At 60.3% G+C, this 56,080-nt stretch carries 48 protein-coding genes and 1 riboswitch; of the genes, 36 read left to right on the top strand and 12 right to left on the bottom strand.

Annotated features, from left to right (window positions below; translation table 11 throughout):
- Window positions 1-165 precede the first annotated feature (165 nt).
- Window positions 166-1,296: a hypothetical protein gene (locus tag HMPREF2975_RS04310; RefSeq protein ID WP_070725959.1), complete on the bottom strand. Its 1,131-nt coding sequence runs from the start codon at window positions 1,294-1,296 to the stop codon at window positions 166-168.
- Between the two features lie 69 nt (window positions 1,297-1,365).
- Here HMPREF2975_RS04310 and rimP point away from each other — a divergent pair, with 69 nt between their 5' ends.
- From rimP to HMPREF2975_RS04260, 10 genes are all read left to right on the top strand, one after another.
- Complete coding sequence (rimP, locus tag HMPREF2975_RS04305) at window positions 1,366-1,869, top strand: ribosome maturation factor RimP (protein WP_227469213.1); 504 nt, start codon at window positions 1,366-1,368, stop codon at window positions 1,867-1,869.
- Window positions 1,870-1,875: 6 nt separating this feature from the next.
- A complete protein-coding gene (gene nusA, locus HMPREF2975_RS04300) occupies window positions 1,876-3,027 on the top strand; it encodes a transcription termination factor NusA (RefSeq protein WP_083314393.1) in 1,152 nt (383 codons plus the stop codon).
- 20 nt (window positions 3,028-3,047) lie between these two features.
- Window positions 3,048-3,362, top strand: a complete 315-nt coding sequence (locus tag HMPREF2975_RS04295) for a YlxR family protein (protein WP_074026152.1) — start codon at window positions 3,048-3,050, stop codon at window positions 3,360-3,362.
- Window positions 3,363-3,472: 110 nt separating this feature from the next.
- Window positions 3,473-6,370, top strand: coding sequence for a translation initiation factor IF-2 (gene infB / locus HMPREF2975_RS04290; RefSeq protein WP_193599982.1), 2,898 nt, complete (start codon window positions 3,473-3,475; stop codon window positions 6,368-6,370).
- A 98-nt stretch (window positions 6,371-6,468) separates the two neighbouring features.
- A riboswitch (TPP riboswitch) is annotated at window positions 6,469-6,574 on the top strand.
- Window positions 6,575-6,598: 24 nt separating this feature from the next.
- The gene (locus HMPREF2975_RS04285; RefSeq protein ID WP_058236412.1) at window positions 6,599-7,753 is read left to right on the top strand and encodes a phosphotransferase enzyme family protein; all 1,155 of its coding nucleotides are present in this window, start codon (window positions 6,599-6,601) and stop codon (window positions 7,751-7,753) included.
- Window positions 7,750-8,817 carry an ABC transporter substrate-binding protein gene (locus tag HMPREF2975_RS04280; RefSeq protein ID WP_083314392.1) on the top strand — a complete coding sequence of 356 codons (1,068 nt, stop codon included), beginning with the start codon at window positions 7,750-7,752 and terminating at the stop codon, window positions 8,815-8,817. The genes HMPREF2975_RS04285 and HMPREF2975_RS04280 overlap by 4 nt, the downstream gene beginning before the upstream one ends.
- Window positions 8,818-8,820: 3 nt before the next feature.
- Entirely contained in the window at window positions 8,821-9,633 is an 813-nt protein-coding gene (locus HMPREF2975_RS04275) for an ABC transporter permease (protein WP_058236414.1), read from the top strand.
- The gene (locus tag HMPREF2975_RS04270; RefSeq protein WP_058236415.1) at window positions 9,617-10,357 is read left to right on the top strand and encodes an ABC transporter ATP-binding protein; all 741 of its coding nucleotides are present in this window, start codon (window positions 9,617-9,619) and stop codon (window positions 10,355-10,357) included. Before HMPREF2975_RS04275 ends, HMPREF2975_RS04270 begins: the two co-directional genes overlap by 17 nt.
- Before the next feature lie 2 nt (window positions 10,358-10,359).
- Window positions 10,360-11,268 (top strand): ABC transporter substrate-binding protein, encoded by a 909-nt coding sequence (locus tag HMPREF2975_RS04265; RefSeq protein ID WP_058236416.1) that lies wholly within the window; start codon window positions 10,360-10,362, stop codon window positions 11,266-11,268.
- Between the two features lie 368 nt (window positions 11,269-11,636).
- Window positions 11,637-13,364: an FAD-dependent oxidoreductase gene (locus tag HMPREF2975_RS04260; RefSeq protein ID WP_070725958.1), complete on the top strand. Its 1,728-nt coding sequence runs from the start codon at window positions 11,637-11,639 to the stop codon at window positions 13,362-13,364.
- On the opposite strand, the gene HMPREF2975_RS04255 is transcribed toward HMPREF2975_RS04260, so the two are convergent.
- The 3 genes from HMPREF2975_RS04255 to nadE all read right to left on the bottom strand — a co-directional run bounded on the left by HMPREF2975_RS04255 (window position 13,361) and on the right by nadE (window position 17,474).
- The gene (locus tag HMPREF2975_RS04255) at window positions 13,361-15,988 is read right to left on the bottom strand and encodes a choice-of-anchor M domain-containing protein (protein ID WP_141757286.1); all 2,628 of its coding nucleotides are present in this window, start codon (window positions 15,986-15,988) and stop codon (window positions 13,361-13,363) included. The two genes, HMPREF2975_RS04260 and HMPREF2975_RS04255, sit on opposite strands and share 4 nt — an antisense overlap.
- A 98-nt stretch (window positions 15,989-16,086) precedes the next feature.
- Entirely contained in the window at window positions 16,087-16,635 is a 549-nt protein-coding gene (locus HMPREF2975_RS04250; RefSeq protein WP_070725954.1) for a hypothetical protein, read from the bottom strand.
- Window positions 16,635-17,474: an ammonia-dependent NAD(+) synthetase gene (gene nadE, locus HMPREF2975_RS04245; RefSeq protein ID WP_058236854.1), complete on the bottom strand. Its 840-nt coding sequence runs from the start codon at window positions 17,472-17,474 to the stop codon at window positions 16,635-16,637. The genes HMPREF2975_RS04250 and nadE overlap by 1 nt, the downstream gene beginning before the upstream one ends.
- Window positions 17,475-17,578: 104 nt before the next feature.
- Here nadE and lipB point away from each other — a divergent pair, with 104 nt between their 5' ends.
- Complete coding sequence (gene lipB, locus HMPREF2975_RS04240) at window positions 17,579-18,244, top strand: lipoyl(octanoyl) transferase LipB (protein WP_058236420.1); 666 nt, start codon at window positions 17,579-17,581, stop codon at window positions 18,242-18,244.
- A gap of 9 nt (window positions 18,245-18,253) precedes the next feature.
- On the top strand, window positions 18,254-19,369 hold the full coding sequence (lipA, locus tag HMPREF2975_RS04235; protein ID WP_083314391.1) for a lipoyl synthase: 1,116 nt from the start codon (window positions 18,254-18,256) through the stop codon (window positions 19,367-19,369).
- A gap of 83 nt (window positions 19,370-19,452) precedes the next feature.
- Here lipA and HMPREF2975_RS04230 read toward each other — a convergent pair whose 3' ends face one another.
- From HMPREF2975_RS04230 to HMPREF2975_RS04215, 4 genes are all read right to left on the bottom strand, one after another.
- Complete coding sequence (locus HMPREF2975_RS04230) at window positions 19,453-20,970, bottom strand: collagen-like triple helix repeat-containing protein (RefSeq protein ID WP_070725952.1); 1,518 nt, start codon at window positions 20,968-20,970, stop codon at window positions 19,453-19,455.
- Window positions 20,963-21,298, bottom strand: a complete 336-nt coding sequence (locus HMPREF2975_RS04225) for a hypothetical protein (RefSeq protein WP_058236422.1) — start codon at window positions 21,296-21,298, stop codon at window positions 20,963-20,965. The genes HMPREF2975_RS04230 and HMPREF2975_RS04225 overlap by 8 nt, the downstream gene beginning before the upstream one ends.
- Window positions 21,295-21,639, bottom strand: a complete 345-nt coding sequence (locus tag HMPREF2975_RS04220) for a YbaB/EbfC family nucleoid-associated protein (RefSeq protein ID WP_058236423.1) — start codon at window positions 21,637-21,639, stop codon at window positions 21,295-21,297. Before HMPREF2975_RS04220 ends, HMPREF2975_RS04225 begins: the two co-directional genes overlap by 4 nt.
- A gap of 250 nt (window positions 21,640-21,889) precedes the next feature.
- Complete coding sequence (locus HMPREF2975_RS04215; protein WP_083314389.1) at window positions 21,890-23,569, bottom strand: class I adenylate-forming enzyme family protein; 1,680 nt, start codon at window positions 23,567-23,569, stop codon at window positions 21,890-21,892.
- Between the two features lie 133 nt (window positions 23,570-23,702).
- Between HMPREF2975_RS04215 and rbfA the strand changes: the two genes are divergently transcribed.
- The 3 genes from rbfA to HMPREF2975_RS04200 are packed head-to-tail and all read left to right on the top strand — an operon-like array spanning window position 23,703 to window position 26,173.
- Window positions 23,703-24,218, top strand: coding sequence for a 30S ribosome-binding factor RbfA (gene rbfA / locus HMPREF2975_RS04210; protein WP_070725948.1), 516 nt, complete (start codon window positions 23,703-23,705; stop codon window positions 24,216-24,218).
- Window positions 24,219-24,232: 14 nt separating this feature from the next.
- Window positions 24,233-25,180, top strand: coding sequence for a tRNA pseudouridine(55) synthase TruB (truB, locus tag HMPREF2975_RS04205; RefSeq protein WP_070725946.1), 948 nt, complete (start codon window positions 24,233-24,235; stop codon window positions 25,178-25,180).
- 3 nt (window positions 25,181-25,183) lie between these two features.
- A complete protein-coding gene (locus tag HMPREF2975_RS04200) occupies window positions 25,184-26,173 on the top strand; it encodes a bifunctional riboflavin kinase/FAD synthetase (RefSeq protein WP_070725944.1) in 990 nt (329 codons plus the stop codon).
- A gap of 37 nt (window positions 26,174-26,210) precedes the next feature.
- On the opposite strand, the gene HMPREF2975_RS04195 is transcribed toward HMPREF2975_RS04200, so the two are convergent.
- The 3 genes from HMPREF2975_RS04195 to HMPREF2975_RS04185 form a co-directional block, all read right to left on the bottom strand.
- Window positions 26,211-27,509, bottom strand: a complete 1,299-nt coding sequence (locus HMPREF2975_RS04195; protein ID WP_083314388.1) for an MFS transporter — start codon at window positions 27,507-27,509, stop codon at window positions 26,211-26,213.
- On the bottom strand, window positions 27,506-28,810 hold the full coding sequence (locus HMPREF2975_RS04190) for a glycoside hydrolase family 1 protein (protein WP_070725943.1): 1,305 nt from the start codon (window positions 28,808-28,810) through the stop codon (window positions 27,506-27,508). Before HMPREF2975_RS04190 ends, HMPREF2975_RS04195 begins: the two co-directional genes overlap by 4 nt.
- A 70-nt stretch (window positions 28,811-28,880) precedes the next feature.
- Window positions 28,881-29,453 carry a YbaK/EbsC family protein gene (locus tag HMPREF2975_RS04185; RefSeq protein ID WP_070725941.1) on the bottom strand — a complete coding sequence of 191 codons (573 nt, stop codon included), beginning with the start codon at window positions 29,451-29,453 and terminating at the stop codon, window positions 28,881-28,883.
- A gap of 230 nt (window positions 29,454-29,683) precedes the next feature.
- On the opposite strand from HMPREF2975_RS04185, the gene rpsO reads away from it, so the two are divergent.
- The 21 genes from rpsO to miaA all read left to right on the top strand — a co-directional run bounded on the left by rpsO (window position 29,684) and on the right by miaA (window position 55,439).
- On the top strand, window positions 29,684-29,953 hold the full coding sequence (gene rpsO / locus HMPREF2975_RS04180; RefSeq protein ID WP_058236431.1) for a 30S ribosomal protein S15: 270 nt from the start codon (window positions 29,684-29,686) through the stop codon (window positions 29,951-29,953).
- 189 nt (window positions 29,954-30,142) lie between these two features.
- The gene (locus HMPREF2975_RS04175) at window positions 30,143-32,563 is read left to right on the top strand and encodes a polyribonucleotide nucleotidyltransferase (RefSeq protein WP_058236432.1); all 2,421 of its coding nucleotides are present in this window, start codon (window positions 30,143-30,145) and stop codon (window positions 32,561-32,563) included.
- Between the two features lie 209 nt (window positions 32,564-32,772).
- Window positions 32,773-33,465, top strand: coding sequence for a hypothetical protein (locus tag HMPREF2975_RS04170; RefSeq protein ID WP_058236433.1), 693 nt, complete (start codon window positions 32,773-32,775; stop codon window positions 33,463-33,465).
- A gap of 65 nt (window positions 33,466-33,530) precedes the next feature.
- Window positions 33,531-34,805, top strand: a complete 1,275-nt coding sequence (locus tag HMPREF2975_RS04165) for a M16 family metallopeptidase (protein WP_070725979.1) — start codon at window positions 33,531-33,533, stop codon at window positions 34,803-34,805.
- 34 nt (window positions 34,806-34,839) lie between these two features.
- Window positions 34,840-35,586, top strand: a complete 747-nt coding sequence (dapB, locus tag HMPREF2975_RS04160) for a 4-hydroxy-tetrahydrodipicolinate reductase (RefSeq protein WP_070725939.1) — start codon at window positions 34,840-34,842, stop codon at window positions 35,584-35,586.
- Window positions 35,583-36,239, top strand: a complete 657-nt coding sequence (locus HMPREF2975_RS04155; RefSeq protein ID WP_070725937.1) for a GNAT family N-acetyltransferase — start codon at window positions 35,583-35,585, stop codon at window positions 36,237-36,239. Before dapB ends, HMPREF2975_RS04155 begins: the two co-directional genes overlap by 4 nt.
- 43 nt (window positions 36,240-36,282) lie before the next feature.
- A complete protein-coding gene (gene dapA / locus HMPREF2975_RS04150; protein ID WP_070725935.1) occupies window positions 36,283-37,179 on the top strand; it encodes a 4-hydroxy-tetrahydrodipicolinate synthase in 897 nt (298 codons plus the stop codon).
- Between the two features lie 71 nt (window positions 37,180-37,250).
- On the top strand, window positions 37,251-38,942 hold the full coding sequence (locus tag HMPREF2975_RS04145) for a ribonuclease J (protein WP_070725933.1): 1,692 nt from the start codon (window positions 37,251-37,253) through the stop codon (window positions 38,940-38,942).
- Window positions 38,939-42,325 carry a bifunctional lysylphosphatidylglycerol synthetase/lysine--tRNA ligase LysX gene (gene lysX / locus HMPREF2975_RS04140; RefSeq protein WP_193599981.1) on the top strand — a complete coding sequence of 1,129 codons (3,387 nt, stop codon included), beginning with the start codon at window positions 38,939-38,941 and terminating at the stop codon, window positions 42,323-42,325. The genes HMPREF2975_RS04145 and lysX overlap by 4 nt, the downstream gene beginning before the upstream one ends.
- On the top strand, window positions 42,322-43,266 hold the full coding sequence (locus tag HMPREF2975_RS04135) for a PfkB family carbohydrate kinase (RefSeq protein ID WP_193599980.1): 945 nt from the start codon (window positions 42,322-42,324) through the stop codon (window positions 43,264-43,266). Before lysX ends, HMPREF2975_RS04135 begins: the two co-directional genes overlap by 4 nt.
- 69 nt (window positions 43,267-43,335) lie before the next feature.
- The gene (locus tag HMPREF2975_RS04130) at window positions 43,336-46,035 is read left to right on the top strand and encodes a DNA translocase FtsK (protein ID WP_058236439.1); all 2,700 of its coding nucleotides are present in this window, start codon (window positions 43,336-43,338) and stop codon (window positions 46,033-46,035) included.
- A gap of 17 nt (window positions 46,036-46,052) precedes the next feature.
- On the top strand, window positions 46,053-46,661 hold the full coding sequence (gene pgsA, locus HMPREF2975_RS04125; RefSeq protein ID WP_227469210.1) for a CDP-diacylglycerol--glycerol-3-phosphate 3-phosphatidyltransferase: 609 nt from the start codon (window positions 46,053-46,055) through the stop codon (window positions 46,659-46,661).
- Between the two features lie 14 nt (window positions 46,662-46,675).
- Window positions 46,676-48,460, top strand: a complete 1,785-nt coding sequence (locus HMPREF2975_RS04120; RefSeq protein ID WP_070725930.1) for an ABC transporter ATP-binding protein — start codon at window positions 46,676-46,678, stop codon at window positions 48,458-48,460.
- A 208-nt stretch (window positions 48,461-48,668) separates the two neighbouring features.
- Entirely contained in the window at window positions 48,669-48,980 is a 312-nt protein-coding gene (locus HMPREF2975_RS04115) for a helix-turn-helix domain-containing protein (protein WP_058236441.1), read from the top strand.
- 14 nt (window positions 48,981-48,994) lie between these two features.
- On the top strand, window positions 48,995-49,216 hold the full coding sequence (locus HMPREF2975_RS04110; RefSeq protein ID WP_058236442.1) for a DUF3046 domain-containing protein: 222 nt from the start codon (window positions 48,995-48,997) through the stop codon (window positions 49,214-49,216).
- 271 nt (window positions 49,217-49,487) lie between these two features.
- Window positions 49,488-50,597 (top strand): recombinase RecA, encoded by a 1,110-nt coding sequence (recA, locus tag HMPREF2975_RS04105; RefSeq protein WP_058236443.1) that lies wholly within the window; start codon window positions 49,488-49,490, stop codon window positions 50,595-50,597.
- Between the two features lie 11 nt (window positions 50,598-50,608).
- Window positions 50,609-51,235 (top strand): regulatory protein RecX, encoded by a 627-nt coding sequence (locus tag HMPREF2975_RS04100; protein WP_070725976.1) that lies wholly within the window; start codon window positions 50,609-50,611, stop codon window positions 51,233-51,235.
- The gene (locus HMPREF2975_RS04095) at window positions 51,225-51,731 is read left to right on the top strand and encodes a CinA family protein (protein WP_058236445.1); all 507 of its coding nucleotides are present in this window, start codon (window positions 51,225-51,227) and stop codon (window positions 51,729-51,731) included. Before HMPREF2975_RS04100 ends, HMPREF2975_RS04095 begins: the two co-directional genes overlap by 11 nt.
- 27 nt (window positions 51,732-51,758) lie before the next feature.
- The gene (gene miaB / locus HMPREF2975_RS04090) at window positions 51,759-53,312 is read left to right on the top strand and encodes a tRNA (N6-isopentenyl adenosine(37)-C2)-methylthiotransferase MiaB (protein WP_058236446.1); all 1,554 of its coding nucleotides are present in this window, start codon (window positions 51,759-51,761) and stop codon (window positions 53,310-53,312) included.
- Window positions 53,313-53,316: 4 nt separating this feature from the next.
- Window positions 53,317-54,465, top strand: coding sequence for a hypothetical protein (locus HMPREF2975_RS04085; protein ID WP_058236447.1), 1,149 nt, complete (start codon window positions 53,317-53,319; stop codon window positions 54,463-54,465).
- Window positions 54,462-55,439 (top strand): tRNA (adenosine(37)-N6)-dimethylallyltransferase MiaA, encoded by a 978-nt coding sequence (gene miaA, locus HMPREF2975_RS04080; RefSeq protein WP_070725928.1) that lies wholly within the window; start codon window positions 54,462-54,464, stop codon window positions 55,437-55,439. Before HMPREF2975_RS04085 ends, miaA begins: the two co-directional genes overlap by 4 nt.
- A 23-nt stretch (window positions 55,440-55,462) precedes the next feature.
- On the opposite strand, the gene HMPREF2975_RS04075 is transcribed toward miaA, so the two are convergent.
- Complete coding sequence (locus tag HMPREF2975_RS04075; protein ID WP_070725926.1) at window positions 55,463-56,077, bottom strand: class I SAM-dependent methyltransferase; 615 nt, start codon at window positions 56,075-56,077, stop codon at window positions 55,463-55,465.
- Between the last annotated feature and the right edge of the window lie 3 nt (window positions 56,078-56,080).

Here is a 56,080-nt window from a genome sequence, read left to right as displayed (position 1 = left end):
CCGGGTTCGAGCCCCGGTCGGGGCACCGCAGAATCACAACGACAAGCGCCTGCCCCGACGGTGATGGGATACGCATACTAGGCCCCCAACTGGACGCCGCGCATGACAGGCGAAAAATGCGCGGGCAGGTATCACGCACACCGCAATACGTGAGGGACAGAAACGTTACTGCTTTAAGGCTGCATCGAGGGCGTCTGACATGTCAGCACTGCCCGATGCGGCTCCTGCCACAATGTCAGCGGCCAGGCTGCGCACCCCCAGAGCGCGCACATCCGCATCGGCGGAATCAACCAGAGTCAGATCCGTTGCCAGCATCAACGCATCCAGTGACTGAGGTGACGACTCTTCCAGATGGCACCGGAACTCGCGCGTATCGTCCACGCCAGCGTTGAGGACAACTCGCGTGCGTTCCAACAATCGATCCACCGTGGCAGATGCGTCAGCGATCCCCTCGCCCTCCACCTGGAGGGCAGGAAGAGTCTGACCGACACAGTCCCATACGCGCACCGCATTGGACACGTCAGCATCTTCAGTGAAGTCGCGTTGATCGCTGTGCATGCCCTGGTCAGCGGGTGCCAGGTGCGCAAAGAGGACGGTGCCTGTGTCGACAGGCGCAACCTCCTGGGCATCCAAAATTCCCTGAGCCGCGCGCATCACGCCATCACGAGCAGACCCGCCCACAGAATCCCCGAAAGTCCGAGCCGCAATCCGGTTCGCCAGTGCCAGCACGCTTGATGCGCCCTCACCGTAATCAACGCCCACAACCGCACCGAGCGTGGTCGCATCCGCCAGGCGCGCCGCCGCGACCCTGGAAAATATGCGCGCATCGGCATCACTGAGCAGGGCAGGATCAGCGACGGATGACAAGTCGCGTACAGCACAGGCCGCCATCCAGGCGACGAATGCATCCGCTGCAACGGGAGCCTCAGCGATCGGATCGGGCAAGTCAGCGCCCTCAGGGGCACCATCAGGCCACGGATGCCACACGCCTCCCAGTGACTCGACTCGCTGCGCGGCACGGTCGGCCACATCGCGCCACGCCTTCTGGCACGGCTCACACTGTCCGGCCAGATCAGCGAGCTCGTTGGCGCGAGCGGCAATTGCCCAATCCGCGCGAACAGCACGATCGCGCACCAGCTGGGGCGCTGTCAGCTCAGGCAGTGAGCCCTGCGCCGATTCCAGGTGAACCCCGCAGCCCGTGAGTGTCACGGCGATGGCAGCTATCGCGGCGCTTGCGCACGTCGCCCTCGCCAAATGGTAAAACGAGTGGCGGTGCAGGCTGGAGGAAAACTTCACGGTGTCATCATCGCATGCGCATGTGGCTAAACTAGTGAATATTGGCGTGTCGTTCGGAAGGAAGAAGCTGTGGCACAACCCGCTCAGCCAGTAGATCAGGATCTGATCAGGCGCATACTGGAGCCCGTCGTCGCCACGTGCGGACTCATCATCGATCAGATCGAGGTCATCGGCCCCCAGACGCGTCCGATTGTGCGCATCAGCGTGGATTACGGTGAGGACACGCCTGCAGACTCCTACGAGTCAGTTGACTCCGACACACTCGCGCAGGTCTCACGAGCCATTTCCTTGGCGATGGATGAGGCCGACCCGATTGACAGTGAATACATTCTGGAAGTGTCCACACCGGGAGCCGAGCGTGAACTCACGCAGCCGCGGCACTGGCGCAGACAGATCGGACGGCTCATCCGCGTCAGGCTTCGCGACGGGAACACCGTTGAGGGGCGACTGTCCGAAGTGGCTGATCAGCAGGTCATTCTGGTGGTCGATGATGAGCCGGTTACCATTGAATATGACACGATCAAGAAGGCGCGTCCGCGCGTCGAGCTTGGCACGGGTAAGTCAGACAAGTGAGGGATCATGGAAATTGACATGACAGCGCTCCGAATGGTGGAGCAGGAAAAAGGTGTAGATCTCAATACTCTTGTGGACGCGATCGAAGAGGCGCTGCTCAAGGCGTATCACAACATCCCGGGCGCTATCCGCAAAGCTCGCATTGAGATCGACAAGCGTTCAGGGCGGGTCACCGTCATGGCGACCGAAGAAGACGACGACGGCAACCCGATCGGTGAATTCGATGACACCCCCTCCAACTTTGGGCGCATCGCACAGGCAACTGCGCGCTCGGTGATCATGCAGCGGCTGCGAGACGCCGACGACCAGAAAGTTCTGGGCGACTTCGCATCCAAGACCGGGCAGATCGTCACCGGCCTTGTCCAGCAGGCACGTGAACGCCACCTGACGCTGGTGAAACTATCGGACGACTTCGAGGCCGTGCTGCCGGATTCAGAAAAGGTTCCGGGCGAGGAATACCATCACAATGAGCGGATCCGCGCCTACGTCGTGTCGGTTGAACGCACCGAGCGTGGTGCGCGAATCGTCCTGTCACGAACCCACCCCGGCTTGGTGCTCGGCCTGTTCGAACGCGAGGTTCCTGAGATCCAGCAGGGTCTGGTGGAGATCAAGGCCGTTGCGCGCGAAGCGGGCCACCGCACGAAGATCGCCGTTGCAGCAACACGTGAAGGTGTCAACGCCAAGGGAGCATGCATTGGGCCGATGGGGTCGCGTGTGCGCTCGGTGATGACTGAGCTGGGTGGTGAAAAGATCGACATCGTTGACTGGTCGGCAGATCCTGCTCGTTTCGTGTCCAACGCGCTGTCTCCGGCGCGCGTGAGCCGAGTGGTCGTGCATTCGGTTGAAAATCACACCGCCACCGCCGTTGTGCCTGACTTCCAGCTCTCACTGGCAATCGGCAAAGAGGGACAAAACGCTCGACTGGCTGCGCGCCTGACAGGTTTCCACATTGATATTCACTCCGACATGGATGCGGACGGAAAGATGGAGGCGTCACGCTCATCGATGCCTGACATGCCCTATGGAGGTGACGAGGCTGCCAGCGTGTCAGATGTTAGCGGCACCGACGCATTCGACATCACTGCCGAGGACGAGGACGAGGACGACGTGACCAGTCGCTCACATACAGATTCCAATACGGACGCCGACCTCAGTTAGACTGGTTGGGCTGGACTAGTATGTGTGCGGTGGAGACGCATGACCATTCAGGCCCGATTCGCACATGTATTGGCTGCCGGCAGCGAGGCGCCCCCTCGAGCATGGTTCGAATGGTGGCGACTCACGACGGATCCGCACAGGTGGATCCAAAAGGCATCCTGCCAGGTCGTGGTGCGTGGATTCACGCACATGCGACATGCATGGAGAAGGCCCGCCGACGGCGAGCCCTCGAACATGCATTACGCCTGCCTCACACCGTGGGGGAGGACCAGTGGGATCACCTGATCGACACGATCACATTGTCAGCAACGCACCGTGCGTTGGACATCGAGTAATGGAAGCGGGTTGGAAGCTGATGGGCACCCGATGAGTACCCAGCGATGAGCTGCCAGCAAGAACGATAAGTCCCGTCTCCAGTTCGGAGACGGATCCGGACAGGAGAATTGTGGCAAAGTTGCGTGTACACGAGCTCGCCAAAGAGCTCGGCATTGCCAGCAAAGAACTCTTGGCGTACCTGCGCGATAGCGGAGAGTTCGTCAAGGCATCAAGCTCGGCTCTGGAACCGCCAGTGGTTCGAGCCGTGCGTGAACACTACGCCTCCCTTGCGCCTCAGGACACAGAAGAATCCGAGAAGGCGAAGGCACCCAAGAAAACAAGGAAAACGGCTGCGAAGACAACTACTGCGTCTCGTAAGTCGACCAGGAAGTCGTCCACTGCGTCCACACCTGCCGACCTGGCACAGCCAGAAAGCAGTGCGGCCAGTGATGATGCGCCGACCGGAAAGTCAGAAAAGAAACCGGCCAAGGCGCGAGCACCGAAGCCAGGACCGGTAGCGCACGCAGCTGACAAGAAGGCAGCTGCAGCGGCGAAACCGGGACCTCGCGATACTCAGGAATCAGGCGATGCTCACGCATCGGCACCGGTGTCGTCGGGAGAATCTGGTCCCAAGCCCGGCCCCCAATCCGCCAAGAAAGCATCGGCTTCAGATTCCAAGGCTCATGGCCGCCAGTCGGCACCGCGCCCAGGACCTCGTCCCGGCCCGCGCCCTGCTGGGCCACGCCCAGGCAACAATCCCTTCGCATCCACGCAAGGTATGCCTCGACCTGGTGGAACACGCGGTGGCCAGCGCACCAACAGGCCCGGTGGCCGCGGCACACAAGGTGGCGCTGCGCACACGAACCGCTCCGGCGGTGGCGAGCACCGCGGTGAACGCCCGAACCGTTCACGCGGCGGCAACCATCCAAACCCGATGATGATGCCCGATCAGGCACGGTTCGCCAAGCCTGACCGCCCGTCACGTGGCGGACGTGGACGTTCCAACAATTCACGTCACAACAGCCCAGGAGTCGGCGCACACGCAGGTGCATTTGCGCCCCCGAGCGGTGGCCGTCCCCGTGGCGGTCGCGGTGGTCGCGGCTCCACACCGGGCGCATTCGGCCGTGGAAGCGGCTCGCGTCGCGGACGCAAGTCCAAGCGTGCAAGGCGGCAGGAATACGAAGAGCAGAGTGCACCGACAATCGGCGGCGTGAAGATTCCTCGCGGAAATGGCCAGGAGATTCGCATCCGTCAGGGCGCGTCCCTGGCTGATCTTGCCGAAAAGATCGACGTCAATCCGGCAGCATTGGTGACTGTTCTGTTCCACCTCGGTGAAATGGCAACGGCCACGCAGTCACTGGATCAGGACACCTTTGAAACACTGGGCGACGAACTGGGCTACAACGTCAAGGTCGTTTCCCCAGAAGACGAGGATCGCGAACTGCTTGAGTCCTTCGATATCGACCTTGAGGCCGAAGAACTTGATGATGAAGAGCATCTCAAGCCGCGCCCACCGGTCGTCACCGTCATGGGTCACGTCGACCACGGTAAGACGAAGCTGCTGGACGCCATCCGGCACACCGACGTCGTCGACACCGAACACGGTGGCATCACCCAGCACATCGGCGCCTACCAGGTCACGGTGGATATGGAGGGCAAGGACCGCCCCATCACATTCATCGACACGCCTGGTCACGAAGCCTTCACCGCTATGCGTGCCCGTGGCGCCAAGGTGACGGACATTGCGATCCTGGTGGTCGCAGCCGATGACGGCGTCATGCCGCAGACCGTTGAAGCGATCAACCATGCGCAGGCAGCGGACGTGCCGATCGTTGTGGCCGTCAACAAGGTGGATAAGGAAGATGCCAATCCGGATAAGATCCGCTCCCAGCTCACCGAATACAACCTTGTGGCTGAAGAATATGGCGGCGACGTCATGTTCGTGGACGTGTCCGCCAAGCAGCGCACCGGCATCAGTGACCTGCTCGAAGCAGTCCTCCTGACAGCGGATGCCGCACTTGACCTGGAGGCAAACCCTGACACCGAGGCGCGAGGCGTCGCCATTGAAGCGAACCTTGACCGTGGTCGTGGTGCGGTTGCCACCATGCTGGTCCAGCGTGGAACGCTGCGCGTGGGAGACGCCCTCGTTGTGGGATCCGCCTCCGGACGCGTGCGCGCCATGTTCGACGAGTATGGCAAGGATGTGCAGGAAGCCGGTCCGTCACGACCGGTGCAGGTGATCGGCCTGACATCAGTTCCACGGGCAGGCGACTCCTTCCTTGTGGCATCCGATGACCGCACCGCCCGCCAGATCGCTGACAAGCGAGAAGCTGCCGAGCGCGCAGCACTGCTGGCCAAGCGTCGCAAGCGCGTCACCCTCGAAGACTTCGATAAGGTTCTCAAGGAAGGTGAAGTTGACACCCTCAACCTTGTCATCAAGGGTGACGTGTCCGGTGCCGTTGAGGCTCTGGAAGATTCCTTGCTGCGTATCGACGTGGGCGACGAAGTTGCCCTGCGGATCATCCACCGCGGCGTCGGAGCCATTACGCAAAACGATGTCAACCTGGCCACCGTCGATAACGCGGTCATCATCGGCTTTAACGTGCGTCCGGCTGAGCGCGTGGCTGAAATGGCCGACGCGGAAGGCGTGGAGATCAAGTACTACTCGGTCATCTACGCAGCCATCGACGATATCGAAGCGGCCCTGAAGGGCATGCTCAAGCCGATTTATGAAGAGGTCGCGCTGGGCACGGCTGAGATCCGCCAGGTCTTCCGCTCCGGCAAGTTCGGTAACATCGCAGGCTCCATTGTTCGTGACGGCATCATTCGCCGCGGCTCGAAGGCCCGCCTGGTTCGCGACGGTGTCGTGGTTGCTCCCGATTTGGAGATCGCGTCGCTGCGCCGCGAAAAGGACGATGTCACCGAGGTTCGCGAAGGCTACGAATGCGGTATCACCCTGGGCTTCAAGGACATTGCCGAGGGCGACATCATCGAAACGTGGGAAATGAAGGAAAAGGCTCGCGACTAGTTCGCACTGTGTTTCCTGTCCCATTGACGAGGGTGACCCATCCACTATGTGAGGGTGGGGCACCCTCGTTTTACGTATGACGTGCAGCTGATGGTATGGTGAGGGGGCACGGGAGCCCGGACAGGCGGGCTGAGAGGGAAAATTCTCCGACCGTTATACCTGAACCAGATCATGCTGGCGTAGGAACGCGGTTTAGTCGTGCGCATTGGTGAGCACGAGGAGCCGCAAATGAATCGAGACGAACAACTCGACATCATTAACAATGTGTGGCCACTGATCTCAGATCAGGATGTGGCGGCGCTGGAAGAGCGCCTGGTGGATATGCCGCATCTGGCGGGTGCTTCTGCCCAGTGCCCGCAGGTCCTCACTCACTCGGCGCGTCCAATGGCCTCGGCGTGTATCGCCCAGCTGGCATGTGGAACACGCGTCTTCATCAAACGCTATGCGCCCCACCTGATCAGCGAATACGACCTGTGTGTCAAACATGACTATGTGAACCGGCTCGCCGCAGGCGCCTTCCCGACGCCGCGCTTCTTCACCTTCGATACCGGCAGAACATGTCTGACGATGGGCGGATGGGTCTGGGAAGTGAGCGAATGCGCGCCGGGTGAAGACCGTTACCGTACGACGACCAGCTGGATGCCGCCGTGCACACGCGAAGAGAGCGTGGAAATCGGCCGAGTGGCGGGGCAGCTTCGTCGCGCCTCTGAAAAGATTCCAGCAGTGGTCGCACCGCCCAATCCTTACCAGTCGCGCATGGACCTCATGCTGGGTGATCCGTTTGACCGTCTTGAAGCCTGGTGCGAAGCGCACCCCATCGTTGCCAACTATGTGTCCAGAACCGGCCGTGACCTGGCTGGTGACCTGGCAGTTGTCGCTCCTTTTGCGCGGGCCCTTGAGCCGCTGCGGGAGCGCCCTCGTTACTGGACACACGGGGACCTGCACGTGTCCAACACGATGTGGAAGGACACCAGGCAGGGTCCCGTCATCACCAGTGTCTTTGATTTTGGGCTGGCATACGCCAACCCGTCGCTGTTCGATCTGGCACAGCTCATTGAACGTCACGCGATCGACTGGCTGACCATCACTGAAGGTATCGAAAATGCGTGGCGTCCCCAGGTGGTGCGCGACCTTCTGGACGGGTATGTCAGTCAGTACCCACTGATGCGCGAGGAGGCTCGCATGCTCGCGCCGATGGTGGCAGTGTCGAACACCGAGTTCGAACTTGCTGTTATCGAGTATGACCAGCGTGCCCCGATACCGGGGCGTACGTCGGATTGGGCGTACACGATCGGGATGGATGCTCATCACCGGTGGTTCACCACTGAATCCGGCACTCAATTTATCCGCACAGTTACCCAACTAGCAATCGAGAGATCATGAAAACAACCAGGCTTTTGCCCCTCCTCCTCAGCGTCGCCATGCTGGGCGCATGCTCATCAGGCGGATCGTCGGATATGTCCTCAGCTGACCAGTCAGGCGCCGACGCCACCGGCCAGTCGGCTTCGCAGGCCTCTGGACAGATGCGTGATGTGTCCGTCATCTTGGACTGGACACCGAACACGAATCACACTGGACTGTTCGTCGCCCAGGAAAAAGGCTACTTCGCGGACGCCGGATTGAATGTGGACATCATGGGCTTCTCCAAGTCAGGTGTTGACGCTGTTCTCAGCGCGAAGGGCGCTGATTTTGGAATCTCGGGAGCAGATGCACTGGCATCGGCTCACGCCGCCAACCTCGGGCTGACGATGGTGCTGAATATTCAGCAAAAGTCCTCCTATGGCGTGGGAGTTCTGGAAGATTCGGGGATCACCCGTCCAAAAGATCTGGACGGCAAGACAATTGCTGACTACTCGGGCGATTCGGCCCATATCTCCACCCAGATGATGATTCAGCACGATGGCGGAACAGGCGAATTTGACCGCGTCATTGTGGGCGCGCAGGCAATGGCGGCTCTGGAATCAGGCCAGGCGGATTTTGCTGAGGTTCTCAGCACGTGGGAGGCAATTGAGGCAGAACTGTCGGGCACCAAGCTGCACATGTTCCAGCCCGCCGACTATGACGTTCCCACCACTCCGGCAATGATCGGCATTTCGACGCGCAACGACTTGATCGAATCGGATCCCGACCTTGTCCGCGCCTTCGTGCAGGCAGCACAAAAGGGCTACGAGTTCGCCAAGGATAACCCCGATGAAGCGGCGAAAATTCTGGTCGATGCCAACCCACAGGCCAAACTTGATCCCGAACTGGTCACTCGCAGCCAGGAAATACTCTCCACACAGTATTGGCCTGATTCAAAGGGTGGTGTGGGCTTTGCCGACATTGATCGCTGGAACACCTACCTGGCATTCATTGTCGAGCAGGGCCTCGTGTATGACGAGAAGGGGACTGCGGTCACCGAACCGATCGCAGCTGACGACATCGTCACCAATGAGTTCGTGAAGTAACAGATGCCCGCGAGGTACCGCACCGCCGTCTCTGCACGTGAGCGCGACCAACACCACCGGGGCAGTTTCATGCCCGCACTGATGTTTGTGGTGTTGCTCCTGTGTGCGTGGGAGGTGGCGGTGCGCGCGTTCAACGTCAACGAACGCCTTATGCCGGCGCCCTCGACGATTATCCACGCCGGCTTTGATGATGCGCCCAATGTCTGGGAAGCCACCAGGATCACCGCCCTTGAAGTTGGCCTGGGAACGGTGCTCGCACTCGTGTGCGGTGTGAGCCTGGCTTTCATCATCTTTGCGATTCGCCCGATCGGTCGTGTCGCCATCCCTGTTCTCATCATCTCGCAGACCATTCCGGTCGTCGCTATTGCGCCGCTGCTCATTATCTGGTTCGGCTTCGGTATCACGTCGAAAGTACTGCTGGTCGGATTGTTCGGGCTTTTCCCGATCGTGGTGCCGCTGGCGCGCGGACTGGCATCGCCCAGCAGAGACCAGATTGACGTGGCCACGACCTTGGGCGCATCGAAATGGTGGATACTCACGCATGTGCGCATGCCCGCTGCGGCCGCAGTGTTCATGTCCGGGCTACGTATCACCGTCACCTACGGGCCGGCAACGGCAGCGACTGCTGAGTTTGTCGGAGCGCGCAATGGCTTGGGAATCTACCTGCTGACCGCGCAATCCTCGTTTCGCACCGAGCTGGTCTTTGTCGGCGCAGCAGTGTTGACGGCGATGACACTGGTGCTGTACGGCGTTGTTGCTCTGGCCGAACGCATTGCGTTTCCCTGGAAAGCGGTGACACATGCTTCACATCAATGACGTCAGTAAACAATTCCAGGTCCCGCCCACTCTGGCCCTCGATCGCATTTCAGCCACTCTGTACCCACATCAGACTGTGGCAATCGTCGGGCCATCAGGATGTGGCAAGTCCACGCTGCTGCGTATCGTGTCCGGCCTGGATCACGCCACGAGCGGCCAGCTCGAATGGCAGGTGGATAACCCGCACGTCGCACTGATGCCGCAAAACGACGGTCTGTTTCAGTGGCGCACTGTTGTTGACAACGTCGCATTGCCGCTGTTCATCCACAAACTACCCCCGGCCACGGCACGGCAGGCCGCCCTCGACCTTCTCGCTCAGTTTGAGCTCGACGAATTCGCACACGCCTATCCGGACCAGCTCTCTGGTGGAATGCGCTCGCGTGTGGCATTTCTGCGGACGATGCTCGCTGAACCCACATTGATCGCACTGGATGAGCCGTTCGGCGCCCTTGATTCCATGACGCGCGCCGGCATTCAACGGTGGTTGGTCAGCGCCGCCCGGCAGCGCGCACTGTCGATCCTGCTGGTCACGCACGATGTGGAAGAGGCCATTACCCTTGCTGACAGGGTTCTTGTCATGTCCGCTCGGCCGGGTCGCATTGTCGCAGATTACCCCATTGATCTGCCTAACCGCACCGATCCCAATCTGCGCACAGATCCCCGGTTCTTACACGCACTCACCAGTATCAGAGTCGCCCTCGAACAAGGGGCAGAAAGAAGGTAGCAATGAACCTCGTCAGAATTCGTCTGGAATACGTCGTGACGTGGCCCAACCACGCCGGCCTGTTCGTGGCGCGCAAGAAAGGCTTCTATGCCGACCAGGATCTGGACGTCGACATCTCCTGGGACGGTTTTGACCGTGGCACGCCCGCTGAACTGACCGCCCGCGGCGAATTCCAGTTCGCCTCGATCCGCTTGGGCGAGCTGCTCGAAACCCGGAAGACTGATCACCCCTTTGTTGCGGTCGCCACATTCAACCAGAACCAGCTTGGCGGCGTCATTACGTTGAAGTCCAAGGGCATCACCCGCTTCCGTGACCTGGAAGGCAAGCATGTGTCGATCCCACCGGTGGGACGCCTGACTGAAATGGTCAAGGAAGCTGTCGAAAAGGACGGGGGAGACTACTCGAAGGTCATCGTGGAAGATCCTGGCGTGTTCGAGCCGGACATCCGCGCAGTCGAAAAAGGTCATTATGACGCGATCTTCAACGTGCTTGGCTGGGAAGCCTACCAGGGGTCGGAAGACTTTGGTCAGGTCGTTCAGATCTCCTTCGACGACATTGAGGTCACGCCACACCATGCCTACTTCCTATGCGTCGAAGAGTCCTACCTGCGTGAGCATGGCGACACGGTGCGCAGCTTCCTGCAGGCCACCGGCAAGGGATACGACTTTGCGCGCGACAATCAGGATGAGACGATCCAGCTGATTGCCAGCACCATGTGCGCCAGCGAAGAAGACACCCTCAAAGCTTCCCTGGCCTTTATGGCGCCCACGTGGCACGCGCCCAGTGGACAGTGGGGGCAGATGGACGAGGGGGTCATCCGCTCCTACACCCAGTGGATGGTTGATAACGGGTTCACCACCGCGACGATGGATGACATTGATGGCGCGTGGACGAACGACTACCTGCAGTAAGACAACTGCCCGCAGTACGTGAACGCTGGGGTGAGGCCGGGAGAATCTGCCCGACCTCACCCCAGATCGTGTAAGAGAAGAAAACCCCGCCGAATCTCACTGCGCTGACGGGTGAGATGACAAAGAGGAACGAGACAAAACGGACAGCGGCGAAAACAGAAAGCCCTTCAAAGCGACGAAAGTGGAACCCACGAGGACGAACAGAAGATTGTATGAATGTGAATGTCGTTTGTGACAAGAGGGGGAGTGCGATCCGGCACGTTCGTCGCTTCAATGCCGTACAGTAGCGGTAAGTGTGAAACGAGTGGGCACTCACTGGCAATGGTGAAGCGTGATCCCTCGTCCGAACGACACATGAAAGGCCAGCAATGAAGCGAACAGAATTCGATGTCGTTGTCGTCGGGTCGGGTGCAGCCGGCCTGAGCGCGTCACTGACGGCGGCAAAAAACGGGCTGCGCACACTGATGATCGAAAAAGGCGACAAATGGGGCGGGTCCACCGCTAAGTCGGCCGGCATGGTGTGGGTGCCGGGTAACAAACAACTTCAACGCGTCGGCGGCAACGACAATATGGAAATGGGTCGCACCTACATGAAGGCGACGGTTGGAGACTGCACCAGTGACGAAATGATTGATTCGTTCCTGACCAACGGTACGCGCGCGATGGATTTCCTGACTGCAAACTGCCCCGGGCTGGTGTGGCGCAACATGGAAGGCTACCCCGATTACTGGCTCGACGCTCCGGGAGCTCAGCCGCAAGGACGCGGCGTGGAGGCCGGTGCCTTCGACTCGAACAAACTGGGCAAATGGAAAAAGAACCAGATGGAGGCCTATTTCAAACCGGCTGTTCCGCTGGATCTGAATTCGTTCGACTCCGCCGACATCCTGCTCTTTGCGTCAAGCTGGAAGCCGTGGGCGCGACTGGCCCGACTGACTGCACGCAACATCAAGCATCTCTTTGCCCGGCGCACACCGCGCACAATGGGAATGGGACTGACCGGCGCCCTCATGGAAGGATGCCTGCGCGCAGGTGTCGAAATTGCCATGAACACCGCGTTGAAGGACCTCATTGTGGAGGATGACGCGGTGCGCGGCATCGTCGTGACGCACGAAGGCAAAGAGTCACGTATCCGCGCTGCCAAGGGCGTCATCCTGGCGTGCGGCGGGTTCGAGCGAAACGCGCAGATGCGTCAGAAATACCAGCGCCACCCGATTAATGGCACGTGGACTGTCGGCGCGGAAACGAACACGGGCGACGGTATTCAGGTCGGCCTGCAACACGGCGCTGCGATCGACAATATGGCTGATGCGATCTGGTCACCTGTTATCCAGTTGCCGCGTTCATCCGCGTGGACGCCGATCGTCATTGAAGATGAGGAACGCTTTATCGTCCCGGACCGGTCCCTGCCACACACCGTGATCGTCAACGGCCAGGGCAAGCGTTTCATGAACGAAGCGCTGCCATACTGCACCGCTGGCCAGGGCCTGTATGGTGGGCATTTCGGCAAGGGCGAGGGAGACGCTGAAAACCTTCCCGCCTGGCTGATCTTCGATCATCAGTTCCGCTCGAAATACGTGTTCGGCTACGGACACATGCCGGTCGTGCCCCTGCCCAGGGAATACTTCGAATCAGGGGCGATGGTACAGGCAGACAGCGTGGACGAGCTGGCGCAGAAGATCGACGTGCCGGTCGAGCAGCTGCGCCTCACCCTCGAGCGGTTCAACGATTTTGCGCGCACAGGCATCGACGAGGATTTCCACCGCGGCGAAAACGAACACGATCGTTTCTACGGTGACCGCTACCATGAGCCGAACCCGTCGCTCGGCACAGTGGAGAAAGGCCCGTTCTACGCCACGCAGGTCTACCCCGGTGACATTGGAACGTCGGGCGGCCTGGTGATTAATCCGCAAGCGCAGGTCACGCGCGAGGACGGCAGTGTCATTGACGGTCTGTATGCGGCCGGCAATACCACCAAATCCATTGTTGGACACACCTACACTGCCGGCGGCACGTCGATTGGGGCCGCTCTGGTCTTCGGGTATGTTGCCGCGCGTACGATCGCAGAAAAGGCCGGCCGCAATATGGTTGCTCACTAAGAACAGCGAGGGTGCCTGGCCACGCACGCACACCCGAGCGCGGCCAGTATGAGTGCGCCTGTGACCATTCCTCCATGGGCGCCACTGCTGGCAAGGCGCTGCGTGCCCAGTGGCGTAACTGATGCCAACGGGGCACCTGAAGCCGAGGCGGAGGCATGCTGCTCGCCCGTGCTCTGCGCGCCAGCCGCGTCCTGCGGTGTGGTACCTGCATCTGCACCGTCAGTCTTCGTCTTGCCAGAGTCTGTCGGCTGAGATTCGCTGGAGGGAGCCCCGCCAGCGGGAGTATCTGGCGTGGGAGTGCCTGCGGTGGGCGTGTCAGCGCACGAGGGCGTCTTTCCTGACCTGTGATCAAGGATTGCCTGGTGACCGACAAGTACGGTCAGGCACTGCTTGCCTGATGATGCGGGCGCGCCATCGATCGTCCCGCTGTAGGACGCATCGAGCAGATACACGCCAGGCTGGGTGAATGCCCACGCCGCATGTGCGTGAATGTTCGCCGGCATGGTGATGCTTGTCATTTCGCGGGTCGAATTTATCAATTCGGTGGTCTCACCGAAGGTTCCCAGGGTAAAGACGTGGTATGAGGCGCCTTTGGGAATGGAGCGCGGCTCAAGGTGTAAAGTCAGTGACTCGGCACGCTCAGCGTCAACCTCGGTCGTCGACCAGCCTGGCCACAACGCGCCCTGGCGCTGTTCCTGGTCCAGCAGGTAGTACTTGGCTGGAGGTGTGGGAAGGAAATTGGGTCCGTTCGCCGCGCCTGACGGAGTGCGCGGAGTGGACCGACGCGTATTGTCATCCAGTGCGAACGCGACTGACGATAGTTCGCGAACCTGCGATGAATGTGCATGCTGCCTGGTGTCATCCTTCAATGCGATCCCCAGACGACCATTTGCCTCCAAGCGGGCCTGAATATCCACGTGGCCATCGTTCAGGATCAGACGCGGGTCAGCCTGTGTGTGCGGCGAGTCGCTATCGGTTCCGGGAGCGGTGCCTGGTTTCGCACCGGGATTTGAGCCAGGATCAGTCCCCGTCTCGGATCCGCCCGGCTTTCCATCCGTACCGGCTGCGTCGGACGGATCGGAATCTGGATCGGCAGGTGCTGCGGGAGAAGCAGCTCTCAGCGTGCCTGAATACGTCAGCGGCTGAGCAGTATTGACAGGCGTGGGGATCGTGACCTCGGTCGGCAGCGCTCCGATCAGAGCGTGAGGGAGCACCGTGAATTTCAGTGACATCCCATCGCAGTCAGACTGCATATAGGTGATGGAAGCGGTGGCTGCGCCCTTCGACCCCGACACCATCTCCGAGGGCTCAAGACCGCAGGTGGGATTATTCGCGCCAGCCTCGTAATATCCGCCACGGAGCGTCGCACGGATCTTCGGGTCATTGAACCTTATAGTCGTGCTGAATGTCTCCCCGTCTTCCGGGGTGAGCGTGAGAGCGAATCCCAAGTCAGTGGGCGTATACGCGTCGGTCGAAAATGCAGGCGCCGGATCGTGTGAAGCGGGCTGCGGCAGCCCCTGAGCGCTTGCGGGAGACGATACCGTTGCCGCAGCATCGCCTGTCGAGTAAGACACTTCGGGTGAGACCCACCTGGCGTGTGTGCCATCTGCGGGAATAAAAACGGCTTGGAGGGAGCTGGTGGTGTTCCCCAGCATTTCAGGCCACGTTGCACGCCCGTCTTTAACAGGTACTTCCGCCAGGAAATAGCCGTCGATCAAGAAGGTCACTGTTCCGCTGGTACCTTCAGGCACGCTCGCCACCAGATCCGTCAGCTGATCATCACCATCATTGTCTCGCCCGTGGTGGGGGCGAACGGTCAAGGAGTAGGCACCGGCCTGCGGTGGAGCATCAGATGCCGCGGCAAACTGATCGGACAGCGAAGCAGAGGGTGTGCTTCCGGGTTGGCTGCCGCCGACCTGCCACACGTGCGGGTACTTTCTTGACGCGATCAGGGTGCCGTCAGCTGAGCGTGCGGTGACGCGATATGTCGCCGTGTAGCGTCCGGGTTTGGAAAACAGCGTCATATTGTGCGTGTGAGATCCTGCAGTCAACCATGTTGAGCGCAGATCCGGATTATGGCTGGAGATTAAGCGCGTCAGAATCTTCAATGGCCCCAACGTCGTGTAATTCATCAGTTCCATGCGACCAGGTCCATCAAAATCAACCAGGTCGAGGGTGAAAGTGCGACCAGCAAACTGTTCAATCGGAATATCTGCATCGGCACCAAATCCTGCCCAGATCGGAGCCTGATTCCACCCCGGAAGCTGCGGAGCCATGTACCACGTGGCACTGGTGTCTCGCAGGAATCTCACCTCAGGATCGTCAGGAACGTGGTAGATAAACTGCTGAGCCTGGGTTGTGTCGTTGTACCCCTTGCCGACCCAGTTTACGGTCTGCTCAAGCGGATAGACCTTCCCATGCGCCTCGTTCTTGAGGACGAAGGTTCCGCCTTCCCAATACGTTTTCGGCGCATCGATATGTCCGAGCGTTGCCACGGTTTTCCCGTCATCGGGAGCGGCATGGGTGGGCGGAGTTGTCGACAGTGCGGCGCCGATGGTCATGATTGCAGTGACGAGGGTGGCGCCGGCATATCGGAAGAATCGTTGGCGGGAGATGGCGGGCACGGTGTGCACCTTTCGTAGGCGGTGAAGTTACCACCACACTAGTGCAAGTGAGAATACTTATCAATAAGATGAGAGCTGCCCATTGTGACTCCTTGTCGTCAACGGGTAGCGATCACGCCCAGTGCTGTCCCCACCGCGACGCCCGCCGCATCGGCCACCACATCTACCGAATCGGCACCGCGACCCGGAATATGAGCCTGAAGTTTTTCGGAGATCCATCCGTGCGCGCATTGGCCCGCAGCGGCCACATACCACGGCACTCCCACAGCAACGAGGCTGGCAGTGCCTGCGGCAAACAACACAGCGTGCACAAGTTTGTCGGCATCACGCGGCATCGATTTCAACACGGCGTCCGCGATGCTGTCGTGATCGTCACTGTCGATGGCGCTGGTATCGTCGGTGGCACAGGTTCCGCCAGTGGAGCAGGCCGCGCTGGTGCCGGTATCGCTGGTGCCGGTATCGCTGAGGTAATTGGTGCCATTGCCGTCGGTGTCATCAGCGTCAGTGACGCCGATTCCGCTGGCGCCGCAATCCGACCGTGTCACAGCTCGCGGATCAGGGACATAGAGTGCTGCAAGCTGCGCGCCCCACGCGAGACCAGCTAACACCCATGTGACAGGTGAAGGCTGACGCGAGCGTCGTGCCATCAGTGCGTCTTCTCCCAACGGCCAGGTGTCAAAGGCAGTGCACGCTTGTGAGCGGTGCGCGAGTGCCACCTGACGATGGTCTGCTCATCTTCTTCGCTCACCTCGCGGCCCTCAAGGTAGTCGTCAATGGCCTCATACGTGACGCCCAGAGCAACTTCATCAGGACGCAGCGGCTTATCAGATTCCAGATCCGCGGTAGGAACCTTGTCAGTCAGTGTCGCCGGAGCGCCCAGATAGCGGCCCAGCTCCCGCACGCGGCGCTTGGGCAGTCCAGTCAGCGGTGTCACGTCAGCAGCACCATCACCAAACTTCGTGTAGAACCCGACGAGGGCTTCCGCAGCCTGATCAGTGCCGACGACGAGCATTCCGCGAGCACCGGCAACTGTGAACTGCGCGATCATGCGTTCGCGAGCCTTCACGTTGCCCTTGACAAACTCCGTGTAGGAATCGACATGATCATCATCTGCTTCACTCACTGCCTGCCACATGGCATCGGTCGACGCTCCGATGTTGACTGTCAGAACCTGATCAGCATCGATAAACGACAGGGCATCTTGCGCGTCGTCCTCGTCAGCCTGGACCTGGTATGGAAGGCGCATCGCGACGAATGTGGCGTCACCACCATCCTCGCGCACTTTTTCGCACGCCAGCTGAGACAGGCGACCGGCAACGGTAGAATCTACTCCGCCCGAAATGCCCAGGACATAGCCCTTCAGGCCAGTTTCCTTGAGATATTCGGCCAGGAACGTGATTCGACGCTCGACCTCGTGAGCCGCATCGAAATCTTCGACAACTTCCAGTTCTTCCATAATCGCGCGTTGGCGTTCATGATCAGTCATATCTGAATCGTAGCGAACTGAGGGCGCTCGCAGTACTGCCAACATCGGCGTATCTCACGCTTGCTCGGGTGGGGCGATAAGTTTCGCCAGCGTAGAGTAGAAGCATGCAGGTAAAGAACCTCTTGGATCGCGGACTGATCCCGTACATGGAAGGTGACCGAATCCAGCGTGAGACCTTCGATGACGTGAAGGTGAGCCATTGCGATGACACGCTCATTGTTGCTCAGTTCGAACCGACCTACACGGCTGGGAGGCGCACGAAGCCTGAAGATATCGTCGATGCTGACCTGCCGGTCATTTCGGTTGACCGTGGAGGATCGGTAACGTGGCACGGGCCCGGGCAGCTGGTGATTTACCCGATTATTCGCCTGGCAGATCCAACGGAAACGATTGGATACATTCGCGCCGTCGAAGCGGCAGTCATCGAGGCTGTCCGCACCACATGGCACCTGCCGGTTGTTCGCATTGAGGGCAAAGCCGGTGTGTGGTTGCGTGACCCTGATCGCAAACTCTGCGCCATCGGACTCAAAGTGGCTCAGGGCGCAACGATGCATGGTCTTGCTTTGAACGTCAATCCTGACTTTTCGCGCGCCTTCACAGGTATCATTCCCTGTGGGTTGCACGACTGCGGTGTCGCCTCCCTCGTTGGGGAAGGCGTCGATGGTGTCAGCGTTGCCGATGCGGCTGACCCGCTCATCGCGTCGCTGACAGCCCACCTGGAGCCACTGACATACTCTGCACACGAATCTGAACTAGCTGCAACGAAGTGAGGACCAGCGTTGTCGACACTGCCAGAACCTGAAGGCCGCAAGCTCCGACGCGTCGAAGAGCGCAACTCGCAGACGCCTATCGAAAAGCAACGTCCCACATGGCTGAAGACGCGCGTTTCCAATGGGCCGGGATATCAGGATATGCAGCAGCTGGTTCATCGCGGCGGACTGCACACCGTCTGCGCAGAAGCTAACTGCCCGAATATCTACGAATGTTGGGAGGACCGTGAGGCTTCCTTCCTGATTGGTGGAGCGCTGTGTACGCGTCGATGCGACTTCTGCGATATTGCCACCGGACGGCCAACTGAATACGACCGGGATGAGCCCAAGCGCCTGGCTGAGTCGGTTAAAGAACTCGGACTGCGCTATGTGACGATCACAGGCGTCAGTAGAGACGACCTTGAAGACGGAGCCTCGTGGCTCTACGCAGAATCGTGCCGACAGATCCATGCCATGCAGCCTGGTACCGGTGTCGAATTGCTGGTCGATGACTTCAAAGGCGATCCGCATGCCCTTGCACAGATATTCGAATCCGAGCCTCAGGTGTTCGCTCATAATCTGGAAACGGTTCCGCGCCTGATGAAGACAATCCGGCCGGCGTTTCGTTACGACCGTTCGCTGAGTGTCATCAACGCAGCGAAGGAGGCTGGCCTCGTCACAAAATCGAACCTGATTTTGGGCATGGGGGAGACGACCGAAGAAATCGAATCCACCATGCGTGACCTGCTGGACGCGGGGTGTGACATCTTGACCATTACGCAATACCTTCGCCCCTCGGCATTGCACCATCCCATTGACCGATGGGTCAAACCTCAGGAATTCGTGCGACTGCGTGACGTGGCGTATGCGATGGGATTCCCCGCCTGTATGTCAGGGCCGCTCGTGCGTTCCTCCTACCGTTCAGGCAAATTGTGGGGCGAAGCGATGAAGAACCTGGGTCGGGAAATTCCGTCCGAATATGCTGACCTCGTTGAACTGGCCTCCGCTGGTGCGGCGCGTCAGGAAGCATCAGCTGTTGTGGGACGGATGTCTCCGGCAGAGTGTGCTCACTCAACGTCGGCCGAACCTGCGATCCCTGCCAGCGGGTCGTTGGTAGGACGTCCGCTTCCGGTTTCGGCCCTCTAGGAACCTCATACATTACACAACGCGCGCCTTGAAGCTGGCTGATGAGCCAGTCAAGGCGCGCGTTGTGCGTCGGCGACCAGAAGTTATGACCTCGGCGAGAAGGCGTGTTCAGTGTGATGGCTACCAGTGATGACTGGCACGTTCGAAGCAGGAGCTTCTGGCTCGGTGTCGAACAATGACTGAAAATTCTCCTCGTTGATAATCTGCCGGGACGCATGCGCTCCCCTGAAACCAGATCCGGACGAGGCTGCTGCCGCCATCGAACCACCGGCGCCTGCCATCGCCATCGGCGGGACCATGAAGCCGCGTCCAGTCGCCGCGGCGCCACCACGAGCTGCCAAAGAGGCAGAGGACGCGGCTGACGATTCAGCGGCGTGGAAGCCCAGACGGCCCGACTGCGTGGGAGCAGATGAAGACGCGTGGACAGCTTCTGCACCTGCCGGAGCCACCGGGATGCGTGAGTCAGGAGTGATATCACCGTTGTGCCGGATACCCGCGAAGGCAGCAGAGTGGCTCATTCTCACATCAGACGCGCTATGGGCGCCCGACACGTCATAGGAGCCTGGCATGCCGTAGGAGCCTGCGTGATAGGAACTCGGCAAAGCTGAGGCGTAGTGGGTGCCATAGTAGTCTGAGTAACCCAAGCCGCCATATGCTCCGCCACCGTAATATCCTGAACCTCGGTTCAACGAGGTGCCTCGACCGTACGCCGCAGGATCCATCATCTGACGCTGAGAACCAAAGAGGCCGCCACCCTGTGAGCCACCCGTGATCTTGTTGAGCAGCGCGTTTCCACCAGTGGTGAGAAGCTTGGTGCCGACATCTTTCAGAATCTGACCACCGGGGGTGGCTAGGAACTGATTGAGCATGCCGCTCACTTTGTCGAACAGGCCCGCAAGCTGACCCAGGAGGCCTTTGAGGTTGCCGATCGACTCGATCACCTTGTTGATCGTTTCGCTGATGCGAGTGGCCAGGCTGGATACTTTGGCGGTGACTTGCTGGATGATCGCCGGCAGTGCCAAACCAGCGGTCGCGACTGCTTCGATCACTGCTGAAGCAAAAGCGCCGATGATCTGTGAGAGCGCGTCGCGGACCAGGTCATGAACGATCTGGACGAGGGACGCGGCTACTTCCAGTGCCGTGCCCATTGCATCTGCCCAACGTCCGGCTTTCTCAACGGTCTTGGCGATGTCGCCTTCGAGGGCATTCAGCGCCTGAATGGTCTCACCGCGCATATCGGACAGGTCGACGCGGGTGTGGTTCTGCAGAAGCGTACCGGCTTCAGCGAGCTGAGCGTGAATGTTTTTCCACGTCGCGCTGTAGGCGGCCACCTGGTCGGCATCACCGGTGAACGCATCGAGCCATTCGTCCAGAGGGTGAACATGCTCGATGAGCCACCCCAGGCCCATCGCAATCAGTGTGCCCAGCGGGTCGAGGACCGAGGCACCGATATCCAGCGCGGTTGAAAAGAGTGCGACGCCGCCACTGACCCAGTCCTTCGATTCAAAGGCCTTGACGAGGGCCTCACCATCTTCGATCAGCAGCGTACCGGCCAGCTGCCCTGTGGATTCCTGGCGTTCAGCAACCAAAGAATTACTCATGGCGACCTCGCTTACCCCATACGTTTACCTCAGCTTTGAACCCGCGTGTCAGGTCCGCTTCCTGAGAGTTGAAGTCTTCAGTGGTCAGTCCGAGCTGCCTGGACGTCCTCTCCAAGGCGTCGGTTGCGCTTTGCATGGTTCGGCGCGCTGCGCTTTCCATGATCAACAACGGAGGCAGCAAGATCGGGGTGCAGAGAAGCCCAAAAGCGGTGCCGCCTATACCCGCTTCATATGAGGCCTGCTTAGCCAGGTCAACAGCGCTGGCCACCTGTGCTACGTGTGCTTTGTGCTGGGACAGTTCGTCTGTTCTGATCTCGAGGTCGCTCACATTTCACCTATCAATCTTGAGACAATCGGAGAATCCTCACCAAACAGTTCGCCCGCGATCGTGTGCACCTGACCGCGAAGGTCCGTGCGCGCCGCGTTGTAAGCCTCCATCACGTCGTAGGCGATGTGATCGGCTGGCACGCCCTGGGCATGACTATCGATATCTGTACTTCTGAGATGACCTTGAAAATTCACCGTGATTCGCACGAGACGGTCGCGACTGGTGCCCTGTCCGGTCACTTGCTCTGCTCGGCGACGAAACTCTGTTGCGGTTTCTGCGTGCTGTTGAGCTTGGGCCACTTGACGCTTGACCCGCTCTTGCGCTTGTGCAATTTCGTCCACACCTAGGAATGTAAACGGAAAACAGGACCTTTGTCCATACCTGACAGCAAATTTCCGCAAATTTACATTTGCTCTGTACACCGGCCGCTGCACCGTGATGCAATGTTCTCTTACCGATACGCGTCCACACTGCGACAGAACGCGACGCGTGCGTATGCGCGCACATTCACCCGTTCATTGGATTCAATGCCAATGTGCCTCGTACACGCACATGTCTGGTACACACACTTCCGGTACACACACCGCCCTGCTAGTCACCTTGTGCGAACACTGCGCGAAGCGCGCAGACGGTGACCTTGCCGTTGGACGATACCGGCAGTGACTCAACTACCGCCAGGCGCTGAGGCACTTTGAAGCGCGCAAGATATCGACCGGCAAACTCACGTACATCGTGAAGCGATGGCGCTTCGCACCCCTCATCCATGACCAGTACCGCGCTGACAGCTTCGCCCCACTTCACATCGGGCACACCCACCACATGCGCGGATCGGACTCCGTCCATGCGCGTGAGCACCTGTTCAACCTCGTGAGGGAGCACCTTTTCGCCGCCTGTGTTCACCGTGGCCACTTTGCGCCCCACGATGTGAACGAAGCCGCCCTCGTCAATGAAACCCAAGTCGCCGGTGCGCAGCCACGGGCCCCTCAACGATGCCGCGTTGAGTTCCTCGTCATTCCAGTACCCGTGGGTGACGGATGGGCCGGTGCAGATGAGTTCACCAATAGTGTTCGCACGGATGTCTCCCTCGCGCGAGCTGGGCGGCAGAACGCTCGCAACTGACGAGGGGGACTCGCCCGCCCGGGTACCTTCAACTGGGACAGCGTGTGCGTCCAGCCCATCCACCATCTCGATACCGATACGTGTGTGCGGGAAAGGAAAACCGCTGGTTGTGGAGCGGTCGGCTGGAAGACCGGGAACCAGGCACGTACCTGACGCTGCCTGCTCAGTCATCCCCCATACGCTGAACGGTTCAAGGCCTCGTTCGCGCAACATGGCGGCAAGGTCAGCCGGTACGGGTGCGCCACCGATCAAAGGGCGCGTGAATGAGGACAACCCATCCGAGGTGAAAGTGGGAACCTGACACATCATGCGGTACATCGTGGGAACGGCGAACATCATCTCCACCTGGTAGCTGCCCAGGGCTTCGACCAGTGCAGCCGGATGGAACGCATCCACGATGATCACCGTTCCGCCCGAGATCGTCAGGTCCAGCGTGGTGCCGTTGAAACCACCGATATGGGACAGGGGAACGCTGACGGCTTCGACGGTGCGTGGACCATATTCGAAGACGTCGCGGAAATTGCGCGTGCCCCACCACAGGTTCTCATGGGTGAGTGTGACGCCCTTGGGATGAGCGGCCGTTCCCGAGGTGTACAAAATTGCGCCGACCGTGTCCGCAGGCAGTGCCGCCACATCAGCAAGCGGCAGGGGAGAGGTCTCAGCAACCGCGCGACTCCACTGGTCAACTGTCACGACGCGTGGCTGGCGGGCCGGGTGGGAAGCGTTGTCGGTGTCGATATTCAAGGTGGTCGCGCGCTCAACGCGGTCAATCTGAGCATCCCCGCAGATGATGACATCCGGCTCGCAGTTGACCAGGATGGCGGCTAATTCCCCGGCCTGCAGGTGCTGATCGAGCGGCACAGTGATGGCTCCTATTGCGGAGCAGGCCACGTGCACGAGCATATGCCAGGCGCAGTTCGGCGCCATGATAATGACGCGGCAGGTGGGCCCGACATTCCAGTCCAATAAGACCTGAGCAGCGCGCAGCGCGTCGTCGAGGCTGTGAGCCAGGGTGCGGCGCGAGGCTTCCGAGTAGGTGTGCGCTGCAGGATCCAGATGCAGCTCGATGAGATTGTCGCGCCCGGCATGGCGCGCAGCGGACAGCGCGAGGAAATGGATGGCGGAAAAATCTGCGTGCGGCTCAGTGATCACGGCTCCTATTATGCAGCCGCCGATGTGCTGACGGTGAACATGAGGTGATGGACACGATCACTAGGAACACGACGGCGCAGACACGTACGATAGAGGGTCGCAACGTTTGTTTACCAGCACAGGAGGCATCACCATGGCAGATGAATCGCGAGTACATAAGGTGGAGGACCGGATTCATCAGACGGTCGCACGCTTGCTGGGCCGACGCATCAAGGATCCGCGCCTGGGGTTCGTGACCATTACAGATGTGCGCGTCACAGGAGACTTGCAGCACGCCTCCGTGTTCTACACCGTCCTGGGTGATGACGAGGAACGCGCAGCAACGGCGCGCGCTTTCGAATCCGCCAAGGGGCTGATTCGCTCCGAAGTGGGCAAGGCATTGGGCATTCGATTGACCCCGACGCTCGAATTCATCCTCGACGCGCTTCCAGAGACGGCCGCCTCCATTGAAGATGCATTGGGCAGGGCTCGTGCGCGTGATGAGGAGATCGCGCGCGGTGCTCAAGGTGCCAGTTATGCCGGTGAGGCAGATCCCTACCGTCATCCCGAAGAAGACGACGAGGAATACGCCGACGAGGGAGGCGCTGACGACACATACGTCGATCAATCAGACATCGACGAGGCCGACGCCGACACCGACGAAATCTAGGCCCGCCCAGATCCATGACACCTACCGATTCGAAGCAGAAGCCACAGCCACCCTCGGGAATTCTGATCGTTGACAAGCCCCAGGGGATGACCAGTCATGACGTGGTGAGCCGTGTGCGACGACTGGCGCACACCCGTAAAGTCGGGCACGCCGGCACGCTCGACCCGATGGCGACCGGTGTGTTGGTGATCGGTATCGGCAAAGCGACGCGGCTGCTCACCTACCTGAGCGCCAGTACGAAGACCTATGACGCCACCATGCGTCTGGGAATCGGGACAACCAGCGAGGACGCAGATGGGCAGGTCACGGAGTGCCCAGGAGCCAGCGATGTGACAGCCGATCAGGTGGCCGACGCTGCCCGTGTGGTGCGTGAACGTGGGTGGCAGGTGCCCTCTGCCGTCTCTGCCATCAAGATCGGTGGGAAGCGTGCGCACGCTCTGGTGCGCGAAGGAGAAGACGTCCACATCCCTCCGCGCGAGGTTCATATCAGCGCGATTGACCTGACTGGGCCGCTCCGCCCGACCGCAGCGGAGGCAGGCGTGCCGGTGGTGGACTGTGATATTCACGTTGAATGTTCGGCCGGCACCTACGTGCGAGCCATTGCCCGCGACATTGCCGAACAGCTCGGCACAGCTGCACACCTGACTGCTTTGCGCCGGCTGCAGGCCGGGGCATTCACCCTGCACGATGCTGCGCCACTGGATCGGCTTGAAGCGCTGTGCGCTGAAGGAGCCGACGTGCCGATCATTCCCATTGGTGAGGCCGTCAGCAGACTCTTTGACACCCTTGAGATTTCTCAGGAGGAGGCCGCGCGCTTTGCTCACGGGAATCCGCCTGAACGCAGCGGCGCGCAGCTGGCTGATATGAATGTGGACCAGCCGATCGGCGTGTATTGTGAAGGCCGGTGTTTAGGCCTGGTGAAGGTACAAAACGGTGCTCTGCGCACGATAAGGGTGTGGTAAGACATGCAGGTGTGGACGTCAATTGACCAAGTGCCACGAGATTTCGCCTCCGTGGTGACCATCGGCAACTTCGATGGTATGCACCGCGGTCATCGGCGTGTGATCTCCGCCTGCGTGGACCGTGCGCGCAAACGTGGGGTGGCGGCAGTGGCCTGCACCTTTGACCCGCACCCCCGGCAAGTCCACCAGCCCGACTCGCATATGCAGCTGATCAGCCCACTGGAAGATCGCCTGAGCGCGATGGATGCTGCCGGCCTCGATCACACGCTTGTCATCCACTATGACCGCTCCTTCTATTCGCTGACGGCGCGCGAGTTCGTCCAGCTCACGCTCGTTGAGGTACTGGGTGCTGTGGAAGTTGTGGTTGGTAAGGATTTCCGCTTCGGCAAAGACAACGCCGGCACGGTCGAAACCTTGCGTGAACTGGGCAGAGAATACGGCTTTGATGTGGTGATGGTCGCTGACATCATCAGCCCGCAAGGTCGGCGCTGGTCATCGTCCTGGGTTCGTGAACTACTTGACGAGGGTGACGTTGCTCAGGCGGCATATGTTTTGGGCCGACAGCACCGAGTGCGTGGCGTTGTTCAGCACGGATTCAAACGCGGACGCAAACTCGGTTTTCCGACTGCCAATCTGTCCGAGGGGATCGACGGTGTGGTGCCTGCGGACGGTGTGTATGCCGGATGGGTCGTGCGCTCGGTGCCGAATACGACGGCGCGTGAGTTCTATCCGGCAGCGATTTCAGTGGGCACCAACCCGCAGTTCGGTGGAGATAAGCGCACCGTTGAAGCGCACGTGCTGGGGCGCGCCGACCTGAACCTGTATGGCGAGCGCATCGCGGTGCACTTCGTGGAACGCATCCGTGCGATGCAGGCGTTCGACTCGGTCGATGCTCTGACGGCTCAGATGGATGATGATCTGCGGCAAACAGCATTGGTGCTGGGGATCGGCGTGTCAGGACGCGTGGATCCTGATGCTGTGACGGCCAACTGACTGAGAGCAGACATCTGCTCGGCACCAGGCAAGCTGCTCACGCCACGTTCTTCACCCGATACATCACGAGTGCGCCGGTCAGTGCGAGCACTCCGGACAGGATATACAGGCCCGCATAGCCGCCCAGGAATGACAAGGCTCCCGCTGCCACGACCGGTGCCAGCGCATTTGGCGTGACAACCGCGATATTCATGATTCCGACATCGCGTCCGCGTTGCGCGGGGATTGGCAGTACCTCGTTGATCAGCGCCTGATCGACCGCCATGTACACGCCCCACGAAATGCCGAGTACCAGTGCGGCAATAATGACCACCCAGAACGCGTGCGCCCACGCCATGATCAAGCAGGCGGCCGCAACCCCAACGGATGATCCGGCCACGAAAATCAGGCGCCGGTGCATCTTGTCAGAAATCGACCCGGCCACCACGGCGCACACCACCACGGCCAGCGCATAGATTCCGGTCAGGATCAGCACGCCCGTATCTGGATCGTCCAGCTTGATGCGATCTCTCAGGTAGTAGAACAGGTAGAACAGTGCCGTCACGTTCCCCAGGGTCACAGCCATGCGCGCAATGAACACCCAGATAAAGTCTGCATATGGACGGTCGGCATTCGCCTGAGCGCCGACGGGTTTCTTCGCATCCTCATCACTGTCATCGGTCGCGGCAGGTGTGGTCGGTGAGATCGCGAAGACGCCCTCGCCAGTGGGGACCTCGCGGTAGAAAACCAGGAACTGTACGACCAGGACCACCACGACTGCAGCGGAAATCCAGTAGGCCGGCGCGACATCGAAGACCGTGCCGATTGCCGTGCCGAGGACCAGGGCGAGTGTGTACGTCAGACCCATGACGCCCGAAACCGTGCCGTACTGGTTGGTCGGAACACGGTCGGGTGCCATCGCCTGGCTCGCTCCCACGGCGCTTGCGATCATGATCTGGAACAGCGTCCACGCGATCAGCAAACTGACGAACGAGGATGCCCCGCCCATCCACACCAGCAAGGCAGCTGATGTTACCGCGCCAATCAGCACCCACGGGGATCGACGCCCAAAACGCGAACGCGTCCAGTCGGTGGCAAATCCCCACAATGCGGTGGCGATAATGGAGGCCGCACCGCCGACCGCCATGATCAGCGCAAGGTACTGCTCTTTGCCGTTGTCTCCGAAGAAGTCAAGGACCTGCTTGGCGATGAGGAGCTGGCTGGGGCCCGCCCACGCCAGGTTGATGCCCAGGTAAGCCAATCCGTAGCGACCGATCCAGCCTTTGGTGACGGGTGGTCGCGCATGAGGATCAACGAAGTGATCGTGGTGGTGGGTCTGGTCAGATGCGGTGCTCATTGCGGATCCTCCCGGTAACGCTGGCCGGCAACGTAGGTGTCGTAAAGATCCGGTGTCAGTGCGCCTTCGCGAATGATGTCGCGGTACATGAGGGCGGAGGGTTTGCACGTGCGCTGACCGGTGGCAGGATCCACACTGACCAGGCCGAAGCGCGCTGTCATTCCCTCGCTCCACTCCCAGTTGTCGGTAAAGCACCAGTGGTAGTAGCGCTCGACGGGCAGGCCGCTGTGCGCCAGTGCATTCAGGTGATCCCAGATGAAGCGGCAGCGGAATGATTCGTCGGCGTTTGCATCGCCGTTGTCGCACGTACCGTTTTCAGTGATCCATACGGGTGCGTTGTAGCGCTCAGCCAGTTCGCGTGTCACCTCCACGATGCCGTCAGAGTAGACCTCCCAGCCCAGGTCGTTGACAGGGGCACCGGGTATGGTGCCATCTTCGAGCTTGTCGATCGCGCTGCGCGAATAGTAGTTGATGCCCAGGAAGTCGTAGTAGCGCCCCGGTTTCACTCCGCCACTTGTGCCGAGAGCGACCGGAAACTCACCGACCAGCATTGCCTGTGCGATGGCGTCCTGGAACGCGTAGCGGGCAACGCGGGTGAGTACCGTGTGCGACGGGTTCGAGGCGACGCGCGGCACAAAAACACGCATGTGGTGCGCGAAACCGACCTTCGCTTCTGGTTGCAGCCGGTGGATCAGCATGTAGGCGCGGCAGTGAGCCTGAGCGAGGTGGCGCAGGCAGGCGCGCACGCTGCGCCACGATACATCTGCCGGGGGACCTTCCTGGAACAGGTGCGCCTGCGTGACATAGACATTGGGTTCGTTGATCGTCACCCAGTCGGTGACGAGGTCGCGAAATTCGCGTACTACCCGGTAGACGAAACGCATGAAGCAGTTGATGTTCTCGTGGCGGGTGAATTCACCTCGCTGGGCAAACCAGCACGGATTAGAGAAGTGGTGCAGCGTCACGAGGGGTCGGATCCCTGCTTCGACGAGTGCTTCGAGCTCGTGTCGGTAATGGGCAATGGCGTCAGTGTCGAAGACACCTTCTTCGGGTTCGATGCGCGCCCACTCCAGGGACATTCGGTAGTCGCGAATGCCAAAGTTGCGCATCAGTTCGATGTCCTCGCGCCAATGCTGCCAGTGGTCGACCGCAGTAGCGGGGTCGGAGTTGTCGCGGATAGTGCCGGGCTTTTGAGCCCAGTCATGCCAGTCGTTGTGGGTGTCGCCGCCTTCGATCTGAAGGGAGGACGTGGCGACGCCCAGATGCAGTCTGGTCGGTAAGGTCACGTCGTCGGGATCCATACCGTGATGCTAGCAGGGCGACAGCACGTATGTGAGTGGTCGCTCACAGCAGCATGGGATGTGAGCCTCGTCAGGCCTGTTCGCTGACCGGCTGTGCGAGTCCCTCTATCACCTCGGCACCGGGCAGGGCCGCCAGCAACTCGCCGGGCACCGCCAACTTGGAGCGACGCAGACCTGACCCGATGACACACATGTCGACTATCACGCGTGGATCAAGCAGCAGGCGCCACTGTGGCGGCACGCCCACAGGTGTGATGCCGCCATATTCCATGCCGGAGGCTTCCACTGCTTTGTCCTGCGGCCAAAACGAGCACTTGCGCACGTCCAGTGTCTTCTTGATGACATGGTTGACGTCGGCTCGCGTCGTTGCGCGCACGACAGCGGCAGCCACGCGCTCCTCACCACTGCGTTTGCCAGCAATGAGGACGCAGTTACACGACAAAGCCAGATTCATCTGGTAGTGCTCAGTCATCGCCTCGGTATCGGCGTAGTCTGGATCAATGTCGGCTACAAGGGCCTGCGCAGCCAGCTCCGGCTCGCGCTTGGCCAGTTCCTGAAGTGCCTTCGCGGTAGGATCCGCGAGAAGATCGAGATGCTCGAGGGCAGGGAGCCATGTCGCTGTTCCATCCAATTCAATACTCATATGGTTATTTCAGCCTGCCTGATCAACAGGCGCCACCTGAATTTCTTATGATGAGACATTAAAGCTGAACGTGCGCCATCTCACCGCGCTCGCAGCGTGATTTTCGCCCTGATCAGGCTGAAGTGAGGGCGGAGCGTGTTAGCCTGTATTCGCCGTTAGATCGGCCGCGGGATGGATTGCACGAAGACAAGCTTCGATGCTCCGCGCAGCGAGACATTTGAGGAGAACACGTGCCGCTGAGTAAAGATGTTAAAGACCAGATCATTGCTGAGTACGCAACTCATGAGGGCGACACAGGCTCTCCCGAGGTGCAGATTGCTCTGCTGAGCCAGCGAATCAAGGATCTGACGGAGCACTTCAAGTCGCACCCGCACGATCACCACTCACGTCGTGGATTGATGCTGCTGGTTGGTCGTCGCCGCAGGCTCCTCGGATACCTGTCGGACATCGATATTGAACGCTACCGTTCACTGATCGACCGCCTTGGCTTGCGTCGCTGAGTAAAGCTCGGCCCGGCTCCACCTGGAACCGGGCCGCTTTTGCTATCCCGACTCGACAATGCGCGCCTTGAACGAGCGGTTTTCGACAGTGGCTTACGGAACGCATGAACAGAAAATGCCGGTCCGTGGGCTTCGATCGAAGGCCGACGTCGGGCGCATGACCAGAACAAGAAATGGAGTATCACGCCCATGATGGAAGGCGAAGAAATCACCGCTGCCGAAGCCATTATCGACAATGGCAAATTCGGTAAGCGCACCGTCCGTTTTGAAACCGGACTGCTTGCGCAACAAGCTGCCGGCTCAACGCTGGCATACCTCGACGACGAAACAGTCGTCCTGTCCACCACGACCGCAGGGAAAAATCCCAAAGATCAGTTCGACTTCTTCCCGTTGACCGTCGACGTGGAAGAGCGTTCCTACGCTGCTGGCCGCATCCCCGGATCATTCTTCCGTCGCGAAGGCCGCGCCGGAACTGAAGCCATTCTGGCTGCACGTCTCATCGACCGCCCGCTGCGCCCCGGATTTGTCAAGGGCCTGCGCAACGAAGTCCAGATCATTGAGACCGTTCTTGCGGTTCACCCCGATGACGCATACGACGTCCTCGCCATTAACGCGGCGTCGATGTCCACCCAGATCGCGGGCCTGCCCTTCACTGGCCCGATCGGTGGTACGCGCCTGGCTCTGATCGATGACCAGTGGGTCGCATTCCCGCGTTGGTCCGAGCTGCAGCGCTCCGTGTTCAACATCGTGGTCGCCGGCCGCATCGTTACCAACGAGGACGGCACGGATGACGTGGCCATCATGATGGTGGAAGCCGGAGGCGGCGAGAACGAATGGGAACTCATCCAAAACGGTGCCACCGCGCCGACTGAAGATGTCGTTGCCGACGGCCTGGAAGCCGCTAAGCCATTCATTCGCGCGCTGTGCGAAGCACAGATGAAGGTGGCGGAGAAGGCCTCCAAGGAAACAGGCGAATTTGAGCTCTTCCTTGATTACACCGACGAAGAGTACGACGCCCTCGAAAAGCAGGTGGGTGACAAGCTGGCCGAGGCCCTCAAGACTGAAGGCAAACTTGCCCGCGACGAGGCCGTTGACGCTGTGCGCGACGAGGCTCTGGCAGCACTTGAGGAACAGTTCCCTGAAGGCGAGAAGGACCTCAAGGCTGCATTCCGCGCCTTGGAGAAGAAGACGATTCGTGAGCGCACACTGCGTGAAGGCATCCGCATGGATGGCCGTAATCCGCGCGAGATCCGCTCCCTGTTCGCTGAGGTCGGTCTGCTGCCTCGCGTCCACGGTTCAGCACTCTTCCAGCGCGGCGAAACCCAGATCCTGGGTGTGACCACGCTGGCCATGCTGCGCATGGAGCAGCAGCTCGACAACCTGAGCCCGATTACCTCCAAGCGCTACATGCACCAGTACAACTTCCCGCCATTCTCCACCGGTGACACCGGCCGCGTCGGATCCCCGAAGCGCCGCGAAATCGGTCACGGTGACCTGGCTGAACGCGCACTCAAGCCGGTTCTGCCCACGCGCGAAGAATTCCCCTACGCCATCCGTCAGGTCTCCGAGGCATTGGGCTCGAACGGCTCCACCTCAATGGGATCGGTGTGTGCCTCAACGTTGTCACTGCTGCAGGCTGGCGTGCCGCTGCGCGCACCCGTTGCCGGTATCGCAATGGGCCTGATGACCGGCGAAATTGACGGTGAGCAGAAGGCCGTGACCCTGACCGACATCCTCGGCGCAGAAGACGGCTTCGGCGACATGGACTTCAAGGTCGCGGGCACCAGCGAATTCATCACCGCTCTGCAGCTGGACACCAAGCTGGACGGCATTGATTCACAGCTCCTGCGTTCCGCGCTCGCACAGGCTCGCGATGCCCGCCTGGCGATCCTCAAGCTGATCCACGACGCGATCGACGGCCCCGATGAGATGTCCGCCAACGCGCCTCGCATCATCACCGTCCAGGTTCCGGTCGACAAGATCGGTGAGGTCATTGGACCCAAGGGCAAGATGATCAACCAGATTCAGGACGAGACAGGCGCTGAAGTTGTCATCGAAGATGACGGCACAGTGTTCATTTCTTCCTCCGATGGTGCTTCTGCAGAAGCGGCACGCACCATGGTTAACCAGATCGCAAACCCGCAGATGCCTGAGGTGGGTGAGCGCTTCGTCGGCACCGTCGTCAAGACGACATCCTTCGGCGCATTCGTCTCCCTGACGCCAGGCAAGGACGGTTTGCTGCACATTTCGCAGGTTCGTCGCCTGGTCGGTGGCAAGCGCATCGAATCTGTCGATGACGTGCTGCAGGTGGGCCAGCAGATCGAGGTTGAGATCGCTGAAATCGGTGACCGTGGCAAGCTGTCTCTGCATGCCGTCGTTGACGGAGAGGCCGCTGAATTCGAGCCGGAACCGCGTAAGGACAAGTCCGGACAGTCCGACAAGGACCAGGATGATCGTTCAGAGCGCTCCGGACGCGGTCGCGGACGCGGCCGTGGAGAGCGTCGCCAGCGCACCCGCACCCGTCGTCATCATAACGACGAGGGCGGCTCTCACGACGCAGACTCGAAGGATCAGTCAGATTCCACTGACTCCTCCGACGATGCTGAGTAAGTGAGAACGCTGAATAAGTCTGAGCGCTGAGTAGCACTGACTCGGCAGGGCGCGGCACCCGACTGAGGGTGCCGCGCCTTCTTCGTGGGCTGGCCGAAGGCCTGCGTCGAACAACGCCGGTATGGTCACAGGCGGGTGCGCCGCGGCTCAATGGCATAAGCTAAGTCTGACGCGTGCAACACAGCTGCGAACCAACGAAAGGACAGCTCATGAAGCGCTTCACGGATCCGGTCTTATTCGGCGCCCTTTTTGTCTTGGATACGCTGGCATGGCTGATACTGATGTCCACCGGCGGCATTGAAACCGCAGACCCCGGCTACGTCGCACCGATGACGGTCGGCAGCATCATTGTCATCGCCTGCCCAGCTCTGTTGGTTGCCACAGTTCTCGGCTTTGCGCGCGCTATCACCCGCCAGTCACCACGCAGCTTCTATATGTGGGCATTGTGCATGACGGTTGCCGCCGCCGTGATCGTCGGAATCGCAAGCGCCGCAACATCTGCATGGGGTATTGAAGTGGGATTCGGATGGATGACGTGGTTCTTCGCCATCATGGCTCTCGCACTTCTGATCGCTCTGATCATCGCACTCACCGGCGGCATCCCGTCGGAAAAGCACCTGGGCACCAGCGCCAAGGAGTCCAACGCTGACACCTCAGCCAGTCGCAACGACAAGACGGCAAGCGCCAAAACACGCACAACGGCTCCGCTCAAGTCTCGCTCGAGCCTGGAAAGCGATCCGCCACAAGACATCGCACCTGTCGGCGCCTCCGCAACTGAAGGCTCCAAGATGACGTCGAAGCAGGCGCGCCAGGGTGCCGACCCGCTTGACCTGCCCGACTCGTCAATTACGCCATCCGCGTCAAATGGCACATCAACGAATGCACCAAAGGAATCTCGTTAGTGACCGCACCAACCATAACTGGTATCGATCTTCCACTCGGCGGCGCGCAGGCAGCGGCCTCGTCAATGACCGTCAGCGATGATGAAACGACGGTGACGCGCACGATCCTGCCACGCGGCGTCAGAATCATCACTCAGCACGTCCCTGCCACGCGCTCAGCGGCAATCGGGCTGTGTGTGCCGGTCGGCTCGCGCGACGAAAGCCCTGTTCACGCTGGAGCCACACACTTCCTGGAGCACCTGCTGTTCAAAGGCACACCAACGATGAGTGCGCTCGATATTGCGGTCGCATTCGACGCGGTCGGCGGTGAAACAAACGCGGAAACCGACAAGGAACACACGCAGTACTATGCGCGGGTGCGTGACGCGGATGTGGATATGGCGCTGAGTGTCCTCACCGACATGGTGACCTCCTCATCGCTGGTGCCCGACGCCTTCGACGTGGAAAAAGGCGTGATCCTTGACGAACTGGCGATGGCGAAGGACTCACCGCTCGATGCAGTCCACGAAGCATTCGCTGCCGCTGTTTTCGGTGACACAACGCTGGGCAAACCGGTCGGCGGAACTCCTGAAGCAATCCGAGCCGTCAGCCGTGACGACGTGTGGGAGCACTACCAGTCCCATTACGGTCCAGACCGCCTCATCGTCTCCGTTGCCGGAAACGTTGAACACGACCACATCGTCGACCTCGTTGCTGCTTCGCTCGACCGGGCAGGGTGGCGTGGGGACGAGGGAGGCCTCGGACCTGCTCCCAGGCGTGACACAACACCGGCACAGCTGGCACAACCCACTGTCCAGGAACGTCACCGCGACGTCGAACAGGCTCATGTGATCGTCGGATGCCCTGCGCTGCAGGTCGGTGATGACCGCATCCCTGCGATGTCAGTACTGCTGTCTATCCTGGGCGGGTCGATGTCGTCACGCCTGTTCCAGGAGATCCGTGAAAAACGCGGCCTGGCTTACACGACATATGCCTTCAACATGCGCTACTCGAATGCCGGCGCATTCGGGATGTATGCCGGCACGTCGCCCGCACACGTGGAGCAGGTTGAACAGCTCATGAACGAACAACTGCAGGCTCTGGCTTCTGACGGGCCGACCGAGGAAGAGATCGTTCGGGTACGTGGACACGTGCGCGGCGCGATCGCCCTGGGGCTGGAAGATAACCTGTCACGGATGGGCCGGCTGAGTAACGCCGAGCTGACCGGCACGTATTTCACGGTCGATCAGGGCTTGGCCCGCATCAACGCAGTCACCCAGGAAGACGTGCGAGCGCTGGCAGCTGAGCTGGTCAACGCCGAGCAGGGCCGCGCGGTCGTGCTGCCGAACGTGCGCAGCTAAGACAGCCGCAGGCCACCGCGGCGAAGGAGGAGAGATGAACACACTGCGAGTTGCAGTCGTTGGTGCACGAGGACGCATGGGTGCGACCGTCGTTGAGGCCGTCAGCGCAGCACCAGACATGGAAGTCGTTGCACGCATTGACGTCGATGACCAGATCACCACCGACACACTCAACCAGGCGACGGTCGCTGTTGATTTCACCGCTCCGGCCGTGACAGAAGATAATGTGCATGCGTTGCTGGACTGCGGCGTAAACGTCGTGGTGGGGACAACGGGCTGGACCGATGAGTCTCGCGGGCGCGTCGCGGAGCACGCCGAACGCGCAGGTAGATCCGTCATCATCGCGCCGAACTTTGCGATGTCAGCAATTCTGGCGATGAAATTTGCCGAAATGGCCGCGCCGTACTTCGAATCGGCTGAAGTGATCGAGATGCACCATCCGAACAAGGTGGACGCACCCTCGGGCACGGCTCGCGCCACAGCTGAAGGGATTGCCCGTGCCCGCCGCGAAGCAGGATGCGATCCGATGCCCGATGCGACCCGCACCGACCCTGAAGGAACTCGCGGCGGCGTCATTGACGGTGTCCCCGTGCACGCCGTGCGGCTGCGTGGACTGGTCGCACATGAAGAAATCCTGCTGGGAAACGAGGGCGAGCAGCTCGTCATCCGCACCGATTCCTTTGACCGCGCATCGTTCATGCCCGGCGTCCTGTTCGCTATCCGTCACGTGCACGAACAGCCTGGTTTGACCGTCGGTGTCGATCAGCTCATGACACTATGAGCAACGCTGATAGCCGCGTCTCAGTACGCCCCGCAACCGCCCCGGATGCAGCCGACATTGCTGCCATTCAGGTCGCATCCCTACGCAGCGTTGCCCGCGCCGTAGGGGGAGCATCCGTCGACGTTTCGCCTCTGGAGGTGCAGCGCGCCTGGAATGACACGCTCTCACGCATACCACCGCCGGGATGCTCCACAATGGTGGCGCTGCACGGCAGCCGCGTTGTCGGGTTCGTGGTCGCGCAGCCGGCACCGTCCCATCACATTGACCATGCGAAGGCACCTGATATTCCAGACGGCCTTGAGCTGGCCGCCCTCGACGTGGACGAGAGATTCAGGCGCTCTGGACACGCCTCCCGCATGCTGGCCGCGATTGTGGATACCGCGCGGGAAGCGGGGCTGTCTGCCCGCAGTCTCCAGGTGTGGATCAGCCCCAACGATGAAGCGCGCGTCAGATTCTTCCAGTCAGCAGGTTTTGCGCCGGCAGGGCTGCTCAGACGGCTCGATGTGGCAGGAACGCCGATGACGCAGCACCTGTGGTGGGCAGGACTCGACTCCGCGGGATCAGGTGGCGGTGGCAGGCCGAATGCGCAAGCAGACAGTGCCGGTGCTCGCGGCCCTGAAGGGTGCGACCACCCTGCAGAATCCACCAACTGAAACAACGCGGCCCCTCGTGACGCCATCTCCTAGACTGTGAAACATGAAACATCTTCCGTCACGTACATTCGGATCCCTCGCCCCCGCACTGGTGACCCCTTTTCACCAGGATGGCTCACTTGATGCCGAGGCAGCAGCCAGGCTGGCCACCAAACTGGTCGGCGACGGATGCGACACGATCCTTCTGTCGGGTACGACGGGTGAATCACCGACCACCCACCAACCTGAAAAGGACGAACTGACCAGAGCTGTCAAGGAAGCTGTGGGGCAGCGCGCTCACATCATGTGCGGCGCATGCTCGAACGACACTGCTCACGCCGTGCGCATCGCGGAAGGAGCGCAGGCATGCGGAGCTGACTGTCTGCTGGTCGTCTCCCCGTACTACAACCGTCCTTCCCAGGCTGGACTGATTGCGCACGTGCGCGCCATAATGGACGCGACCGACCTGCCGATCATGCTCTACGACATTCCGGGGCGCACCGGCCTGGCGTTCAGCGACGAGACGCTCGATGAGCTGGCCCAATACGACCGCATCAAAGGCGTGAAGGATGCGACCGGTCAGGTGGAACGAGGATCGGCACGTATGCATCGCACAGGGTTGGAATACTACTCAGGCGATGACGGTGAGAACTTCAACTGGCTGGTGGCCGGCGCGTCAGGACTGATCTCAGTGGTTGCCCACGTTGCCGCCGCCCAGTACCGCCGGATGATTGATTTTCTGGATGACAGCCAGGTGTGGGAAGCGCGCGAAATCCACTTCGAACTACGCCCACTGGTCGACGCCATCATGGGAGGTGGACAAGGGACAGTGATGGCGAAGGCCGCACTGGCACTGCAGGGAATCATCGACACACCGGCCGTCCGCCTGCCGCTCGTGCCGGCATCTGATGAGGAGCTCACGCGCCTGCGTCAGGTCATGGAACGCATGAACCTGCTGTGAAATAGCGTGGGAAAACATCTGGACGCGCGCCGCCGCTTTCAGCGCGGTCCAATGCGTGAGACACTTGCCCCATGAAGTCCCTGTACGAAAACTTAACCGAACCGGCACCCCTACCCGCGGGCGCCCTGCGGATCGTGCCCCTCGGTGGTCTCGGTGAGGTCGGCCGCAACATGACCGTCCTCGAATATGACGGAAAGCTGCTCATTGTCGACTGCGGCGTTCTCTTCCCCGAAGAAAGTCAGCCAGGTGTTGACCTGATTCTGCCTGACTTCTCGTGGATTGAGGAGCGCCTCGACGATGTGGAGGCGATGGTACTGACCCACGGCCACGAAGATCACATCGGCGCCGTCCCCTACCTGCTCAAACTGCGCTCTGACATCCCGATCTATGGGTCGGACCTGACATTGTCGTTCGTTGAGCCCAAGTTGCGCGAGCACCGCCTGGAGAACCCACCCCTGAACGTCGTAGATGAACATGACACTGCCGAGGTCGGCCCGTTCAGCCTGGAATTTATTGCGGTGACGCACTCCATTCCGGATGCGCTCGCAGTGTTCGTGCGCACTCCCGCCGGCAAAGTTCTGATGACCGGCGACTTCAAGATGGACCAGTTGCCCCTCGACCACCGCCTGACCGACCTGCGTTCATTCGCCCGGTTCGGCGAAGAAGGCGTCGACCTGTTCATGGTGGACTCCACAAACGCCGAGGTGCCAGGATTCATCACTCCTGAACGCGAAATCGGCCCCGTCCTCAACCAGGTGTTCTCAGATGCGACCGGCCAGATCATTGTGGCCTCCTTCGCCTCACACGTGCACCGCGTCCAACAGGTCATCAATGCGGCGGCGCGCAGTGGACGCAGGGTTGCCCTCGTGGGACGGTCAATGGAACGCAATATGCGCATCGCGGAAGAAAAAGGCTACCTGTCAATTCCCGAGGGTGTCCTGATCGAACGCTCGATGATAGGGGAGCTGCCTCCAGAGCAGCGCGTCTACATGGCGACCGGCTCGCAGGGCGAACCGATGGCCGCGCTGTCACGCATGAGCGTAGGATCGCACCGATTCGTCACGATCGAACCGGGCGACACTGTGGTGTTCGCTTCCTCACTGATCCCGGGCAATGAAAACTCGGTCTATCGGGTCATCAACGACCTGACTCGACTGGGCGCAAAAGTCGTGCACCAGGCCAATGCGAAGGTTCACGTGTCCGGTCACGCCTCTGCCGGTGAACTCATCTACGCTTACAACCTCGTGCAGCCCGCCAACGTCATGCCGATTCACGGCGAGATCCGCCACCTGGTGGCCAACGGACAGCTGGCCGTCAAGACAGGTGTCTCCCCGGAAAATGTCGTGCTGGCTGAAGACGGCGTGGTCGTTGACCTGATCGATGGGAAAGCGCGCGTTGTGGGCGCGGTTCCATGTGAATACATCTACGTCGACGGACGCTCGATCGGTGAAATTTCGGACGACGAACTCGAGACGCGTCGCACGCTGGGAGCCGAAGGGTTCATCAGCGTGTACGCCGTGGTGGAACATGATTCAGGGATGGTGCTCGCACCGCCGACGATCCGCGCGATCGGCATGGCTGAGGACGATTCTGTTTTCGACGAGATCCTGCCTGATGTGGATGACGCACTGCGCCAGGCAGCAGCGCCAGGAGGACAGGATCCCTACAAACTGCAGCAGGCCATGCGGCGCGTTCTGGGCAGGTGGGTGGCGCGCAAGCTGCGTCGCCGCCCGATGATTGTGCCTGTCGTGGTCGAGCAGTGAACGTAACACCGTCCACATCGAAACGCAGTCCGCTTCCACCAGCCAGCGAGCAGGCCACCGCCCGCGCGCTGAGAATACCGACCATCGTCTCGGACATTTACGCCATTACGATGATCTGGTCCCTCCTGTCGGTGCTGATCCACCTGATCGCTCCGCGCGTCGTTGAAATCGGCATGTTGATCACGAGCGCGTTGAACTTGCCGTCGGGTGCCGGCCTGTTCGAAGCAGTAGTGTGTGGGTCAATCGCGCTGGCCGCATCGCGACGAAAACGCGTCGTACTATGGGCCATCGCCTTTTTCCAGATCATTGGCGCCCTCACGTCCGTGTTGTTCATCATCCTTTTCGTTGCGGACGGTAGCGCTGTGTGGCTGGATATGCCGTCCTTACTGATCTCGCCGCTCGTGGCGCTCATCGTGATGGTGGCGCTGTTGCACTATCGGGCCTCGTTTCCCTCGCACATTGTGCGCGGGTCCCTCGTCGGTGCCTTGGTCATTCTGATCACAGGGATCGGCACTTCGATCGTGTGGGGAATTGTGCTGGTGACGTGGGGACCGTGGTCGCATACCACTGCTGGACCCGGATGGGTGATTTCGCGTTCTCTGGGCTTCGTGTCGCTGACACTGACCGACGGTAGCGAGCCGATAGGGCCGCGCCCCCTTGCACTGGCGTTGTCTTTATGGTCAGCGCTGATCTATCTGTTGGCACTGGCCTACTTCCTGCGCGGGCAGAAAACGCCGGGACGCACTTGCGGAGATGACCTGAAAACGCGCGAACTGCTGGCCCGTTGGGGAACAGATTCGCTCGGGTACTTCGCAACCCGTGGTGACCGGTCCCTGGTGCTGTCAACAGATCAACGTGCCGGCGTATCCTATTCGGTTCTGTTTGGTGTCTGCATGGCTGCCGGCGACCCGCTGGGTGATCCCCAATCATGGCAGAACGCGATCGCGCAGTGGCGTCTGCGCTGTGCCCGCTTCGGATGGATTCCGGCCGTTCTTTCTGCCTCCGAATCAGGAGCGCGTGCCTACCGACAGCAGGGGTTTGCCGTGCGAGCCATGGGGGATGAAGCAATCGTCCACGTCCGCGACTTCGAATTGCGTGATCCCTACATGAAAGACCTTGCCCATGCGGTTCGCCGAGTGGCACGCGCCGGTATCGATATTTCGATCCGCCAGCTCGGAGAGATCGACGCCGAGGAACGCTGCTGCCTGGAACGGGTCGCCAACGAGTATCGCAGAGGCGACGAACGCGGCTTTTCCATGGCGCTGGACCGCATGTTCGACCCGGTGGATTCACGCACACGAGTAGTCGTTGCCCGCGCAGGTGACGGCACTATCGAAGCAATCCTGACATTCGTGCCGTGGGGCAATACGGGGCTGTCACTGAACCTGATGCGTCGATCAGCTACAGCGACAAACGGCATCATTGAAGCCATGATTGTCGCCCTGATAACGGACTGCGCTGACGGGCCGATCAACGCGATCTCATTGAACTTTGCGATGTTCCGTCGCATTTTTCGCGAGGGCGAGGCGGTTGATGCCACGTGGCGTGCCCGGCTGCTCCGGCGCATCATGCGCGCCGCATCCAAATGGTGGCAGCTCGAGTCCCTGTATGAATCCAATTCCCGCTACCGCCCCGAGTGGTTTCCTCGTTATATGTGCTATCGCACGTTCGCAGAAATCACACATGTTCTGGCTGCAGCCGGTGGACTAGAGGGTTTCCTGCCCGTATGGGCTGACATTGACCATGGACAGTCATGGGGCATTGATGACGAACACCGCCGGGCAGTGCACGCCATCGAGCAGGAAGCCCATCAGGCTGTTGTGCCGCAGCGTGCACTCACGGAGCAAGAACGCGTCCGCCGCTCCAAGGCTGAGCGTCTGCGCCAAAGCGGCATGGAACCGTGGCCCCCGTCACTGTCGCTGGGGCTTCTCCCTGATCAGGTGCGCGCTCAAGCGCGGCAGTGTGCCGATGATACCTGGTCCCCTGACGAGGTCACTACCGGTGGGCGCATCCGTGCCATCCGAGATCATGGCGGCATCATCTTCGCCGACCTTGACCGAGGCGGGCAGACGATTCAGATCATGCTGGAACAATCCACGACGGAACCGGCAGTGTTCGAACTGTGGGGCCTGTGTGACATCGGAGACTCGGTGGCAGTAACAGGGCACCCAGGACGTACACGCTTTGGCGAGCCGACGGTGCGGGTGGCAACGTGGACGATGGCGGCAAAATCGCTGCGTCCTCTGCCTGCCCACGGCACGACGCTGGATGCTCAGACCCGCTCCCGCCAGCGTGTGACACATCTGTTGACAGACTCCACTGCGGTGGATCTTCTGCGCAAACGCTCGCGCGTGATGGCCACTACGCGCGCTGTGCTGGCGCACAACGGATTTACCGAAGTGGAAACGCCAATCCTGCATCCGATTAAGGGCGGGGCGAACGCTCGGCCATTTACTACACACCTGAATGCCTATGGTTCCAACGTATTCTTGCGGATAGCTCCCGAACTGTACTTGAAGCGACTGGCTGTGGCGGGTATGGACGCCATTTTCGAAATGGGACGCTCCTTCAGGAACGAGGGGGCGGACATGACCCATAATCCCGAGTTCACCTCCCTGGAGGCCTACCGAGCGGGCGGCGACTACACAACGATGCGTCATCTGGCCCAGGAACTCATCCAACGCTGCGCCCTGGAAGTCAACGGACAATGCGTATGTCTGCGGCCGGCAGGGTCATTCGGTACCGAGGGATTGCAGACGGTGTGCCGCTACGACGGTGTAGACATGGTCGAATACGACCTGTCAGGTGAGTGGCCTGTGATTGGTGTCCATGAGGCGATCAGTGCTGCCACGAACACCACAGTGACACCGGATTCGGACGATGATGAGCTGATCGGCCTCTGTCACGCGCACGGCATTGACGTACCACCCGTTGTCGACCACGGAACACTGATCGCGGTACTCTACGATGACCTAGTTGAAGCGCAAACGGTTCAGCCGACGTTCTACCGCGACTTCCCAGCATCCTCTTCGCCACTGACCCGCAAACATCGCGACGACCCCCGTCTTGCCGAACGGTGGGACCTGGTGGCTTTTGGCATGGAGTTAGGCACGGCCTACACAGAGCTGACAGACCCTATTGACCAGCGCGAACGTTTCGTTGAACAGTCGCTGGCGGCAGCAGCGGGAGACCCTGAGGCAATGAGCATCGACACGGCATTTCTCGATGACCTCGACCTGGGATTGGTGCCGACCGGAGGTGTGGGAATCGGAATGGATCGGTTGGTCATGTTGTTGACCGGCAGCACGATTCGTCAGATTCTGGCGTTCCCATATGTGCGTCCTATGACTCACGCAGGAACAGAAGGTACGGTAATGGCATGACCGGTCGTTTCATCTCGACAGATTCCATCGTGCTGTCGCTCCCGCTGCACGTTGATCACATCCCCGAGCGGGGAACATCCGTGCGGGCAGACAGCGCCATGTCACGACCGGGAGGTGGTTTCACCACGCTGTCAGCCGTGGCAGCCTACGGGATCCCCGCGCTGCTGGCCTCACCACTGGGAACCGGACCGAACTCCTTCACCGTGCGCCGCCAGCTTGCCCACGCTGGCGTCCAGATCGTGACTGATGAACTGGTGGGCGACATCGGCGCTGCCATCATGTTGGTGGAAAACGACGGCTCGACCACGTCCGTCGCTACGTCAGGCGTTGAATCTGAACCATCGCGTGCCGCCCTCGACCGTATTGAGCTGCAGGAGGGGGACCTTGTCCATATCGGTGGCGCTGACCTGGTCAACGAGTCCAGTGCGCGCGTCCTGTCCGGATGGGGAGCAGACCTGCCCGATGATGTCACTTTGGTGGTCTCCGTGTCACCGGCTGTGGAGCAGGTACCAGTGTGGGCGTGGCGCCGACTGCTGAAACGTGTGGATGTTCTGACCATGAATATCCGCCAGGCCTCCACGTTGAGCCGGATTCTGGCAACTACTGAGCCTGGCACTGCGATTCGACATGTCATACGCCCCGACGCCGCAATCGTGCGTCGCCTGGGCGTGATGGGGTGCGAAGTGCAGGTCGATGAGAACTCGCCGCGCGTGCAGATTCCCGCATTCGATTCCATCACCGTTGACACGGTCGGTGTGGGCGATACGCATATCGCGATCATGTCGGCCGCACTGTTGGAGGGGCATGACCTGATCGAAGCATGCCGCATTGCCAACGCCGCGGCAGCGGTGACCATTTCACATGAATCGGCTCTGCCGGTGCCCACGCGCAGCCAGATCGAGGAAGTCCTGCGGGAAAAGCGCGTGAAATACTCCATGTGAGGCGATCTGGCGAGTCGGTCGGCGCGTCTGAAACGGATCGGAAAGTGTTCGCGGTAGCGTCGAAGTATCATGGCCAAAAAACCTGCATCATCTTCGCGTACTCGCAGCTCTCGAACCTCGGGGCGCTCCTCTGCACGCGCCGAGAACGCTCCGGCACGCCCAGGCGGACTGGCACGGGCAGCGTCGGCAACCGGCCACGCGGTTCGCAGCGCACACGAGCAGTGGCGCGCTACGGACCCTCAGCTTAAACGCGACGCGTTGGCATTCATCTTGTGTGGGCTGGCCATTATCATCGCCCTGCGTGAATGGTTCGGCATATCGGGGACCGCAGGAATGATCGTGCATCACGCGGTAGCCGGCCTGGTCGGACTGTTCTCCGTTCTGGTGCCGATTCTGTTCGTGGCTTTGTCGATCGAGCTCATCAAGGCACGGTCCGGCCAGCACGCGCTGCCACACCACATTGCAGGTGGAATCGGCATGGCCATGTCGATTGCGGGCATCACCCACATCACCGCGGGAAACCCGAACATCGATTCCTTTGACCGGCTTGAAGCAGCCGGAGGGCTTGCCGGCTGGTTCATCGGACGCCCGCTGGCTCAGCTGCTGTCACCCTGGGGAGCGATCCCCATTCTGGTGCTGCTCGCCCTGTACTCACTGCTGCTTGCCACCCGCACCCGAATCAGTGACATTCCCGCAGTGCTGCGCTCATGGTGGCGCATCCTGTCACGCCAGGACCAGCGTGAACGCATTGATGCAGACGATGTCGATAGTGACGAGGACGAGCTTGCGGCCACCGCTCAGCTGGATTCCTACGACGCGGATGAAGCATTCCGCCGTGCACACGAGAGCGCACACGCCGTCCCGAATGTGTCAGAACACCAGGACATCGAGGAAACGGAGCCCCCCTCGTCAGACCACGAACCAGAAGCAGCAACCCAGGTCCTGCCACAGGCAGATACGGGAGCAGGGGAGGAGACCTCCACACTGGCCGCACCGCCCACGACCGAGCCGCCTGCCAGTTCGTTCCAGCCCGAGCTCGACGAGTCGATTTCCTATACGCTGCCTGACGAATCCCTTCTGGTCCGCGGCGCGCCGCACAAGACGCGTTCTGCCGCGAACGATCAGATCATCGAGGCCCTGCAGCGCGTATTGACCGAATTTAACGTCGACGCCACAGTGACAGGCTTTTCGCGCGGCCCCACGGTGACTCGATACGTCGTCGAGCTGGGTCCGGGCGTCAAGGTTGAACGCATCACGAACCTGTCGAAGAACATTGCCTACGCTGTGGCAACAGCAGACGTGCGCATCATTTCACCGATTCCCGGCAAGTCCGCCATCGGTGTGGAGATCCCGAACCCTGACCGCGAGACGGTCGCATTGGGTGACGTGCTGCGCTCCGGTGTCGCCAAGCGCAATCACCACCCGCTCATGGTCGGTGTGGGTAAGGACGTCGAGGGTGGCTACGTTGTCACCAACCTGGCGAAGACACCGCACCTGCTGGTTGCAGGCCAGACCGGTTCGGGTAAGTCGAGCTTCATCAACTCGATGATCACGTCCATCATGATGCGCGCCACTCCGCAGCAGGTACGCATGATTCTGGTGGACCCCAAGCGTGTGGAACTGACGGTCTATGACGGAATACCGCACCTGATCGCACCGATCATCACGGATCCGAAGAAAGCCGCCGAAGCGCTTGAATGGGTTGTTGAAGAGATGACCAGGCGTTACGACGACCTGCACACATACAAGTTCCGTCATATTGACGACTTCAACAAGGCCGTGCTGTCCGGGCAGGTGCACGCGCTGCCGGGACTGGATCGCACGCTCAAGCCCTACCCGTACCTGCTGGTCGTGGTCGATGAGCTGGCGGACCTGATGATGGTGGCGCCTCGTGACGTGGAAGCGTCCATTCAGCGCATTACACAGCTGGCACGTGCGGCCGGCATTCACCTGGTGCTGGCCACCCAGCGCCCGTCGGTGGACGTGGTCACCGGCGGCATTAAAGCTAATGTTCCCTCTCGTCTCGCGTTCGCAACAGCCTCGCAAACTGACTCGCGCGTGATTTTGGACCAGACCGGTGCTGAAAAGCTGATCGGTCAAGGTGACGGCCTGTATCTGCCGGCGGGTGCGGCGAAACCTTTGCGCGTTCAGAGCTCGTGGGTCACTGAATCTGAAATCCATGCTGTTGTCACGCATGTGAAGGAGCAGATGGAAGTGCAGTACCGTCAAGACGTCACGGCACCTGCGAAGAAGCCGAAGGTTGCTGAGGATATTGGTGATGATCTTGAGGATCTGCTGCAGGCAGCCGAACTGGTGATTTCCACACAGCTGGGCTCCACCTCCATGCTGCAGCGCAAACTGCGCATCGGGTTCGCACGCGCAGGACGATTGATGGATCTGCTGGAATCGCGCGAAATTGTCGGCCCGTCCGAAGGATCCAAGGCGCGCGAAGTGCTGGTTCCACCTGAGTCCTTGCCGGACGTGCTGGCAATGCTGCGCGGGGAAACGGATTCCGTACATGCTTCCGAACCGGAACAACCTGCCGATCCGGCCTCCAGTCAGGGCGGCTACCACGGCGCGCCCTCGTCCGCTGATCACGCACCTGACGCGTACGGCGACTCAATGGGTCATGACTCACATGCAGGGCCGTTCGCCCACCCTCACCGGGACCTGACCAGCATCGGCGCACCTGATGACTGGGTCGATGAGAAGGACTATGACGACGGGTCAGGTCCAAATGAAGACGCCTGGCAACTGACTGGTCGCTGAACACGATAGGATTCATCATGATGAAGTCAGCACCGGAAAACGTCTCGATGTTGGATGAGGGGCCGAAGCGCTCCTGGGTCAATGTTCCCAACATCCTGACTGTTTTTCGCCTCATCATGGTGCCCATCCTCATCATCTTGATGCTGCAGCATGACTGGAACCTGCACTGGTGGGCGGTCAGCGTGTTCGTGATTGCCGGCGTCACCGACCAGCTCGATGGGCACATCGCCCGCTCGCAGGACCTCATTACCGATTTCGGCCGGATCATGGATCCGATTGCCGACAAGGCACTGACCTTGAGCGCCTTCATCATGCTGAGCATCGCGGGTTACCTCCCGTGGTGGTTCACCATCGTCATTGCGGCAAGAGAACTAGGCGTGACGGTGTTGCGTGCACTCCTGCTCAAACGCTCAGTTGTCGTTGCTGCATCGCTTGCGGGCAAGTTCAAGACCTTGTTGCAAATGTTCCTGATCTTCATTCTGCTGCTGCCCTGGTCCACTTTTTCGAACATCGTTATGCCGGGATCATGGTTCATGGTCGTCGTTGCAGCACTGACTCTGATCGCCACATTGTGGAGTGGAGCCGGCTACGTGATCGAAAGCGTCAAACTGTTCGGCAAACATTAGGTGTCATCTCAGACATGAAGAATATCTGGCGAATCCTGTCAAACGCCCGGTCACTGTGGCCGCTCTACGTTGGCATTATCATCGGCGCCATCGTCACGACGGTGACCTCCCTGCTCAGCCCCTTCGTTATCGCGCAGGGCACGCAGATCGTCGTGGACATGATCGGCGGCAAGACGAACGCGACGATCACCACCCTGGTGTGGCTGGCCGTTGGACTGCTCGCACTCATGGTGCTGAACTCGTTGATCACGAACGTCACCGGCTATATGGGTGACCAGATGAGCACGAGAATCCGCGCGATCCTGTCGCACAACTATTTTTCGAAACTGCTGCGCCTGCCGCAGCGCTATTTTGATTCCGAGCTGACCGGCACGATTATTTCGCGCCTGAACCGTTCAATTACCTCGGTGGCTGACTTCCTGCAGGTATTCGCCAATTCGTTTTTCACCACGATCCTCACCGTCGTCACGGTGCTGGTTGTGGCTGGCCTGCACTCGCCGTGGCTGGCGTTGTGCCTGTTCATCATCTACCCGCTGTTCGTCTGGCTTACAGCTTTGACCTCGGTGAAATGGCAGGTGTGGGAGCATCAGAAGAACGAGCACTACGACATCTCGGGTGGCCGTTTTGCTGAAGTCATCGGCCAGCTTCGCGTCGTGAAGTCCTATACGCGTGAGCGTTCCGAACTGGAAGCCTTCGACGGGCACTACGACGACGCAATCAGCATCACGCGCTCCCAGTCTGCCTACTGGCACCGCATGGATATTATTCGTCGCGTGTGCCTGGACCTGGTGTTCTTCGCGGTCTACCTGATTATCTTCATCCAAACTGCTCGCGGCGCCTTCTCCGTTGGATCAATGGTGCTGCTGATCCAACTGATCAACATGGCCAAGCAGCCTGTCACGTCGATGAGCTACTACGTGGATACCCTGCAAAAGGCGATCACCGGCTCCAACGAGTACTTCAAAGTCATGTCAGAACCCGACGAGCCGCTGACCGCCGTGCACGAGACAATCGACTGGTCCAGCGAGGATCCATACGTCGAGTACACCCACGTCAACTTTGGTTACACCGACGAGGCAGTCCTGCGCGATATTTCCCTCGCTATTCACAAAGGTGAACGCATCGCGTTTGTGGGTGAGTCAGGTGGTGGGAAAACCACGATGATCAACCTGCTGATGAAGCTGTACACGCCTGATTCAGGCGTGCTGAGGGTACGCGGACATGACGTGACGCAGGTGCCGACTCAGACGTTGCGCGATCAGATCGGTGTTGTTTTCCAGGACGCGAGCCTGTTCTCCGGCACGATTCGTGACAACATCACCTACGGCAAACCCGACGCTACGGACGACGAGATTGTCGAGGTGGCGCGTCGAGCGAACGCCCTGTCGTTCATTGAGCGCCTTCCCGAACGCTTCGACACGCAGATCGGTGAGCGCGGCATCAAACTGTCAGGTGGGCAAAAACAGCGCATCTCCGTTGCTCGCGCCATGCTCAAGGACGCGCCGATCCTCGTGCTCGATGAGGCAACCTCAGCCCTGGACACCAAAGCTGAACGGCAGGTTCAGGCCGGCCTCGACGAACTCATGCATGGGCGCACGACGATCATCATCGCGCACAGGCTGTCCACGATCGCAACGGTGGATCGAATCGTCACCTTGAAGAACGGGACGATCGATGAGGTCGGGTCGCCTGCTGAACTGGCGCGCAGTGGCGGAATCTACGCGCAGCTCCTGGCGCTGCAGGCCACAGACTCGCACGCCAGCCGCACACTGCTCAAACAATTTGAAATCACGCACTGACGCTGCCGGCCAGGGGAGTACCAACTCCCCGAATCGAGACGTACCCCACATTAGGGATCTGTCAACTGCCGGGAATAAAGACATCGTCAAGGGCGTTGAAATGATCAGACAAGGAAATGATCCTGCGCATTGCAAGCTGGTGTTCAGTAACTTCCCAGTTGGTGAACATAGGATGCATGTGAGTTCAACGAGAGGATACAGTCAGAACATGACGACAACTGCAACAGCACCACTGCTTCGCACCGAGATCGGCGACGTGCTGCGCTCACTGCGTCAGGACCAGGGCCGGACCTTACGCGAAGTTTCATCTCAGGCACAGGTGTCGCTGGGATATCTGTCCGAAGTTGAGAGGGGACAGAAAGAAGCCTCCTCTGAACTGCTGCAAGCCATTACCGGAGCACTAGGCGTCCCGCTGTGGGTCGTCCTGCGCACCGTGTCAGATCGCATGGCGATCATTGAAAGCACAACGGTGCCCGATACGGTACCCGATGATTTGATGTCGGTTGCGCTGTTGAGCTAGAACGGTTCAGCTTCGTGCTCAAATCAGAATTCTGGAACGCCCTTGACCAGGTCTATGGACCTGCGTTGGGGCGTTCCCTGTTTCAGGACCTCTACCTCGTCCCGCTGAAAATGAGCGGCCGTGAGGCGATGGATGCCGGTGTTGACGTTGAGGTGATATGGGACGCCCTCGTCGATGAAACCGGAAAAGGCGAAGAAGCCCGCTGGGTGCACAGGCGCCCGAAGAAGAAGCGCTGAAGGCGAGCCGAACGGTTGCCTGCGCGAGAATTGACGGGCGAGGCGGCTCACGTTTGTGACATCAGCGTGTCGTTTCACAATCGAACACGTGTTCCACTACTGTATCCACAGGTGGCCCGATTCGCTCCAGCTTTCCACAGATTGCTCGCGACGAATCCCAAATGCCTATGGTCGGGCATATCGTCACTCATGCACCCCGGCGAGGGGACCGCATTCCGAGACCAGGACTGATCCATTGGGCGGAGAGCCCGCAACGACGAGGAGAAACACGATGGCCAGGAAAACAGCCCCGCGTGCGCAGCAAGCGACCACAGATCGCGACAAAGCACTGGAAGTGGCACTCGCGCAGATCGATAAGCAGTTCGGAAAAGGATCTGTGATGCGACTGGGCGACGATGCGCGCCCGCCCGTACGCGTCATTCCCACAGGTTCGCTGGCCCTCGACATCGCACTGGGTATCGGCGGTTTGCCGCGCGGTCGAGTCGTTGAAATCTATGGACCAGAATCTTCCGGTAAAACCACCGTTGCTCTGCACGCCGTTGCCAACGCACAAAAAGCGGGTGGAAACGCTGCGTTCATCGACGCTGAGCACGCACTTGATCCGGAGTATGCGCGTGCTTTGGGCGTGGACACTGACTCCCTGCTGGTTTCACAGCCTGACACCGGTGAACAGGCACTGGAAATTGCCGACATGCTGATCCGCTCGGGCGGCATTGACATCATCGTCATTGACTCGGTGGCCGCGCTCGTTCCCAAGGCAGAAATCGAAGGCGAAATGGGTGACTCGCACGTCGGCCTGCAGGCCCGTCTGATGAGTCAGGCGCTGCGCAAGATCGCAGGCGTCCTGTCGGCCACAGGGACAACTGCGATCTTCATTAACCAGCTGCGTGAAAAGATCGGTGTGTTCTTCGGATCTCCCGAGACAACAACGGGTGGCAAGGCACTGAAGTTCTACGCTTCAGTTCGCATCGACGTGCGTCGTATCCAGACTCTCAAAAATGGCGATCAACCCGTCGGCAACCGCACCCGCGCCAAAGTCGTCAAGAACAAGATGGCGCCGCCGTTCAAGCAGGCGGAGTTCGACATCGTCTACGGTAAGGGAATCTCACGTGAAGGCTCCCTGATTGACATGGGCGTGGAAAGCGGCATCGTGCGCAAGTCAGGTTCCTGGTTTACCTACGGAGATGATCAGCTGGGCCAGGGCAAGGAGAACGCCCGCCAGTTCCTTGTTGACAATGCTGAACTTGCCGACGAGATCGAACACAAGATCCTGCAGGCCGTTGGCATCGAAGCATCTCCCGAAGAAGAATCAACACAGTCCGAGGAGGCTTCGGAGACAGCGGAGCCGGCCGTTGACCCCTCCGAAGATGCAGGATTCTAAGGTGTGTGCACGTGGTCAACTACTCGGATCCCGAAGACCATCCTGAGCTGGGTGACCAGCGTCGGCGTGCAACCGCGGATTCGGCTGCGCAACGCATGGCGCGAATTCGCGAACGCAACGCTTCTTTAACGGAGACAGCCGCGATTGAAGCGGCACGTGAGGTGGCACTGCGTCAGCTGGACGCCAGGGCGCGATCACGCGCCGAACTGCACACGGCCATCACGTCGCGTGGCTTTTCCAGTGATGTTGCCGATGACGTACTGGAACGGCTCGAACGCGTTGGACTGGTTGATGATCGCGCGTTTGCCGCCATGTTAGTCAAGGACCGCTTCTCGCTGGGCGGCAAAGCAGGACGCGCCCTGGCAGCAGATCTGGCGAAACGCGGAGTTGCGCTGGAGCTGATTAACGAGGCCCTGAGCGAGATTTCTCATGAGGATGAACAGGCGCGGGCTCGACAACTTGTCGACGCGAAGAAACGGTCGGTGCTGTCACGAGGGCTCGACGGCGCTGAACGCGATAAAGCCTTTCGCAGGCTGACGGGTATGCTGGCGCGCAAAGGATATGTGGCTCACGTGTGCGTCAGCGTTGTCGGCGCCGCGTTGAATGAGTGGAGTAGAGAATCGGACGATGACATCTGATGATGCGACTTTTCGCCTGGTGCACGACCTTATCGACTCACACCTGACGATTGCGACAGCTGAATCCCTGACAGGTGGGCTCCTGTGCTCGACACTGGTCAACATTGCAGGCGCATCCGATGCGGTGCGCGGAGGCGTGTGTACCTATGCCACTGAGCTGAAGGCTGACATTCTGGGTGTCGATCGGGCACACCTGGCACGAACCGGTCCGGTAGATGCGGACGTGGCCATTCAGATGGCTCAGGGGGTACGCACCCTGATGGGTGCCGATATCGGTATCTCCACCACAGGCGTGGCCGGCCCAGGTCCGGCAGACGGGCACGAAGCAGGAACCGTCCACATCGCCTGTGTCACTCCAGAAGGCTTCACGCAGCGTGAATATCACTTCACTGACCGCTCACGCACACAGGTGCGCACCGCGGCTGTGGACGCTGCAATCACGCTGGTGAGTGACGTGGTCACACGCGGGCATGACGAACCCAACAGGGTGGAGTAAGGCATTGTTGAGTAGAATCTTCAGACGATGACTTCTTTGACCGATCTTTCCGCGCCAGCCGCACCGTCTGCACTGCCACGCACCTACGCGGTGCGCACACTCGGATGCCAGATGAACGAGCATGATTCAGAACGCATGGCGGGACTACTGGAAGAGTATGGACTGGTTCCCGTCTCACAAGTACCCGAAGCTGCAGCACGTGCCACTGATGCCGGCGACATGGGCGCTGACGTGGTGGTCATCAATACCTGCTCGGTCAGAGAAAACGCTGCGACTCGTCTGTTCGGAAATCTTGGCCAGCTCGCCCAGGTCAAACGTGAACGCCCCGGCATGCAGATCGCAGTGGGCGGGTGCCTGGCTCAGCAAATGCGCGGCGGTATTGTGGAACGCGCACCTTGGGTCGACGCCGTTTTCGGCACACACAACATCGATGTTCTGCCCGCACTGTTGCGGCGCGCTGAACACAACCAGGAAGCAGCAGTTGAGATCGAAGAATCGCTGAAGGTTTTTCCATCGACGCTGCCCACACACCGCGAATCCGTGTATGCGGCATGGGTGTCGATCTCTGTCGGATGCAATAACACCTGCACATTCTGCATCGTGCCGCATCTGCGCGGAAAGGAACGCGACCGCAGGCCAGGTGAGATCCTCCAGGAAGTCGAAGCAGTTGTCGCACAAGGCGCTATCGAAGTGACGCTGCTGGGGCAAAACGTCAACTCCTACGGTGTGGGATTCGGTCACAGAGGAGCCTTCGCTGATCTGCTGCGCACAGTCGGCGCAGTCGATGGAATTGAGCGCGTACGCTTCACCTCCCCTCACCCGGCAGCTTTCACTGATGACGTCATCGAGGCGATGGCTCAGACACCCACCGTCATGCCATCCCTGCACATGCCATTGCAGTCAGGCTCAGACACGGTGCTGCGCCAGATGCGCCGCTCGTACCGTCGCAAGAAATTCATGGGCATTTTGGAACGCGTTCGCGCAGCAATGCCCGACGCGGCTATTACGACCGACATCATCGTCGGCTTCCCCGGCGAAACGGAAAAAGATTTCGAGCAGACCCTCGAAGTCGTCGAAGAAGCACGCTTCGCATCTGCTTTCACCTTCCTGTACTCACCGCGCCCCGGCACGCCCGCAGCCGATCGCGACGACCAGGTTGACCCCGCGGTCGCCTCCGAACGCTACAGCCGTCTTATCGCCCTGCAAGATAAGATCTGCGCGCAGGACAATGAGAAGCTCGAAGGCACTGCCGTCGAAGTCCTCGTCAGCGAAGGACAAGGCCGCAAAGACGGTGCCACTCAACGCATCACGGGGCGCGCGCGTGATAACCGACTGGTACATGTCGCCCTGCCCGACACTCTTGTAGAAGCGGACAGGCCACGACCCGGCGATATGGTGCGCGCAACGGTCACGCACGGTGCGCCTCACCATCTACTCGCTGACTCGGCCCTGACCGGGGGACTTTTCGACGTTCGCCGTACCCGTGCAGGGGACGCATGGCAGGAGGTTCAGCGTGCACACAACGAGGCATCCGATCCACGCGTAACTCTTGGAATGCCGACGCTGCGCATGAGATCATGAATGCATGAAGCAAAGCGACGTTGACGCCGTCCAGGACGTCACGCTTATTGAGGTGCGCCCCCAAATCAGCCGTCCGTTCAACAATGAACACCCGCACGCTGATCTCTACTGCCGGTTGGCGGCTCTCACGGAGCAACATTCGCAGCGAATCTTTGGCACATCTGTGTGGGCGCTGACCGCCCAGCAGCTCTCCACGGCTCGTCATTCGTGCGCTCAGCTCTTTATCGTTGCCTGCGCAGGTTCCCAGCCCGTCGACGTCGATCGAGCCAGCGTGATCGGCTTTGCCTATCTGGAGCTACCGCTGCTGGAGAACACTCATCTGGCAACGTATGACATCTATCTGGCAGATTCCCACAATGAGGCGATCGCTCAGGCGCTTCGCGCCCGATGTGAAGAAAAAGCGCGGCGCTATGGGCGCACCGGTATCGACACGTGGGTTGTGTCGACCTCGTGGCACAAGATCGAGGATTCCGAAGCCATCGCTGACGTCAGTGGATATCACCCGGATCGGCCGGACACCCTCGTCAATTTTGATGAGGATGCCGACACTCGGGCACTGCGAGCCGGGGGCTATGAGCCTGTGTGCGGTGAATGGGTGAATGTTCTTCCTGCCCAACGTATCCGTGAAGCCGCACCGGTCGCGCCTGACGGTTTTGAAACAGTGACGTGGACAGGACCCTTCACTCGGCCCGCGCTCGCCAGGCAGATGGTGCGCCTCTACGAAATGTGCGCGCGTGACATCCCTTCAGGTGCGCTACCCACTGATCAAAGCGCAATCTGGGACGAACAGCGTATCCGACTGATGGAGGACGGACTCTACCGCGCCGGCACCAAGTGGATGACGACCGCAATTCGACCAGCCGGAGGACCACTGGTTGGTTGGACAACGCTGACGTATCGTGACGACACATCCGGCTACGCTTACCAGGAAACAACGCTGATCGACCCGCAATACCGGGGCAGGAAACTGTCAGCGTGGATCAAGCTTGTCAATGCTCAGGCACTGGAACGTGAACGCCCCGACATCTGTCACATCGTGACATCGAATGCCGTGACCAACCGCGCAGTATTGGCGCTCAACCGCAACTTTGACGCTCGCGCCGTTGCCATTGACGTGGACTGGTACAAACCGCTGGGTGATCAGAACCTGTGACCTCTGACCACACTCCGATTATCGCCGTCGTCGGCCCAACAGCCTCAGGAAAGTCCGACCTCGCCCTTACCATTGCGCAGGATCTGCCGGCATTGCTGGGAACATCCGGTGAGGCCGAATTGGTCAGCGCGGACGCGATGCAGCTGTACCGAGGAATGGATATCGGCACGGCCAAAACACCACTGGAGGAACGCCGAGGGATCACGCACCACCAGATCGACGTCCTGGATGTGACAGACGAGGCCAGTGTTGCCGCCTATCAGCGCGAAGGACGACGCGACATCGCGGATATTCATCGTCGTGCGGGCATCGCCGTGGTTGCCGGCGGATCGGGACTGTACGTTCGCGCGCTCCTTGACGTCATCGACTTTCCTGGCACAGATCCCGACGTACGCGCCCGCATTGAAGCTGAGGGCGACGGGCCACTGGGCGTCCAAGGGCTGTGGGACAAGCTCTGTGAGCGTGACCCGATTGCTGCGTCCCGAATCGACCCGCATAACGCGCGCCGAATTGTGCGCGCACTTGAAGTGATTGAACTGACGGGAGAGCCGTTCTCAGCGCGCCTGCCGCGCTACGAGTTCGCCCAGCCGGCGGTCATGCTCGGAATGAGGCGTGAGCCTGCCCGCCTCGATGAGCGCATCGCGGTCAGAACGCACGCCATGTTTGACGAGGGCCTGCTTGACGAGGTTGCCCACCTGATTCCTCTCGGATTGCGCGAGGGCAAGACGGCATCCCGGGCAACGGGATATGCGCAGGCTCTGTCCGTGCTTGACGGTCATATGAGTCGTGATGAGGCGATTGAGTCGGTTGCACTGGCCACCCGTCAGCTTGCACGGCGACAGATCAAATGGTTCAGACGGGACCCACGCATCATGTGGATCGATGCAGACGGGTGCAATCAGGCGGCACTGCGCGCGCACGCGTTGAAGTTGATCGAGCGCGCACTCAGTGATGCACAGCCCGAATCGTTCTAGCGCTGCGCAGCCTGAATCGCGATCTAGCGGCGCGCGACCCGAATAATGCGGTAGCCCTTCTTGGATGCAACCTTGCCGGCATCCCAGCCTTGCTCGCATAGCCAGGAGATCAGGGAATCTGCGCCAAGGTTGCGCTGTACCACCAGGTACGCCTCACCCTCATCGGCCAGCAGGTTGAGCCATTGAGTCAGCAATTCACGCAATGCTTTTTTCCCGATACGCACCGGAGGATTTGACCAGATCAGGTCGAAACGCACGTTCTCGGAGTGAGCTTTGGCCAGGGCAGCGGGCGCACGGTACGCCGTGATATTGGACACTCCCGCGGCTGTGGCGTTGCGGCGCGTCAAATCGAGCGCCCTGTCTGTCACATCGACTGCCCACACCTGAGCCTCGGGCGACTCCAGCGCCATCGCCAGCGCGATCGGCCCCCATCCGCACCCGACATCCACAAACGTTCCTGACGAAGGCGGCGTGGGAGCTTCTGCCAAAAGCTGGCGTGTCCCCAGGTCCAGACGGTTGGCAGAAAAAACATGATCACTGACCCAGGCGCGAAAATCGTGTCCGCGCAGCGCCACGTCAATGCGGCGCAGTTCAGATTCTTCGGCAGGAGCAGCGTTGGTGAAGTACTGGTCAGTCATGAT

The sequence above is a fragment of the Actinomyces sp. HMSC065F12 genome (assembly GCF_001814535.1).
GTDB lineage: Bacteria > Actinomycetota > Actinomycetes > Actinomycetales > Actinomycetaceae > Pauljensenia > Pauljensenia radingae_A.
Note: the sequence above shows the minus strand (reverse complement) of the source record. Positions and strands in the feature narration are given on the sequence as shown.

Bases quoted from the DNA above. Each gene is read 5' to 3' on its own strand.
- nusA (WP_083314393.1), top strand. From the start codon at position 1,876: ATGGAAATTGACATGACAGCGCTCCGAATGGTGGAGCAGGAAAAAGGT.
- HMPREF2975_RS04295 (WP_074026152.1), top strand. From the start codon at position 3,048: ATGTGTGCGGTGGAGACGCATGACCATTCAGGCCCGATTCGCACATGT.
- HMPREF2975_RS04285 (WP_058236412.1), top strand. From the start codon at position 6,599: ATGAATCGAGACGAACAACTCGACATCATTAACAATGTGTGGCCACTG.
- HMPREF2975_RS04280 (WP_083314392.1), top strand. From the start codon at position 7,750: ATGAAAACAACCAGGCTTTTGCCCCTCCTCCTCAGCGTCGCCATGCTG.
- HMPREF2975_RS04275 (WP_058236414.1), top strand. From the start codon at position 8,821: ATGCCCGCGAGGTACCGCACCGCCGTCTCTGCACGTGAGCGCGACCAA.
- HMPREF2975_RS04270 (WP_058236415.1), top strand. From the start codon at position 9,617: ATGCTTCACATCAATGACGTCAGTAAACAATTCCAGGTCCCGCCCACT.
- HMPREF2975_RS04265 (WP_058236416.1), top strand. From the start codon at position 10,360: ATGAACCTCGTCAGAATTCGTCTGGAATACGTCGTGACGTGGCCCAAC.
- HMPREF2975_RS04260 (WP_070725958.1), top strand. From the start codon at position 11,637: ATGAAGCGAACAGAATTCGATGTCGTTGTCGTCGGGTCGGGTGCAGCC.
- HMPREF2975_RS04250 (WP_070725954.1), bottom strand. From the start codon at position 16,635: ATGGCACGACGCTCGCGTCAGCCTTCACCTGTCACATGGGTGTTAGCT.
- nadE (WP_058236854.1), bottom strand. From the start codon at position 17,474: ATGACTGATCATGAACGCCAACGCGCGATTATGGAAGAACTGGAAGTT.
- lipB (WP_058236420.1), top strand. From the start codon at position 17,579: ATGCAGGTAAAGAACCTCTTGGATCGCGGACTGATCCCGTACATGGAA.
- HMPREF2975_RS04230 (WP_070725952.1), bottom strand. From the start codon at position 20,970: ATGAGTAATTCTTTGGTTGCTGAACGCCAGGAATCCACAGGGCAGCTG.
- rbfA (WP_070725948.1), top strand. From the start codon at position 23,703: ATGGCAGATGAATCGCGAGTACATAAGGTGGAGGACCGGATTCATCAG.
- truB (WP_070725946.1), top strand. From the start codon at position 24,233: ATGACACCTACCGATTCGAAGCAGAAGCCACAGCCACCCTCGGGAATT.
- HMPREF2975_RS04200 (WP_070725944.1), top strand. From the start codon at position 25,184: ATGCAGGTGTGGACGTCAATTGACCAAGTGCCACGAGATTTCGCCTCC.
- HMPREF2975_RS04195 (WP_083314388.1), bottom strand. From the start codon at position 27,509: ATGAGCACCGCATCTGACCAGACCCACCACCACGATCACTTCGTTGAT.
- HMPREF2975_RS04190 (WP_070725943.1), bottom strand. From the start codon at position 28,810: ATGGATCCCGACGACGTGACCTTACCGACCAGACTGCATCTGGGCGTC.
- HMPREF2975_RS04185 (WP_070725941.1), bottom strand. From the start codon at position 29,453: ATGAGTATTGAATTGGATGGAACAGCGACATGGCTCCCTGCCCTCGAG.
- HMPREF2975_RS04175 (WP_058236432.1), top strand. From the start codon at position 30,143: ATGATGGAAGGCGAAGAAATCACCGCTGCCGAAGCCATTATCGACAAT.
- HMPREF2975_RS04170 (WP_058236433.1), top strand. From the start codon at position 32,773: ATGAAGCGCTTCACGGATCCGGTCTTATTCGGCGCCCTTTTTGTCTTG.
- HMPREF2975_RS04165 (WP_070725979.1), top strand. From the start codon at position 33,531: ATGACCGTCAGCGATGATGAAACGACGGTGACGCGCACGATCCTGCCA.
- dapB (WP_070725939.1), top strand. From the start codon at position 34,840: ATGAACACACTGCGAGTTGCAGTCGTTGGTGCACGAGGACGCATGGGT.
- HMPREF2975_RS04155 (WP_070725937.1), top strand. From the start codon at position 35,583: ATGAGCAACGCTGATAGCCGCGTCTCAGTACGCCCCGCAACCGCCCCG.
- dapA (WP_070725935.1), top strand. From the start codon at position 36,283: ATGAAACATCTTCCGTCACGTACATTCGGATCCCTCGCCCCCGCACTG.
- HMPREF2975_RS04145 (WP_070725933.1), top strand. From the start codon at position 37,251: ATGAAGTCCCTGTACGAAAACTTAACCGAACCGGCACCCCTACCCGCG.
- HMPREF2975_RS04135 (WP_193599980.1), top strand. From the start codon at position 42,322: ATGACCGGTCGTTTCATCTCGACAGATTCCATCGTGCTGTCGCTCCCG.
- HMPREF2975_RS04130 (WP_058236439.1), top strand. From the start codon at position 43,336: ATGGCCAAAAAACCTGCATCATCTTCGCGTACTCGCAGCTCTCGAACC.
- pgsA (WP_227469210.1), top strand. From the start codon at position 46,053: ATGATGAAGTCAGCACCGGAAAACGTCTCGATGTTGGATGAGGGGCCG.
- HMPREF2975_RS04120 (WP_070725930.1), top strand. From the start codon at position 46,676: ATGAAGAATATCTGGCGAATCCTGTCAAACGCCCGGTCACTGTGGCCG.
- HMPREF2975_RS04115 (WP_058236441.1), top strand. From the start codon at position 48,669: ATGACGACAACTGCAACAGCACCACTGCTTCGCACCGAGATCGGCGAC.
- recA (WP_058236443.1), top strand. From the start codon at position 49,488: ATGGCCAGGAAAACAGCCCCGCGTGCGCAGCAAGCGACCACAGATCGC.
- HMPREF2975_RS04095 (WP_058236445.1), top strand. From the start codon at position 51,225: ATGACATCTGATGATGCGACTTTTCGCCTGGTGCACGACCTTATCGAC.
- miaB (WP_058236446.1), top strand. From the start codon at position 51,759: ATGACTTCTTTGACCGATCTTTCCGCGCCAGCCGCACCGTCTGCACTG.
- HMPREF2975_RS04085 (WP_058236447.1), top strand. From the start codon at position 53,317: ATGAAGCAAAGCGACGTTGACGCCGTCCAGGACGTCACGCTTATTGAG.
- HMPREF2975_RS04075 (WP_070725926.1), bottom strand. From the start codon at position 56,077: ATGACTGACCAGTACTTCACCAACGCTGCTCCTGCCGAAGAATCTGAA.